Genomic DNA, 53,899 nt, shown 5'->3' on the forward strand with positions numbered 1-53,899 from the left:
ACGTCGCGTTGGTAAAGTAGGTCTTGTCCGTCAGGTTTCTGATATTGACCGCGAGATCCATTCTTTTTACCCGATAGGAAACCGCAGCATCAAAAACGACATAAGACGGCACCCTCAAAAGGTTCAGGCTATCGGCAAACGTATCGCCCTTGTACGTTACCCCGAAGCCGAATGTGAGACCGCGGGCCAAGCCGCTTTGGATCTGATAAGTACTCCATAAGTTGGCCGCGTGAGTAGCGACTCCAACAGGCCGCGTCCCGTAAACGCTTCCGGTGATGCCAAGAACGGCATTGGTAGCCACATTGAGCGCCAACGTCTCAGGATCCATCCATACGCCGCTACCGATAATATTCAAGCCCGCCAAAGGTCTGAAACCCAGCGAAAGTTCCACTCCCCTCGATCGATCCTTGCCATCCTGGGTAGCCTGCCCCCCCGAACCGGGCAAAATGACGAAGTAGTTGTTGCGGCTGGTTTGAAAAAGCGCCACGTTTAAATCGGCCTTGCCGTCCAGCAGAGAGGTTTTTGCGCCCACTTCTATCTGATCGGATGTTTCCGGGGCGCGGGAGACTGCCTGCGCTTCCGTGGCGAGATTAATAAACGCGCCGGTGCTGTAGCCGGCGTAAAACGCCAGATTTTCGGTGGGCTGGTATACACCCCCGGTTGAATAGGTTGTCAAGGATTTGGTCTGAACGATCTCGCGATAGCCGTAACTTCCCGATACCAGCTGAAATCCCTTGTCGCTGTACTGTACCAGATCGTTTCTTATTCCGAGACGGAGCTTGAATTGCTTCGTCAAGTCTATCTGATCCTGCGCATAGAACGACGTTTGATCGCTTGTAATCCTGCGATCAAAGATGGGCCTGCGCGTGAGTCCGTTCAAGGAGGTTTCTACATTTACAGGATTAAAAACATTGATGGACGATAAGGTGTAATCACCGCGCACCGTATTGATGTCCGTGTTCTTGTATTCAAATCCTCCCAAAAACGTGTGTTTAACCGGACCAGTGGTTGTTTTCCATATGAATTCGTTCTGCAATATGGTGTAACCCGCCCTATCGAATTGCTGACGCGCGTCACGCCCGGTCGACACACCGAGCGCATTCCCTTGATTGCCGCCGCCGTTTCGCACGATCTCAAGGGTACGCGCATCGTATACGAATGCGGTACGCATGCTCAAGTCATCTGATATTGCCCAGTTATGGGTAAGTCCCAGGCGATTGATCGTATGGTCCGTCTTGTTGAACGGGCTGTAGTACCGGTTATTGCGCGACACATTGGCGATATTGGCATTGAAATCGAAAAGTATGCCGTAGTTATCCGGCTTGATCTTCATTTCCCGGTGATCGTAGTCAATCAGGAGCGTTTTATTGTCGGCCAACCGCCAGAGCAGGCTAGGGGACGCTTCAAAAACATTGCGTTCAAGCCCGCGAAATCCGTCGGTATGCTCAAGGTTGCCAATGGCGCGGCCGGCGAAACGCTGACCCAGAGGGCCCGTCAAATCGACAAACCCATTCCGGGTTCCGAAACTGCCAAGCATGGTGCCTGCAGTCAACTCGAACTGGTTTTGCGGCTTTTTGGTAATGATGTTCATGCTGCCCCCCGGTCCGGCAACACCGAACAGCGCTGACCCAGGCCCTTTCAATACTTCGATGCGGTCAACGTCATACATCGTGCGGAAGTAACTGTTTTGGGCAGACCCGTCCGGGATATCGTCGCGTAAAAAACTGAGGGAAAGACCGCGCGAAGTAAAACTGTTCCCGAACCCATACCCGCCTCCCATCAGCGGCTGAACACTGGGTACGTTGCGCATGGCATCGTTCATGGTGATGGCCCCTTGCTCCTTTAACACGCTGGCCGGCACGACGTCGACGGTAGCGGGGATATCGCGTAGTGGAGTATCGGTCTTGCTCCCTGTACGCGCTACATCCTCCAGCGTGCCGGGACGAACCCGGCCCGTGGTGACTTTTATCTCCGGCAAGGGGTTATGTTTTTCCTTGTCGACCCGGGTCTCCTGAGCAACCGCGCTTAACGGCGTTGCCATTATCCCCAGATACAATAAGGTAATAGGGCCAATCCGTCGCGATCTGCGTTTGAAACTGCGAAAATGTTTCACTTGTAGTCTCTCTGTTGTTTTGTTGTGAGTTGGCTGGCTACAAGCGGAGGGCTTACTGGCTGGCTACGAACGCCTCTGCCCCGGTTGAGGGGGGCAGGGACGGAAAAATTTTAGATATTTGCTCTTCGACCTCAGGATTGATGTTCAACTGTCGAAAAAAACTGCTTTCATGACAGCGACAGGGTCGTAAGCATCAGAATGGCTGACGCGGTGAGCGTCGTACCGATCAGTCCCGCAGCCACAAGCCGGGGTCCATGCAAGCGGCTCCATAGCAGCGTGCCGGTTATTGCCAGCACCAGTAAACCGCCAGCCAGCGTGTCGGTAAGCAATATCCAGGCATTCGACATACCGCTCCCTTTGTGAAAGTTGGCCAGTGTTGCCCAGGCATTGGCTTCCTTTTGCTCGATATGAGCCTCAGTATCGCCCTGCCAGTATTCGGCATTCAGGCTGAGATTGGGCGTGGTCAGCGTAACGCGCCAGTTCTCGGGTTGCACTATTTGACCGCCCCCCCAGGGCACCGGCCCGCCCGGCTTCTTCTGGACGCGGGATTTGGCGTGCGGCAGTTTAAACTTCACGCGCAGCCATGCCTCCAACGCTTCGGCAGATTGCAGACTCGCGACGGGCGGAGCCACTACCTGGCGAGTTTCGTGCTGACTGGCAAGCGGGATTTTCATTTCATTGCGATGGTTCAACAGAATGCCCGAGGCGCCGAACACCAAGCCAAGCACTGCGCCCCAGAGTCCTACCCACGCGTGTGTCCGCCGCAGCCAGACGAGAAAGCGGCCCCGCTTCATGCTAAGCGGCAGAAACAGATACCCGCGTGGCTCGGCCGCCGGTGGCAGGCCACCGTTCTGCCCGCGAGCACGTTGCTCGGTTGCCTCAGTCGGCTCAGTTGGGCGGGCATGCGACTGAGACATGCTCATTTGTAAAGACTGAGCGTAACCTTGTGACTCTCTACCGCGTATGCCTTGCCCTCGAATTCACCTGGCTTATTCAGCTCATATTTGGCCTCGACGACGTATAAGCCGGATTCCGGTGGCGAAAAAGAAGCTTCACCTTTCTCATCCGTACGCAAATGCTTCTCCCATCCACTGGGGGCGATAACAACAATCTCAGCCTTGGGCACGGGCTCCCCCTTGAAAGTCAGGCGCAGCAGGTTGCCGCTGGCCTGTAAATCGAGAGGCAAGCTGCCTCCGTTACCCAAACGCGCATACAGAAAGCGTCTCTGGACGGGCGCCGGAGCAGCACCCTCCTGAGGCTCGCGTATGGGCTGGCGGCGTGCCTGAACCAGTACCGTCGCGCCAGCCGGTAGCGAAAAGTGCGTATTTTCACGGCTTGGGCTGATCGTTTTTGCCGTTCCTGCCTGGTCGATGATCGTGGCCTCCGGGTCAACGATACTGTCGAGCCTTCCCGGTGAGGTTTCCCGCAGGTTCTCCGCATATTCGCCAAAATAAAGCTTGCTGGCCGGCGTTCCGCTCTCCAACCATAATGCATGGGCTCCAGCGTGAAGGCTGAGCGCACAGCCGAGGACGGCCGCAGTGCCGGAGACAAATGAGGCAAGTTTCATGTTTTTCCTTTAGATTGATTTTTGGTTATTTATTTATAGACGCGTAGGATAGTCGAAATGCACGAGCATTTGAGTCCGACAACAAGATCAGCGGACGCGTTTATATCATGCTTAAGGTTCATCGGCTAGGGTCTTTGGCTAGCAAACTGCGTTTTACCGGGACGAACGAGGGTCAGTCGACTGGAACTGGTGTCCGGTCGCCGGCCCGGACTGCTACCAGCTCAGCGAGCGTGGCGACACCCTTGCGGAAGGTCGATATATCGGAACGGTCGAGCACGACGTAAGGCGTGCCGGAGTATTTGCAGTAGCGTTTTGTCGTGAAGTAAGCTTCGTGATTTACGCAATCGACCGGACATACCACCATGTCGGCCTGGGCAAGCAGCTTGGATAGCCTCCGGCTGCTGGTGGGCCGAGGATCGCTTCGATAAAAGAATAAAGTGGCCCCCGAAGCTTCAACCACGCGGCGGTACTGGGGATATAGGGCTGCTTTTCCCCCCACGCATAGGACCTTCCGCTCGGCAAGATCAAAACTGCCCTTCAGTACCGCCTTTTTCCTGTCGCACGCGGCGCGTTCCGATGCGGCCATTAACCCCCTTCCGGCCCTTTTCGTAGCGGCGCCCAACCTCGAGCAGGAGGTGTCGGGGTTCTTGACGAGCGGAACCCAATCTGTTTCATGCGGCACGGAAATGCTCGCATCGGCGAGCTTCCGCTCAAGCAGATCAATACGTTCCAGTAATGCTTGACGGTCATCAGCAATTACCCGACCCGCCGCACCCCTGGTCAGCAGACCCGCTCCGTTACCCGCACCTGCCTGCGTACGTGTTGTCGGAGCCGGTCCAGCGCGACCCGAGCGCCACCGTGTGCCCGCAACACGGAAAATTTGTTTGATTACTCTCCCAAGAGAAAACACGTTCGGAAGAATGCTCGGCTTTTTCGCGCTACCTGAGCGTTCCTGCGAGTGGGATACCAGAACGGCGGAGATGGCTTTTATGCCCCGCAGAGGGGCTAACAGAATTGAGCCAGCGCGAGGCGCTTTTAATACCAGAAAGGGGAGGGTGACGCTCGAAACCGCCGAGGTTGTTATCTGTTCCACAGCCCATACTCCGCGAAAAGTCAGAAAAAAGCTGGCTTGCCGTCGGTACAGGCTGGCTGGCTGAAAGCCGCTGGCTTAGAAGAAAGCCAGCGACAGCGGACAAAACTTACATCTGGCTTTGCAACCAGTTCTGGACACCGACTTTCTGCATGACTTCTAACTGGGTTTCCAGCCAGTCGATATGTTCTTCTGTGTCTTCCAGAATTTCCTTGAAAATCTCCCGCGAAACGTAGTCCTTCGCTGCTTCACACGCGGCAATCCCGCCGAGCAATGTCTCGCGCGCGGTCATCTCCGCCCTGAGGTCGCACTCGACACACTCTTCTGCCTTCTCGCCGATCAACAGCTTGCCAAGCTCTTGCAGATTGGGCAGACCTTCCAGAAACAGGATACGCTCAATCAATGCGTCGGCATGCTTCATCTCCTCGATCGATTCCTCGTATTCATGCTTTCCAAGGCTGTCGAAGCCCCAGTTCTTGTACATGCGGGCGTGGAGAAAATACTGATTGATGGCGGTCAGTTCATGTTGAAGCTGACGGTTTAGCCATTGAATAATGTCTGCGCTACTCTTCATGTTTGCCTCCTCAGGCGAGATCTCGCATTTAAGCGAGTGGGTTTATGTGGAATGGCGTTGCGCCAAGGTTTTCTGCATCAGTGCCTGTTCCAGCACCTGCTTGGCGTGGCACGCACATATTCCGCATTGCTCGCTCACGCCCAGGTTGGCTTTCAGATCGCGCATCCGGTCGGCGCCTCCATGATGCACGGCTTCGCGGATGGCAGTATCGGTTACACCTTTGCAGACACAAATATACATGATGAGCGCCTTAAGTCTACTATTTAGTCAAAATAAGCTTGCCGTTACGAGTGCGTCGCAGACGATACTGCTCGCCCTGGTGCTGAATAAATACCTCGTCACCGTGCGAGAAAAGCGCATCGCTGTAAATGCGCCTGTTCCGGTCCAGCATAACGACGTTTTGTTTCTCCAGGGTCGTTTCCGGTATCGTGTTTAACTTATCCATTTGGGCCGTTCCGCAATATTAATGAGAATGATTCGTAATTATATTAAACCTTGCACGAAATGCAAGCGTTATTGAATAATTTTAAAAAAGTAATTTGCGGAGACTTTGAACGAACCCGGGCCTGACCCCGGTCAACAATCAGCTGGAAACATCAGGTCAGTGGGTAGCGAAAGGTTGGCGGTAGCTTTTGGGCGAAAAGCGGTCTGGAGACAATCTTTAACGCTGGGCTGTTCTTTATTTTTCCCGTGTTCTATCCGTTAAGCCTGTTGGCAGAAAATCTAATCAGCAATATGGATCGGAGCTCGGGTAAACAAAGGTCTTGGAACCAGACTCGTCATGTCAAAAATCTGGAAAAAATGTTTTGAATATGCGCAGCGAGGGGAAAATTGTCCTGTGAATCACTTAAAGAACTGACCCTCTTAAATTGGAAGGCCTGTAGTGGTCGGCTACATTGCTGGGGGGATGAGTTGCATTTCAGGGGCCCAGAGCTGCCGCTTAATACGTTTAAAAGCTCTGACCCCTCTTCCACTGATACCTCTGTGAAATTACCAATACCCGAGCCCTGCACGGATATCACACCCAAGGTGGAGCTCTCGGATCGCAGATAATACAATAATCCTTGAAGTCCTCTTAAGCTACAAAATTCATATATTCCGTGCTTTTTTTTGGACAAGATTTCAGTTGAAGGCTTGACTTGATGTTTATTATTTTTGGATCACCGCGATCTGGGACCACATTATTAAAAGAAACACTCAATTTAAATCCAGAGATCTTCATCCCCCATGAGACAAGCTTTATAGTGCCTACAGCCTATGTTATTGATCGCGTCAGCTCCCCGACATTAGGGAAGGATATAATCCGCCGATTAGTCTTATCGTCAGCAGATTATCCTCACACCTTAGGCCCGTATTTGAGTGAAAATGACGTTAAGCTCATTCTCGATGGCGCTCCATACACGTTGGCGGGGGTACTTCGAGCGATTTATTTAGAGTTGGGTCATCGAGTAAAAAAGAAAATCTGCGGTGACAAATCTCCTAATGACCTATTGGCGGTGCAGCTTTTCCAAAATCTTGGACTATTTGATACCGAGATAAAATTTATTCACCTTGTACGCGACGTCCGCGGCGTCATGTCTTCCTTACTTCGCGTTGGCTGGGCCCCGCACGGTGTTGAGAAACAGTTCCCACGTCTTTGGAATTATTCCAACTTACATCTATATCATGAGATGCTGGGAAAGGATAACTACCTGTTATTGCGATACGAGGACCTCGTAGGCGATCCCAGTCGCGCAATTCGAAGGGTGTCTCATTTTCTCGGTGTAACATTCGGAGTAGAGATGCTAAATGAAACGGATCGCGGCACCTCACTACGACATCTTCCACATCACGCAAACTTATCTCGGCCCTATTTTGCGTCCCGAAGCAATGCGTGGATAAATGAGTTGCCTAGATCGGTCAGGAAAACTTGCGACATTTCAGCAGCAGAAGGATTAAGGACTTTTGGCTACGTCGAAAGCGGAGAGGTTCAGGTTGAATAATAGAGAAGAGCTACTTGCGCGGGTGGCGGCACTGGAGCCCTGGTTTTATACGTTTGATCTTGGTCACGGGAATGTGATCCAGTCAAAACTTCCTGAAAACGTTCAGGGCATTCACGAAACCCGGCTTCAAATGCTGATGCGCGCTATAGAGAAGCATTTTGGCAACCGGTTGCCTGATGCTAGGTGCTTGGATATCGGTTGCCATGAAGGATTTTTTTCCCTGGAGATGGCTAAAAAAGTAACGAGCGTCAGGGGTATTGATGTCAGAAGCGAGAGTCTGGAAAAAGCCGAGCTCGTCCGACAACTGAAAGCAGTTGAAAATCTGACGTTCTGCTACGGAGACTGCTACGACCTGGATAAATATATTTCTGACTCCTATGACTTGACACTCTTTTTGGGCGTTCTATACCACTTGAGTGATCCCATTGCCGCGTTACGAAGTATCAGTAAAGTGACGCAGGAATTATGCGTGATAGAAACTCAAGTGATAGAAGATGTGGCTGGTGAAACCGAGTGGGGTAGCAAGGATTGGAATCATGAATATAAGGGAATATTTGCCCTGATTGATGAGACGCCAGAATATGACAGCGGCTGTCCGGAAGCCGGCTCATCCGGATTGGTCCTCTGCCCCTCTGTGCACGCTTTGCTATTTACGCTGCGCGCTGTAGGGTTTAAGCATCTTGAGGTAATAACTGCCCCGATGGGTGGGTATGAGCAACATGTCCGTGGGAAGCGGGTCGTCATATCCGCAGCTAAATGAAAGGGAAGAAATGATGAACGGCTATTGCTATGTGTAACGCCTGGTGTCTTGACTTCGCACGATCGTTACTTCCTTTTATTGGCAGCGAGGAAAGGGTACTTGAAGTCGGTTCGCGGGACGTGAACGGAACCGCAAAGGAATTGCTGGCGGGATACGCCCGAGAGTATGTCGGCATCGATGTTATTGAAGGGCCGAGCGTCGACAAGGTTCTGGATGTAAATGATCTGGCCGATAGCTTTGCTCCAGGGTCTTTTGATGTTGTGGTCTCTACGGAGATGCTTGAGCACTGTCTCGACTGGCGCGGCGCACTTTTTCAAATGACCGCAGTGCTCCGGGTCGGGGGAATGCTCCTCATCACCACCCGCTCTCCAGGGTTTGAACTTCACGATTACCCTTCCGATCATTGGCGTTTTACCCTCTCTGATTTCAAAGAGATTTTCTCGCCTATAGGTGAAATCCTGGTATTAGAAAGTGACATGACCCTAGGGTGGGCCTGCGGGATTGGCGTAATTCTCCGTAAAACGGCTCAGTTACAGGCCCTAGGAATTTGGCGCAGCGATTTAGATAAAATGACGGTGTACTCAATGGCCGAGGAGACCGGAACAAGTGAATCGAAGGGAAATATGGCGAGGGAGATTATTTTCGATCAATACAGCCGTTATCGTGCTTGTTCGGAAATTATCGAGAGTGTCTCGAGCGGGGGAACCATCCTAGATGTCGGTTCCGGCCCGCAATGCCTTCTCGAGCGATTTCTTCCGGATCGGGCTATTTTTTTTGCGGACCCTTTAATACCAAACCTGAACGGGGACGACAACACACGGGTCGCGGGGGATGTTTTCGACAGCAAACTCGACGATAGGAAATTCGACTACGTCTGCAGCGTCGATACCATGGAACACATAGCGGCAAATGCACGTGATGACTTTGTTTTCCGAATGAGCAACCTTGCCGACAAGGGTCTCATCTTAGGCTTTCCCTGCTCGGACGACGTCACTGCCTTTCAGGTGGACAGTGCTGTTGACGAGACATACCGGAGAGCTTACGGCAAAGGATATTCATGGCTCGGCGAACATTTTCGTTACGCCCTTCCCAACAGAGGGGACACCGTTTCGCTTTTGCAACGCCTGGGTTGGAAGGTATCCGTGGTTGGGCATGGTCATGCGCCCTGGTTAAGCTCATTATTAGGTGAGGTCATATGCGGATGGGAGATTTTCGATGCGCGCCCGCATATTCTGCGGATCAGCAGGCGGTTTAACCTCGAACTCTTCCGGTATGACTTTAGTCCGCCGTTCTATCGTTGGTTTGTAATTGCTCTGAAAGAGCCTCTTCCGGTTGCCCAATTACAGTTTGGGGTACCAATCAATGAGTTTGCCACCAAGCGTTTCGCCGAGATTCTCGCCGACACCCGCGTCGGTCTGTTTTCGTCATTTTTGGATGCGACTACCGCTCGCGATGCGGCAATTACTGAGCGAAACGAGGCAGCGGCTGAACGAGATGCCGCAGCGATGGAGCGGGATAAAGCGCGCACCTATGCGGATGCCATGCGCAACAGTAACTCCTGGCGTGTGACCTACCCCTTAAGAGCGATTGCTAAAAAAATTAGGTCCGGGCAACACTAAACATGGCCGCCTTGAGATTGATTCAAACAACGCGTGCGATTTATCACAGGCTGCCACTTCCATCGCCCTTAAAAAAAACAGTCAGATGGGCATATAACCGGTTCATTGACCCTTATCGAGCCATCCGCAGGAGTCTAGTAGCAAGAGAACAATTTCACCCGCCGCCCGTAAGGCCGGCCGCGCAACAGGCCGCGATGCCCGACTACTTTATTTGGGGTGTCATTGACTGGCACTTCCGGCATCAGCGGCCACAGCAACTTGCACATGCACTTGCCGCTACCGGGCGGCGCGTCTTCTACCTATCCGCCTGTTTAGTAGATGACGAACGAGCCGGTTTTGATCTGGAGCCCCTTGATCTTGCCGGTTGCCTGTTCCAGATCAAGCTCTACGCCAGAAGCGCACCGGAGATTTATTCCACCGCCCCTGGAATGGATACGCTCTCCCAGCTGCGGGCCAGCGTGGGGGAACTGCTTGAATGGGCTGACTCCCGGGAGGTTATCTGTCTTGTACAACACCCTTTCTGGCATCACGTCGCTATCGTATTGCCCAACAGTCGTGTTATCTATGACTGCATGGACCATCACGGAGGCTTCGATAACACTGCCCAAGAGATACTATCCCTGGAGCATGCGTTGTTTCGTAACGCCGATCTGATTGTGACCACGTCCGAATGGCTGGACCGGAGTGTCGGACAGCATACCGAGCGCCGTGCATTGATAAGAAACGCGGGGGATTTCGAGCATTTTTCTCGTCAGCCTGCGACTATATATAGCGAGCAGCGGTCGCGGCAAATTATAGGTTACTACGGAGCGATCGCAGAATGGTTCGATCAAGGACTGATTGAAGCGGTTGCCAAACGCTTCCCCGAGTGTTGTATCTTGCTGGTCGGGGCGGATACCGTAAATGCTCAAGCGAGGCTTGGGCGGCTGCCCAACATCAAATTTATTGGAGAGGTGTCATATAAAGCGCTACCTCACTACCTGTACGGGTTTGATGTCTGCCTTCTCCCGTTTAAGGTGATCCCGCTCACGCTCGCAACAAATCCTGTCAAGGTTTATGAATATCTTAGCGCGGGGAAAGCGGTAGTATCAGTCGATTTGCCGGAAATGAAGCAGTTTGGTGAGTTGGTGCGCGTAGCTGCAGATACGGATGGATTCTTGTGCGCAATAGCCGACGTCCTGGCCGATCCGAAAAACCCTGCCATAATCAGCGACAGGCAGGCATTTGCCAGTGGCCAAACCTGGAAACATCGGATGGAGGCTCTCATCTCGCATGGAGAGAGTGCAAAAGACGAGCCGAAGGTAAGCGTTGTTGTGGTGACCTACAACAACCTGGACCTAACCCGCGCCTGTCTTGCCAGCCTCGACGAGCACAGTAATTACCCTGGGCTGGAAATCATTGTGGTCGACAATGCGTCCACCGACGGCACAAATAAATTTTTGTCGAGATGGGTCGGCGCTGGCCCCGACCGCAGAATCATCCTCAACGACGAAAACCGCGGCTTTGCTGCCGGCAACAATCAGGGACTCGCGGCTGCTACCGGAGAGTACCTGGTCATCCTTAATAACGACACTTACGTGACGCCCGGATGGGTGCGGACACTTGTGAGGCATTTGCAAAGGGATAAAAGCCTGGGCCTTATTGGCCCTGTCACGAACAACATTGGCAACGAGGCCAGGATCCACATCACGTACAAAGGAATGGACGAGATGATTCGCGCCTCTGCTCGCCATACCCGCCGTCACATTGGCCAGACTTTTCCGCTGCGTACCGCCGCGTTCTTTTGCGTAATGATGTCCCGGGATGTGTATCAACATACAGGTCCTCTGGATGAGGCATTCGGAAGAGGTTTTTTTGAAGATGACGATTATTGCCGCCGCGTTGATCGACTAGGCCTTCGCATCGTTTGCGCTGACGATGTATTTGTTCATCATCATCTGTCAGCCTCGTTTAACAAACTGAAGAGCCGTGATCGAGAAACTCTCTTCGAACGGAACAAAGCACTCTACGAGGCCAAGTGGGGGCCGTGGATTCCACATACCTATAAGACAAGGGACGATGTCTCGGTCCCGAAGATATTCAAGAATACTCTTTCAGTTTCGGGATGTTGTAACGTCTGTGGAAAGAATGCACGTTTTTTTTATACCAATGCCGACCTCTGGAGGGAGTCGCTCACGTGCGAACATTGCAGGACAACGAGCCGCTACCGATCGATTACACGGGGTCTTTTGGATGCGATCAAGGAATTGTCGAACGTGACGGCAGACTCGATCTCCACATTGCCACGCACGGATTTACCGAACAAGTTACGTGTGTATGACACCCAATGCCCATTCTATTACGAAGGCTGCGCCTATCCGCTACCGGACTTATTGAAAGAGATACCGTGGATCGATGTACAGTTATCCCAATACAAGCCCAAACGACGACTGGGCGAGCAACTGGGAACGGGAGTATCCAATCAGAACCTGGAATGCCTGACTTTTGATGACGAATCGTTCGATATCATAGTCACCAGCGATGTGATGGAACACGTGCGTCTCGACGACCGCGCCCATCGAGAAATCCACCGGGTCCTCCGCTTTGGGGGCATTTATATCTTTACCGTTCCGCACCACCGTAGCTGGGAACAAACGCTCATAAGGATCAGGATCACTGACCCAGATGATCCATCAAAAGATGTGCATCTGCTCCCGCCGGAATACCATGGCGATGCCAACGGCGAGAATGACTTAGGCGTGATCGCCTATAGAACCTACGGGCGGGATATTGAATCGCACCTGACCGAACTCGGGTTCACAGTCGACTACTACCGGGAAAACATTTCAACCCAGGGAATTTTTGATACCGAACTCTACTATTGCAGAAAAATTAAATAATGCGCCGCAAAATTCTTTGCGTGGTTGGAACACGACCGGAAGCCATAAAGATGGCCCCGGTGATTTTGGCGCTAAAGGAACATCCCGGTATTCAGTGTCGAGTGCTGGCGACCGCGCAGCATCGAGATCTGCTGGACCAGGTTCTGCGCGCCTTTGAGATCGAGCCGGATATCGATCTTGATATCATGCAACACAATCAAGCGCTCACTGCTCTGACGGCACGTCTCTTACTCGCTCTTGGTAACGTCCTTCAAGCTGAGAAACCTGATGCGGTGCTGGCACAGGGCGATACGACCACAGTCATGACCGTTGCGCTTGCCAGTTTCTATCACAAGATTCCGTTCGGGCATGTTGAAGCAGGGTTGCGCACTTGGAACATGGCGAATCCGTTCCCGGAAGAAATGAATCGCATAGTGACTGGAAGGTTGACGAAGTGGCACTTTGCCCCGACGGCGAGCGCGCGAAACAACTTGCTTAAAGAAGGTATTGCAAATGGAGATATCTTCGTAACGGGTAATACGGTTATCGATGCGTTGTTGAGCGTCGCAAATCGTAAAACTCCCCTGCCCTTTGAGCTGGATAGGGGCAAGCGTCTGATTCTGGTAACGGCACATCGCCGAGAAAACTTCGGCGAACCATTCCAGCAAATTTGCAAGGCGGTCCTCACATTGGCGGAGAGTGGTAAAGATCTTCAGATTGTATATCCGGTCCATCCTAACCCGAATGTATATGAAACCGCTCATAAAATCCTCGGAAATCATCCCCGAATCACTCTTTGCGAACCTCTGGACTATCTACCCTTTGTCGCCGCCATGAAACACGCATTCCTCATCCTAAGTGATTCCGGTGGCGTGCAGGAGGAAGCGCCTGCGCTGGGAACGCCGGTACTTGTTTTGCGAGATGAAACCGAGCGGCCCGAGGCTGTCGCGGAAGGGGTGGCCAAGCTCGTAGGCGCGGATCATGACCGAATTGTCAGGGAGACACAGCACCTATTGGACGACTCCGCAGCCTACAAACGAATGGCACGTGGTGTTTCGCCTTACGGGGATGGCAGGGCCGCGCATCGTATTACTTCCGTTTTGTGCGACTACTTCGCCGCATGCGCCTGATTTATCTCTCACCTGTTCCCTGGTGCAGTTTCTCCCAGCGGCCACACGAGCTTGCGAGATATTTTCATTCGCGCACCGGCGGCGAGGTCCTATGGGTCGATCCTTATCCAGGCCGATTTCCAACCTTATCTGATATATGGGCCCGCCGTCCGGGATCTGGGGGCGAGGAATGCGATATTCCGCCCTGGCTAACGGTTGTAAAGCCCAAGGCATTACCTATAGAACCATTGCCATTTTCCCACGCGGTGAATTGCCTGTTTTGGAGTCGTGTCGAGTCAGAAGTTTATCGCTTCGCCGATAACTCGACCGTTTTGGGTATCGGAAAACCGACCACTCTAGCGTTGCAACTGCTACACAAGCCGGGCTTCAGGTCATCGTTTTACGATGCGATGGACAATTATCCTGCCTTCTATCGGGGCTGGTCACGCCTCGCAATGATGAATCGGGAACGCAAGGTAATAAATAAAGTGTCAACCATATTGACTTCCTCCTCCGCCTTATATGATCGGTTGCGGTATATGGCAAGCGATGTACGGTTGGCTTTGAACGCGTGTGCAGTGGATAGACTCCCTCCGGTAGGGAAAGCATGTTCGTTTCCGGACGGGCAGCGCCCTGTTATTGGCTACGTCGGCACTATAGGAGACTGGTTTGACTGGAAGCTCGTCATTACCTTGGCAAAATCGAATTTAAAAATAAAACTCCGTCTTATCGGACCCGTGTACGTGCGTCCACCCGCGCTGCCTGATAATATAAGTGTGGAACCTCCTCTACCGCACATAGAGGCGCTAAGTGCCATGACTCAGTTTAATGTGGGCTTGATTCCATTCAAGGAGACGACTCTCACGTCTTCCGTGGATCCGATCAAGTACTACGAATACCGGGCTCTGGGGTTGTCGGTGGTCAGTTCAGCGTTTGGAGAAATGGCGCTCAGGAGGGGGTGTGAGGGTGTCTATGTCATGGATCGGAACGCCGACATCACACAACTTGTAACGCAAGCTTTAACCACTTGCGCCACTCCGTGCAGCACCGCTCGATTCCGCATAAACAACTCCTGGAAAAGTCGGTTTGATCAAGCCCGGATTTTTGGTTAAGAGCACTCCGGGACAAGCCCTGACTCTATTAAAGATGCTGTGAATACAAGCGTCCGTCACTATGATGGTTGAGGTCGAAAATGCCGCAACGAAACTTCCGGTGTCGGTCATCGTTGTAAATTACAATGCAGGGCCGTTCCTCACCGAGTGCGTTCACTCCGCGTATTCCTCAGCCAGCGAAATACTGGTGGTGGATAATGCTTCCACCGATTTAAGCCTTGAACTTTGCGCGCAGCGATTTCCGGATGAGGCAAAACTGAAGATCATCCGCAATGCGGCCAACCTCGGCTTCGCCGCAGCCTGTAATATAGGTACCCGTGGCGCGACCAAGCCCTACATCCTGTTCCTGAACCCTGACTGCGCTTTGAGCGCCGACTCTTTGAACCACATGGTGCGGGTATTGGAAGCAAATCCTGCGGCAGGTATGGCAGGCGGACTGCTGATGAACGCGGATGGCACAGAGCAGGAAGGGGGTCGCCGGGCAGTGCCGACTCCTTGGCGCTCCTTTGTCAGGGCTTTTGGGCTTTATCGTTTTGATCATTACTGGCCAAGCGTGTTTTATGATTTCCACTTGCACAAACAGGCCTTGCCGCCTCGCCCAGTTGAGGTGGAAGCTATCTCCGGCGCGCTCATGCTGGTGCGCCGCGAAGCATTGGAGGACGTGGGTCTCTGGGATGAGGGGTATTTTCTTCACTGCGAAGATCTGGATTGGTGCATGCGCTTTCAGCAAAAAGGATGGAAAATCCTGTTTGTGCCGGGAGCTCCTGTTTTGCATCATAAGGGAGCATGCAGCCGGTCTCGCCCTATCTTCGTGGAATGGCACAAGCACAAGGGGATGATGCGGTTCTATCGCAAGTTCTTCCGGCATCAATACCCCGGGATTGTGATGTGGCTAGTGGGGGGGGGAGTGTGGTTGCGGTTTGGGGCGGTGGCGTCACTTCATGCTATCCGCGACGCTGCACGGCGACTCGGCCTCCGTTGACAAATAAGCTTCACGTCCTTCCGCCAAAGAAACAGAGTGTCATCGCACAACCGGATTTCCTGGCCAGGTCGCGCTCCGCGCTTTCTTCGTCTCATCTACAATAGTTAAAGAATGAGCTGGTAAAATCGCGGCCAGGAGCAAGGAACACCCAAGCGCAGTCTGATAACAATAACAAGAGACGCATCCCCTCAGAACATGCATCGCATAACTCTCTAAATGGTCATCTACAGTAAAGTCAAAAGCTGGGCAAAAAATAATGATTTGGTTGAAGCGTTGAAAGCTTACGACCTATGGCTGTTTCTAGCATGGCTAGACATAAGATTGCGCTACAGACGGTCAAAAATCGGGCCGCTTTGGATCACGCTCAGCATGACAATCTTCTGCTTGACCCTGGGAACCGTGTATAGCAAGTTGCTTAACGTAGATGGTGACGAATATCTGCTATTCCTTTCCGTGAGTTTCGTTATTTGGGGCCTGATATCGAGCCTCTTGTTGGAGTTTCCTAACCTCTATATAGAAAATTCGGCGTATATAAAAGATATGCGCATTAACGCGCTCACGATTCTCTTGCGTGGCGTCGCCAGGAATATTGTAGTGTTCGCTCACAATATCCTGATCATTGTCGGAATTTACATTTACTTTGATCTCAGGCTTAGCGCGGTTGTTCTTCTGGCCATACCCGGCCTGATACTCGTAGTGATGAATCTGGTCGCCATAGGAGTGTCACTAAGCATCTTGGGCGCAAGGTTTCGTGACGTGAGCCAGATCAATCAAAGTCTGGTACAAGTTCTTTTTTTTCTTTCCCCCATCATGTGGTTTCCACGTCTCGTCCCCGACGATAGCTGGATCCTGAGGCTAAACCCCATTGCGTATTTCCTTGACCTGGTTCGGTCGCCCCTGCTTGGATCTGCCCCGTCCTTGTCGTCATGGGGTGCGGCAATCGCGACGTTGACCGTTTTTAGCGCTGTTGGCGTCTTCCTGTATCAGAAAAAGAACAGCCAGATTCCCCTCTGGGTTTAATTATGAGTCTGGTACAGGTACAAGGAGTCACCCTAAACTATCCTCTTATCGGTATGGGAAATCGATCCGTCAAAAATCAGCTTCTCAGCACGGCGACAGGCGGATTACTCACTGCAGGCGATCAGATTCCAGTGGTCAGGGCGTTACAAGATATCAGTTTCTCTTTGAAAGAAGGGGATCGACTTGGGTTGGTCGGACATAACGGCGCAGGCAAGTCAACCCTACTTAAAGTTCTTGCCGGCATATATAAGCCAACGTTCGGCACAGCATCGACGAGCGGCAGAGTCGTCTCGACGCTAAACCTGGCCTTGGGAATGGAACCGGAAGCGACAGGTATCGAAAACATACTCATTCGGGGTTTACTACTCGGGATGAAAAAAAAGGAAATCTACAAAAAAATGGAAGAGATTGCCAGATTCACTGAACTTGGCGACTACCTGAAGATGCCGCTTCGGATCTACTCTTCCGGAATGGCCACTCGACTGGCCTTTGCTACTGTCACCGCTATGGAAGCCGATATCCTGCTGATGGATGAGGTAATTGGTACGGGGGACGCACGTTTCATGGAGAAGGCGGAGCATCGGCTTAAGGAATTCATACACCGTAGCAAGATACTAGTACTTGCTTCCCATACTGAATCAATAATACGAAACTTTTGCAACAAGGCTCTGTTGCTGGAGCAGGGAAAGATTCAACAAATAGGTCCAGTTGACGAGATATTTCAACTTTATCAGCAGCGCACTGCTACCACATTCTCAGCTTAAGACATAGGACGTAACCTCGCCTGCAGAACTCGCTTCCAGGGAACCGTACCCAGACTTGTCTATGGACACACACGACCGGTAGCGCATAAAGCATATGCTGAGCAAAAGCCGTTTGTTACACATCGCGAGATACTTCTACGCCAATCTTCCCCTGACTTATCCCGCGAAGGCAAAAATTCGTGAAGCCCTGTCTCCTGTCCTTCGCGCACTTACGAGCGAGAAAAGAGGGTTGGCGATGTTTTCGGAACTAAGAAAGTCCTTTGGTTCCCGCTCTGATTCGCTCGCATGGCCAGCGCCTGATGAGCATGCTTTTGTGCAGTTGCTCCTGGAGCTTTCCGAGCACTGCAGTAGGTACGGACCGATCGGCAGCATGATTACAGTGCCGTTCATGAGTTCGGGTGGTGCAGAGCGGGTAGCGCTTAATTTCGCATGCGCATACCGTGAGCTTCAGCCCCGTTTTACCGTTCTCGTCCTCATAACGGATCGTCCTTTGAAAAACGATCTCATGGTTCTACCCGACGGTATCAAGGTCGTAGCATTGCATGACCACGTGCAATCCGATTTCGAGAACATTCGGCTGCAATTTCTGAAGTCATTGGTTCAGGCTGTTAAGCCAACTGTTCTCCATAACATTAACAGTGAACTGGCATGGAAGCTGATCATCGATCATGGCCTTTTGATGTCGCGACTCACGCAGATTTTTGCAAGTATATTTGCCTTTCAATATCTGCCCGGTACCCGTCGCAAGACCGGCTACGCATCCTATTTTCTCCAGCCGGCATTACCTCATCTCCATGGGTTGCTGAGCGATAATCATCGGTTCATTACCGACGCAATTGCTGAATACGAGCTTGACGCGACTACCTCGACGAAACTGCATGTTGTTTACAATCCTTGCAGAATTTTCCTGGAGAAGACCCTAAATGCGCCTCCCATATCATCTTCCTCTTGCGGCGCTGATGGGCCTGACCGGCGTTTGCGGGTGTTGTGGGCTGGCAGGCTGGACGCGGAGAAGCGTGTCGACTTGCTCTACGATATCGCCCGACGCTGTGTCTTTGCCGATTTCATGGTTTATGGCCACAGCGTCATTGATAAGGAAACCAGCCTCCCGTCACAGCCCAACCTGATCTTAAAGGGGGGGTTTTCCGATCCATATGAATTAGTGAGGGATGGACCATTTGATGCATTTCTATTTACCTCCCGTTGGGAAGGTCTACCCAACATTCTGCTCGAAGTTGGCGCGTTGGGAATTCCGGTAATTGCCCCCACAGTCGGGGGGGTAGGAGAACTGATTTCGACGCGGACTGGCTTCCCGCTTCCAGAGGAGCCGACAGTACGGGACTATGAGGAAGCCCTTCAGATTGTCAGAGCTGATCCCGGTGAAGCCGCCACGCGAGCTCAAGCGCTAAAAGAGCTGGTGAAAACCCGGCATAGCTGGGGCGCTTTCCGTGAAAGCGTGCAAACAATACCGGGCTACATCAACGCATCTGACGGATTCGGTAGGGGAAACCGGGTGGCTTCCGATTCGGGGCCGGAAAATCCAGTAATATCCATCGTAATTCCCTTCTTCAATCAAGGTCAATATCTATACGAATCCGTCTCGTCGGCCCTGCTGGCATACGAGGGAAAAACGGAAATTATCGTTGTCGATGACGGAAGCACCGATCCAAAAACGGAGCTCTATCTCAGCGAGGTAGCTACTCTGTCCGGGAAAGTGCGCATTGTGCGCCAAGCGAACCAAGGCCTCTCGGGAGCGCGAAATTCGGGAATTGAAGCTGCCAAGGGGCAATTCATTCAGCTCCTCGATGCCGACGATATTCTTATCCCCGGCAAGCTGGACGTCCAGGTGGCGCACATGACGGTCTGTCCAGCGCTTGACGTATCCATATGTGATTTCTTGTTGTCCGATGAGACTGTTACACATATTACGCGTTCTGATGCGGCCATCTCCAGATTTCCGCTCACCCTCGACGATTTTTTGTATCGCTGGGAGCGAGGATTCGCTATCCCGATTCATTGCGCCCTGTTCCGAAAGGACGTCTTCTCACAAACGAGATTCGATGTAGGCGCACGCGCCAAGGAAGACTGGCTCTTCTGGTGCACACTCAGTTCTCTGGGCTGTCGGCTGGCATATCTACGTGGTCATTACGCTGTTTACCGGCAACATGCACAAAGCATGCGCCGCTCCTATGTCGGCATGGGCAAAAGCTGGCTCCTTGCTGCGCAAAAAATCGACGCTTTACTTGGAGGGAAACATCCTCTCTTTCTCGAGTCGGCTGTTTCATGGTTCGAGCAGTACTACGAAAAGCATCCCGAGTATCGTCAAGAAGTTTCTCGTTTACAGACGAATTTGTCGTCAGCAGAAACATCAACCCCAACACGCTCAGATAACCAGGAAGCGAATGCTGCACAGTTGCTGAGGCAACTCTCCTTTTTATCCACTACGGCCAACTCCCCATTTATCTCGGTGGTTATTCCTGTCTACAACCACTACGAGTATATTGAAGAATGCTTGCGCTCACTGTCGGAGCAAGGAACAACGGAATTCGAGGTGATCTGCATCGACGATGCCTCTCCCGACCTTCGCATTCACGAACTGATGCGAGGACTGAAGGGCAAACTAACCGGCCTCCGCATCGTCACGCATGCTTCCAATCGAGGTATTTCCGCATCTCAGAACGAGGCCGTTGAGCTGGCGAGGGGAAAGTTCATTGCCTTTCTCGACTGCGACGACTTGCTCGTGCCAAACGCGCTTTCACGTGTAGATGAGGAGATTAAACAACGGCCCGATATCGACTATTTTTTTTCTGATCGGTGGGATATTGATGAAGCCGGAGCTTCCGTGCGCCTCGCAAGATATGGAGGTTATTACCATCTAAAACCAGGTAATCGCTCATTACGCGAGGATTTGCTGGATGGCATGGTTGCCTCTCATCTTAAAGTCATCCGCCGCTCTGTATTTATTCAGGTGAACGGATGCAGCGATGAATTCGAGGGTATTCAAGACTGGGAGCTGGCTCTAAAGATTTCGGAAATAGGAAGGCTGGCGTATATTCCAGAGCCCCTCTATAAACATCGTATCCATTCTCATTCGGTGACTGAGTCGGCAAAAGTAGATCAGATGAGAAAAACAAATATGTTGAGGCGCCGCTATATTGACCGCTGGATCAGAAGCGCAAAGTGTTCGGTAGCGGGGACACATCCTGGACCTTCACAGGTCTTCAATTGCAATAGCGCGTTGCCGTCCCTTGCTGAATTAAAAAAAAGCAGATCGTCGAGCCAGTGCTGCGTACTGGACCTGCGCGGTCCAGTCCTGACTTCCGCAATTACCTTTGCCCGCGAATTTAACTCATACTTCGATTTAATACTGTGGGACAGACCGGAGGTGCCTGCCGCCCTGATGGGCTATCTTTGGGGCGATGTATTGAGCCCTCATAACGCAACCAGGAGGTCGGAAGTGGTGAGCCATTCGGTTAAGGGGGACCATTAGATAATCCTGGCGCGTTGCAGCGGCATTTTACGCTGGAACCTCTTCGACCGACATCCTGCCTGTTCCCCCGTTTGTGCGGTACCGCACCGAAACATCCGGCTTCGTTTATCTATTATGTCGGCCGACCGCTAATTTACTAAAATTCAGTGGCCATCCTTAAGAAAAAAACATTTTTCCGGCCCCTGAACGAGTAATCAAATTGGCATTACATCCCGTCTAGCACCCCGGAGGCCTTACCTTGCGATTAGAAAATAGTTGCGGAGAATCGCACAATTTAATCTGAGGCAGAGGTCCAATTTTCCCCCCATTATCTCGGTACGATAGAAGATGTATTCAACAAAACCTATTATAAGCCAAGTCGTTACTTTTCATACTGAGGGGGTGCTGGCGCATTTCACCTTATCCAGCCTAATACGAGTTCGTGAATATGCGTCGATGCAGAAAATTCCGATTGAGTTCGTTCTAACATTGGACAACGCTGACGAACTTACTACTCGCATTGTTAAGAACCACCCCCTAATCAGTAAACGAGATCAAATAGTTAGCGTAACCCATGGAGATTTGGCCTCTTCTCGAAATAGTGGTGTTAGTGCAGCCCGGGGCGAATACGTTGGCACCATGGACGGTGATGATCATTATTCGGCGAACTGGCCTGTTGCCGCGCTGGAGGTTGCCAGAACGAATGAGACCCCCGTAATAATTCATCCTGAATTGTGCGTTTCGTTTGGCGCATTCCATTCCGTCGCACGTCTCATCGACATGACGAAGGATTCATTTCCGCTTGCTGCCTGTATTTCCCACCACCCTTGGGTATCGTGCTCATTTGGGATCAGGAAGTTATATGTCGAGCACCCGTATCAGCGTACGGATGTGAAGGAAACGGGTTTTGGCTACGAAGACTGGCACTGGAATGCCGAGTTGCTAGCCCATGGTGTTACGCACGTGTGTGCACCTAAAACCGCATTGTTCTATAGACGAAAGGCCGAGTCCATGGTGATGTCTATGGTGTCGACAGGTGCGATTATTCGCCCTTGCTCCTTTTTTGACAGAGTGGAACTTTGGTCTGGATCAGATAGGGTGTCCATCACATGAGCGTCAAATCCATGCTTAAACCTGAGCCCCTTCTTTCATTCATCTTTCGTGTTTTTGTTAAACCTGTCCTTGATTTCCTGCCTGAACTACGGCGTAACCAAATAATGACGATTGCGCATCATGTCAAAACCACGCTTTTTTATGGTCATGTCATGAATTTCAGTGACAACTGGAAGCCGATTCGCATTATGGAGGACAAAAAAGCTAACACTCGTGCTGCTGCAGCCTCGAATGCCACAGTTCCCGCTTGGGTAGTGGAGGAGTTGCGTCATCTTGCCGAGATCGAGCCTGATTTATTTCCTACTCCACAATATCTATCACAATTTAACATCTATCGGCCCACTATCGATGCGGCTCCGGGCATGGTTTACGCTGATTGCCGTCGGCTCGTCGGCGATACGAATCCGGATATCATTATCATTGTGCCCTGGCTGAAACGCGGCGGCGCTGACCTCGGTACGTTGCATCATATCAATGTCTGCCGACGGCTGGGATTGAGTGCTGTACTTATCACAACCTTGGACACGGTATCGCCGTGGCTGGAGCGTGTTCCGAAAGATGTGCCGGTAGTGGAGCTTGGACGAGTGGGGCGAAAGATAACCCAGGCACAAAGGATGACCGTATTGGTGAGACTGGTGCTTCAATCGCGCGCTTCTACGATCCATATTATTCAATCACAGCTTGGGTGGGACATGTTAAAGGCCCACGGCAAGTCTTTGCAAGCTGAAGGAAAATCTGTCTTCGCTAGTCTTTATTGCGAGGATCATGATTCCACGGGGCAAAAGCATGGTTATGCACGCTATTACCTGGCCTCAACGTTACCATACCTTACCGGAGTAATTTGTGATAGCGCTTATTACCCGGCAGAGCTGAGCCGGCATTATGGCGTAGATAGCCGCAGAACGCATACCGTCTACTTTCCAGGCACATCCGTAAGAGAATCCGAATACATCTCCACCAATCAGGGCAAAGTACTGTGGGCAAGCCGGATTACCCAACAGAAACGACCCGACCTTCTGCTTAAAATTGCTACGGCCATGCCGGACATTCAATTCCATGTGCGGGGCCATGCCGAAAAGCATGACGAAAAGCAGATGGAAAGCAATATAAGGCGGCTTCCCAATATAATATTTACCGGTTCTTATGAGGTTGGGGGTCTGGTAGAGGAGAATGATCAGTTCAGTTTGTTTCTCTATACATCCCTTACCGATGGTATGCCGAATGTCTTGCTTGAAGCAACATTGGCTGGCCTGCCTATCGTGGCATCGGCCGTAGGGGGCGTACCCGAGCTGATCAATGACGAAACAGGATACCCTGTGGCAGATACTGAATCGGTCAATGCATACGTTAGCGCAATCAGAAAAGCGTTAAGTAACCCGGAAGAGAGGCACAACCGCTGGGGGTGCGCGCTTGAGTTGGTCCGGAAGAGGCATACGCAGGAGAGCTTTTTCCAGCAAATGGTCGAAATAAAAGATTACTTTCCCGGAACCGCTAAAGAAACACCAAGATTAAGGGCCCTTGCATGAGACAGTTGAGCCCTGAAATTGCTGCTATGCCGTTAATCATGGATATAGGCATGAACAACGGCCGCGACAGTCTGTTCTATCTGCGCAAGGGCTTCCGGGTAGTCTCTGTGGAAGCAAGCCCACCCGCGGTTGAGAACGCACGTATAAACCTGGCTCCCTATATTGATTCGGGTCAGCTGGTCATCGAGCCAGTCGGTTTAGCCGCGCAGGAGGGTGAGTTTATTTTCTATGCCAATCTCGACAATGACCGGTGGAGCAGCTTCAATAAAAGCTGGGGAACCCGAAACGGGACACAATATCTTGAAATCCCAGTGCAGTGCATCCGGCCACAATCCCTTTTCAAAAAGCATGGTATACCCTATTACCTTAAGATCGATATCGAGGGTAATGACATCAATGTAGTATGTGCATTGCGTGATTTCCCCCTCCGTCCACGGTATGTGTCCATAGAAGAGAGTCAAACCTCTTATTTTGCGGAACTATGGTCTGTCGGGTGCCGGCAATTCAAGCTCGTTGACCAATGGAGTTTATGGCAAGTGAAGTGCCCAAATCCCCCTTTGGAAGGAAAGTATGTCGATATCGACTTCGACAACACGACATCCGGACCATTTGGAGATGAAGCACCGGGTGAATGGCTCGACTTTTCCCATGTCCTGGAAGCATATTTGACAAAAGTGAGATCGCCGACGCGTGGTTGGCTCGCGGCTGAAACCTCCTCGTTTGATATTCATGGGCGCATCGACTCATACCGATAGTTCAGCTGGAGGCACCGCCAGGCAGCTAATAATCAGTCTTTATGCTGGTGCAGCTAAGGTCAAGCATAGATTGGCGTTTGGCGAGCATAATGTCGGGTATTAATCTAAGCTTGAGTAACTTTTCTTGGCGCCCGACAGTTTGATATAGGATATGACGGTCTACGACGTCAGCACATCAAAACAGCACACATTGGGGCGTTCTTACACGAAGACCGCTGGTATTCGGTTACATATCATTTATCCCGCAATTGACTTGCTTGTAGTTGTATTTGAGAAAGGGCACACATCGCGCGGGTTTCATATCGCTGCGCCTATTTCTATGTCCGAGCACACAAATAGAATAATCCAGTAAAAGCCAGCCGCACTTCAGTGCTTCCAGGAGCAGGACGCGACAACTCGAATAAAGGAGTGAGATGTTTAGAACGATTTGTGCCCTACTCGCAGCAGGGTTCTGCAGGGAGCGAATTACGGATGGCGCAAGTTCGAAGGCACCCAGTTACATTTTCCTGAAGATCCGGAACAACCACACCGGACCCATCTTTGAGTAGGACCACAATGGTGGCGGAGCGTCGATTATTGGCGGCTACGCGTATTGCGGGGCGGAAATTAACGGGTTGGAGGGAACCTATTTCTTTGCAGACTTTATCACCGACAAAGTCATGACGTTCCGCTTCTCTGAAGATACTAGAATCACGGAACTTGCCGACCGGACCGCCGAATTGATCTCTCCCACCGGCATGACCGGACGTATTACCTCGTTCGGCTCGGATGGTTCAGGTAATCTCTACCTAGTGAGCCGCCGCGGACAGAGATCGGTGTGATAACGTCGGTCCCGGAACCAGAGGCGTGGGCAATGATGTTGGCCGGTTTTACGTTAGTCGGAGCATGCGGCAGATATAGGGAGAAAAAGCGGGGACACATCAACGCTTGATCAAGCGCCGGGGCGCCAAACCCTGCCATAAAAGCCTTCACGTTGGGTAGGATGAGTCGATAACGCGATCCCGAAGCAGGAGAGGGTAGTCAAGCGGAACTTCTTAACCCAGCGTTCTGGATAAGTGGCCCAAACATATACAACCCCAAGCTCTGGGAAAGGTTGGCAAGTCAATGTCGGAGCTTTCTTCACCTCCTCGAATTATCGTTACCGGCGCGAGCAGCATCATCGGGCAGTTTCTGCTGCCTAAGCTCGCAAATTCCGGTTGCGAGGTTCATGCCATCAGCCGTAATAACCGCAGCGGTCTGATTGCCACCGAAAAAAATTTATTCTGGCACTCGAGCGACATCAGCGATCCTGAGCAGTTGCCCCGCCTCTCCGCCAATGCGCTTGTGCATCTTGCGCCGCTCTGGCTGCTTCCCCCGCTGTTGCCCGTTTTGGACTCGCTTCAGCTTAAACGGGTGATCGGCTTCGGTTCGACCAGCGTATTCAGCAAGGCCGGTTCGGTCAACCCGGAGGAACGGCGTCTATCGGTGCGTTTAACCGAGGCGGAGGAGGAGGTTAGCAAGCTCTGCGCGGCCTTCGGAATGAACTGGACTGTGTTCCGCCCAACGTTGGTATACGATTGTGTGCGGGATAAGAATATTACTAGAATCGCGAGTTTTATTCGGCGCTTCGGTTTTTTTCCATTACTGGGAGAAGGCCGGGGGTTGCGCCAGCCAGTCCATGCCGATGATCTCGCAAATGCCTGCATTCTTGCCCTCTGGCGGCCACAGACGTTCAACCGGGCATACAATTTGAGCGGGGGTGAGGCATTAAGCTATCTGCAGATGGTCGCGAAAATCTTCGACGCGCTCGGCAAGCCGGCACGTTTTTTCACGGTGCCCGAGTGGCTATTTCACGCCGCAATAAAGCTCGTCAGGCTGCTGCCCGGCGGCCGGGGGCTGAACGCAGAGATGGCGACACGAATGAACGTTGATTTGTGTTTTAATCATTCTGAAGCAACCAGGGATTTCGATTTTTCGCCGCGGTTGTTTCTTCCCCATTGGGACCATGCGGATACAATGCAAAAATGAGCCAGGCATGAAGCGATTGGTAAAAATTTAAGTCGTACTCTGCCCGCACAGCATAATGGTGGAAAATCCCAATACGATATCCGTTGCCGAAAGCGAGATCGAGATTAAAGCGATTCGAGCGCAGGGATCGGGTGGACAAAATGTAAACAAGGTATCCAGCGCAATTCACCTACGCTATGATATTGACGCTTCCTCGCTGCCTGAAGTTTACAAGGAGCGCTTATTGAAGCTCAACGATTCGCGGATCACAAGAGAAGGTATTGTGGTTATCAAGTCGCAGCAGTATCGCACTCAGGAGAAGAACCGTGAAGAAGCGGTGAGACGTTTGCAAGAACTCGTTGATAGCATCGCCGTGCTACCACCCAAGCGAAAACCCACTAAACCAACGCGTATTTCGCAAAAAAAACGGCTTGAAAGCAAAACCCATCGAGGACAGCTTAAAATCATGAGGAAAAAATCGGGCGAGTACCCATTGTAATAAAACCCGCCGATCTTCCATAGCTAAGCCGGTTGGCACCCGCCCTTGGATGGTGCCGTTGTTTCACCCTGAGAGTCTGGCAGATATTTACCCGAATTTGTTCTCTGCATGCTCGTTTCTGTATCCGATGCGTTTCCCACATACTGGAAGAGAACGGAAAAAGCCGTCCCGACGTCGTGTTCGCTGGCAACCTGGATGTGAAGCTTGTTATTTTCCGCCACTGTTTTCACGATCGACAGTCCAATTCCACTCGACGTCCGATTATGCAGAGCCGCTCTGGGCGCGTAAAAATATTCGTCGAATATATGCGGCAACTCCATATCACTTATGCCAATACCGTGGTCACTCACGGTTATCACCGCGGATAAGCTTTGCCGGTTGATTTTGGACACAATTTCCACCGAACCACCATCGTAGGAATAGGTAATAGCGTTTGAGATGATATTCTCGAAAAGTATTTCAAGCTGACTGGGAATACATTGCACGAAAAAATCATCGGTCGAGGCGTTTATCCTGATCTGTCGCGAATTGGCTATTGGCCCGAGTTTATCGATGCACTTGCGAATGACCGGACCAATATTGACGCACTCATGATTATTCGGGTCCCGAGCGGCGGCTTTCAATCTTTCAAGTTTAAGCACATCGAGGATCAAGCCTGCCATACCCGCGGCGCGGTCATCGATCTTTCCGAGAATATCCTTTATTTCAGGTGACACCTCTCCACAATAATTCCCTTTTACCAAACCGATTTTGCTGCGAATAGCGTCCAGGGGTGCCTTGAGCTGATGGGTCATGAGAACCGCATACCGGTCCTTTTCGACTTGCGCCTGGCTGATCTGCTTATAGGCATCCATGAGATGCCGCTCATTAGTGCGCACGACGATTGCCAGTCGCGAGACGACATACCAGACTATGATGAAAAGCACATCAAGCGTAACCATCCATAAGAGGATATTGACCTTGAGCGGGGTGACCTCGGCTGCGCCTGAATCTATCAGCACAGATTGAGGGGCCAGGAAAAGCAGGGGGTTCTCAATCAGCAAAACCGCCCCGTACATGCAACAGACAAGCGCGGTAACGATCAGGCTCTCGATGGTCGAGAAAAAAATGCAGGACAGGACGATGTGCAGCACATAGAAGAACGGAGCGGGCGTGCCAATGCTGCCCGCAAAATGCACGACGACCGACAGGCAAACAAGATCGATTATTATTTGCGCCCAGATGTTAATGGCCGGGGAGTTGTGTTTTGTTCGCGGACGGAAATCCAGGGCATAGATATAGAAAATATTAGCAATGGCCAATATGGCCGTCACGGCGACTGGCCACCCCTGCTGATGAGTGATGCCGATGGTGGTGAGCGTGTCGGAGGCGATAAGCGCAAATATCTGAAAAAGAATAAGTAGTGCGATTACGGCCCACCGAAAGATGATAAACCACCGCGCATTGCCGATTAATACCTCGTCGCTCAGCTTGGCGCGACCCAAGCCCACTCCCGGGAAAGCGAAGCGATTTTTGGAACCATCCCAGGAAAATTCGGCAATCGCCATGGTTAAATTTCCAGGAAGAACCTGGGTTAACGTTATGCGTCTTCCAGACGGCTACGTATGATCGACAGGAAACTCACCGGCTCCACCGGTTTTTCCACAATCAATATCCATTCGTCCGAAACCCCCGTGAAATAGGGGCGGATTTCTTCACCGAGAGAGGTCATGAATATCATGGGAAGCTTAGGAAAACGGTCGCGTATGGTGACGTAGGCTTCCAGGCCCTTATCCATCGTTTCGACCATTACGTCCAGGATTGCCAGGTCCGGCAGATCCGATGTATTCCCCAATGATTCTATGAAGTCATCCATTGTCTGGTAACTATCAACAGCATATCCATTCGCCGTGAGTATTTTCTTCACAGTGTCGCGAATGTCCGGATCGTCATCAATATGGGCAATTTTCCGGGTCGCGCCTTGTTTAGCTGTTATGGAAACCGGCAACTGTTCAGTATTTTGATTTTGGGCAACCGCGTGCATTTGGGTTCCTCCGCTTTGTCTAGTTATAAATATCTAGTTATGAATTACCCTGTTGATAAAAAGGAATATAGCACATAATTCCATATTGTCATCAGGGTAATACAGCAGATGTGAGGTAACTGTCATGTACACATAAAAAAATAGTGAAGATTTTCAGCCTGCTGGCTGGGAAGAGGTAGGGCTGCGGGAGGAAGTCGCGACGCTATCCGAACAGCGAATAGCGTTAGACACGATGATTAACAGCAGTAGCGGCTGATGCGATTGACTGAGCGCTATTCCAATACACGGTTCAGCCAGCGGCTGATGTCGTCGATTTCTTCCCTGCAAACGGTATGCGCCATCGGATATTCATGCCAATCCACCGCATAGCCCGACTCCAGCAACTGCTGCTTCGAAGTCGCCGCCAGTACTAAGGGTACGACACTGTCCAGGCGGCCATGGGCCATAAAAACCGGAGTGGCAAAATTGGCGCGATGCGCTTCTGCCGCAAGTGTCCGCGGCGCGGGGAGATAACCCGATAACGCCAAAATGCCGGCGAGTCTTTCGGAATGGCGCAAGCCGGTGTGTAAAGCCAAGGCCCCGCCTTGTGAGAACCCTGCCAGAACAACATTCTCGGGTTTAATCCCGCGCTCCGTTTCCCGATCTATCAAAGCTTCAATCGCTCGTTGCGAACTGCGTAAGCTCTCAAGGTTTTCCTGAACCCCAACATTTGGATCGATCATGTCGTAATCATGCCAGGCGCGCATCACCATTCCGCGGTTGATACTTACCGGTCGCATGGGGGCGTGAGGGAACACGAAGCGAATACTTAGGGTGGAAGGCAACGCGAGTTCGTCCACTATGGGAACGAAATCGTGCCCATCCGCACCAAGACCGTGCAGCCACAGGACCGCACGTGTGGGGCTGGGTCCGGTTTCGAGCTCGACGGCAGGAAGTAAACTGGTTGGAATCGTCATCGCTAGAGCACAATGAGCTGCACAAAGCTTGAAGGTGCTGCTGGGCAACTGGTCAAAAGGGGGCCAAGAAAACGAGGAAGGCGGTAGCCTAGCCTACGACGGCCGGAAGTGCAAACAAAAGCGAATGGCGGATTTCGAGGGAGGCTGGGGGAGTTGCAGCGCCTTGGAACCGCTTATAAATTATCTCGGGATCCTCCGGTTGACTTAACCTAGAGGGAGGATTAGATTCGCACCTGTCGATTTTCTTGGATCGAATCATACAGCAGGAGAAATCATGAAACGCAGGGATTTTATCAAGCTGGCCGGGGCAAGCGCGGCATTGCTTCCTGTTGCACCTTCGGTGTTTGGTAAGGATCAGGAGGTCATACGACCAAGAACAAATACCTATCGCCTGACTTATAAGGTCGACCTCCCCAGCGACGGGAACAAGGCGCGCCTATGGCTACCCTTGCCTGATATCAACGATAGCGCCCATCAATTTTCGCAAGGCAGCGTGTGGAGCGGGAATGCGAGCGTTGCCAAGTTTGATACCGTTCCCGGTACGGCCTCGCCCATGTTTTACGGGGAGTGGCGCGGAAGCGGTCCCCGCAACGTGACAGTAAGCAGCGTCGTCAAGACAACCAATCGTACGGTCGACCTGCAGCATTACTCCGAGCGACGCGGGGCCGCGCTTCCCGCGGATGTAAAACGTTATCTGCAGGCCACTAAGCACGTCCCCCTGGATGGCATCGTTCGCAAGACTGCGCTTTCCATAGTAAAGGATACCAATGCCCATTCCTCTCTGGAGAAAGCAAAGGCAATATACGATTGGGTCGTGGATAATTCCTATCGCGATCCGGAAACGCGGGGCTGCGGCCGGGGAGATATCAAATCCATGCTGGAATCCGGCAACCTGGGCGGCAAATGCGCCGACCTCAACACCTTGTTTGTCGGTCTGACAAGGGCCGCCGGTGTTCCTGCCCGGGATAACTATGGGATCCGGATAGATGAGTCCGCAGCGCATAAAACGCTTGGCCGATCGGGAGACATTACGACGGCTCAACATTGCCGTCCCGAATTTTATCTGGTCGGCCTGGGCTGGGTACCTGTCGATCCTTCCGATGTGCGTCAATTGGTATTGGACGAAGAATTGCCGCTTGGCCATCCAAGAGTGGCCTTACTAAGGGAAAAATTGTTTGGTTCGTGGGAAATGAACTGGGTGGCATTTAATCAGGCCCGAGACGTTACGCTGGCACGAGACAGCGTGTTGGGCGAACTGCCGTTCTTCATGTATCCGCAGGCTGAAGTCGGGGGCCATGCACGGGATAGCCTGGAACCGCAAGAATTTGCCTACAACATCGTCTCAGCGCAATTGGTCGGTACGGGCATCAAGTTTTAGTCACCGCTTGAAACGAAGGGATGGCGGCAGCCGAGCTGTGTATCCGCAGCCATTGCCGGCCACGGCTGCGTCAAGTGGCGACAAAAAGGGGGGAGTTCCCAGGCTCCAACACGCATTTACTCATCACGAATGAATCGGCCCTCCCCCCCGGTTTGAGGGATGAGGTTCTGCAATTCCTGAAATAAGGCACGGAAACTCTTAGGGGGCTTGTTCGCCAGCCTTTCTTTTTGCGCATTACGTATAAGCGCGCGCAGTTGCTGGAAGTCGGCGGCGGGAAATTTCTGTCCGAGTTCCTCCAGCGCCTGTTCATCTGACAATAGCCGTTCGCGCCAGCGCTCGAGTTGATGCAGCCATGCCGTCTGCTGCAGGGCTAGTCCGTTCCAAGCGTCCAGTTTTTGCCTGATAGGCAAAGCATCCAGGTCACGCATCAGCTTGCCGATAAATTGCATCTGGCGACGGATGGCGCCGTGTTTGCGCATCCGCTTGGCTTCAAGAACGGCGTCCATCAGTGTTTCAGGCAAATCAAGCTCCCTTAAACGCTTGAGATCGAGTTGAACCAACTGCTCGCCAATGTCCTGGAGTTCGTGCATCTCCCGCTTGCGTCGCGTTTTGCTCGGCGGAAGTTCGGATTCGGAATTATCAATCATGTTCTTTTGCACACCCATTCCCACGTTAAGAAACTGTTATCATAGCGCCATTCGCCGGTAACAAATCCATTGCAACTCCGGAAATCGCCCTCCCATGACCGCCATAGCAAAATCCTCGCCTCGTTTCTCCTATCCTTTCACTACACTCCAGACAATTGCGGCAGATGTGTTGAGCCAAGCGAAGAAGCTTGGCGCCACCGGCTGCGAAACCGACCTCTCCGATGGTTTCGGCCAGAACGTTACAGTACGGCGCGGGGAAGTAGAAACAATAGAATACAACCGCGACAAGGGTCTGTCGGTATCGGTATACATTGGGCAGAAGCGCGGCCACGCCAGTACCTCGGATTTTTCTCCACGGGCGGTAAGCGACACAGTGGCAGCGGCTATCTCGATAGCCGGCCATACCGCAGCCGACGATTGTGCGGGGCTGGCGGACGCCGATTTACTGGCGCGAGCGTTTCCCGATCTCGATCTCTATTTTCCCTGGGATTTGCCGGTAGAGCAGGCGATAGAACTTGCAAAGACGTGCGAAGCGACCGCGTTGGACGTTGACAAGCGTATCACCAATTCCGAAGGGGCCAGCGTTTATCTGAATGAATCGCAGTTTGTTTATGCGAACAGTCTTGGATTCATAGGTGGTTATCCCGCGTCGCGTCACAGCATCAGCTGTGCTGTGATAGCGAGCCAGAACGACACCATGCAGCGCGACTACTGGTACAGCGTGGCGCGCAATGCGCGCGACCTCGAGGAAGCCGGCAGCATCGGCAGAAAAGCGGGGACTCGCACTGTTGCCCGGCTGGGCGCCAAAAAAATTCCCACGTGTGAGGTCCCTGTGCTGTTTGAGGCGCCTATCGCTTCAAGTCTGATGGGACATTTCGTCAGGGCCGTCAGCGGGGGCAGTCTCTACCGGAAGTCGTCGTTCTTGCTGGACAGTATCGGCAAGCAGGTTTTTGCGCCGCACATCCAGATCCGGGAATTGCCTCATCTGAAAAGGGGTTTGGCTAGCCAGGCCTTCGACGATGAAGGCGTGGTCACGCATGAGCGCAACGTCGTCGAGAATGGCGTGTTGCAAGGTTACTTTCTCAGCAGTTATTCCGCGCGTAAGCTTGGCCTGCGTACCACCGGAAATGCCGGGGGCAATCACAATCTGATTCTTGAGAATGGAACTGGACTGGACTTCCCCGCCCTACTTAAAAAAATGGGTAAAGGCGTGCTGGTTACCGAATTGCTGGGCCAAGGGGTCAATCCTGTGACCGGGGATTATTCACGGGGAGCAGCCGGCTTTTGGGTCGAGGACGGAGAGATTCAGCATGCAGTGGAAGAGATTACCATTGCCGGTAATCTGAAAAATATGCTGCTCGGTATTTCCGCAGCGGGAAGTGATGTGGTCGTACGTGGTTCAAAACAGTGCGGCTCGCTGCTGATAGACAGGATGATGGTTGCGGGCGGTTAGGAACCGGATCAGAACGGGTTAATAATCCCGGTCCGTGGAGGATTAGTCGTGCTCCTGCGAGACAGGCTTTAGCTTCGCCCTCGACCTGTCTTTGTCAGAACACTGTCTCCAGCTCCCTGCCCGACAGCTTGACCCCGGATATGGACCATTCTTCGCTTACAGCCGAAAGTCCCATTCAATGAATCTGCATTTGCTCGTTCCCTCGCTATTCTGGCCTGACGCGTCGCTCCCCGAAATTTATCGTGATTTGCCGCTGCCTGCGCTGGAAAACCTCCTCACAAAATGCTCGCGCACAGATGATGAACCGGAGGGCATGGAGCCCTGGCTTTGCCGCGCCTTTGGCGTCCAGAAGCAGCTTGACTGGCCGGTGGCCCCTATCACGCTGCAGGGCGACGGCGGGGAGAGAATAAAAGCGGGACAGGATTATTGGATTCGTGCCGATCCGGTCCATTTGCGTATTGAGCGCGACCAAGCCGTCCTTGCTGACAGCCGCGTTTTTCCGATCGCGCCGGAAGAAGCCCATCAGCTGACAAGTCTGCTCACCCGGCATTTTTCTGCAAATGGCCTTGACATGAAATTCCTGCCTTTGCAGCCTGATCGCTGGTATGTGCGGCTGGTCGAGACGCCGCCGGCGCACACGCATTTACTCAGCGACGTTATCGATCATGGCATCAATGACCATTTGCCCTACGGCTCGAACAATACGATCTGGCGCGGCTTTTTTAATGAAGTTCAAATGCTGCTGCACGAGCACCCGCTAAACCAGGCGCGCGAGGGGCGCGGGGAACCTTCCATTAACGCTACCTGGTTCTGGGGCGGTGGAACCATGCCTGAGTCTTTAGTATCCGATTATTCGCAGGTGTGGAGCAATGATGTTCTTGCCGGCTGCCTCGCGCTTGTCTCCGGTACAGGCCAGGCCCCGCTCCCACCCAGCGCGGCAATATGGCGCCAGTCCACCCCATCCGGCAATCACCTTGTCGTGCTCGATTCCTTACACGGAAAGGCCCAGTACCATGATCCGTACGGATGGCGTGAAAGTCTGAAACAACTCGACCATAACTGGTTTGCACCTCTTTGGGCAATGTTGAAGCAGGGGGAAATCGATCAGGTGACCCTCACCTCGTTGGAGAATAAAAAAGTGAGGAATTTCACCGTCCGGCGCAGCGATTTGAGAAAATTCTGGCGTAGACCGAAAGCGATCGCCATGTATGCAGCCGGGTAATTTTGATAGTCGAAAAAGGCATGTTTTAGGTGCCTTTTCTGAAACTGGAAACATCCGATCATGCAGCAATATATATCCGGCGGCTGCTAAAACTTCTCATTGGCGCCTTCGAGGGAGCGGCAGGACTGCCACGATAGATGTCACTGAGGGCGCTCAGGTTTTCCATCCCGGAACGTTGGATCAGGTATGATTACAGCCAAAAAATAACCACTGCAAATAGCTCGCTAACTAACAATTCATAATAATAAGGCGATCATTTACACGCGGTAACGGCTCCGCAATAAAGTGGATGTATTGTAAGAGGGAGAATCATGACTGATATTAATCTGTTTGAATCGTTGCTAACGTGCAGCTCGGTGGAAGAATTGCACGACAGCGCCAAAGCTATTGCGCAGACAATGGGCTTCGAGCATTTTCTGTATGGAGTTCAGGTAAATACCTCGCTAACGCGTCCTTACCGGTTCATCCTCAGCTGCTATCCGGAGATATGGCGCAAACATTACGATGCGGAAGGCTACGCGAATATAGACCCCACCGTTTCCCACTGCGCCAAAACATCAATCCCTATCATATGGAAAAACGAAATTTTCAAGGGACGCAAGGAGGCCCGCGTAAGAAGCGAAGCAAAGGATTGCGGCCTGGTCAGCGGGGCCAGCTTTTCCGTGCATGGCGGGCGGGGTGAAGCCGCCATGCTAAGCCTGGCTACATCGCGAGAGTCTCGTGAAGCGCAGAATGACATTGTCGCCATGATGGGCCAAGCCCAGCTACTGACGTGTTATCTGCATGAGGCAGTCCAGCGTATCGTGCTAAGCAAAGGACCTCTGCCCTTGAAAAAAATCAACTTGACGGACCGGGAGAAAGAGTGTTTACTCTGGGCAGCCGAGGGTAAAACAGGCTGGGAAATAGCGAACATCGTGAGTATCTCGGAACGCACCGTGACGTTTCACCTTCAGAATGCGTCCCAGAAATTGGGCGTGGTCAACCGGCGGCAGGCGATCTCCCGGGCCCTTTCGATGGGACTTATCGAGCCCGGAAATATCGGGTAAGAAGCGGTGGTACCGTGGACGATCCGCGGCTGCCAACCCTGTCGTTGTATCTCCAAGCTCAAGAATAACGTCAGTGGCTTGCCAGTTCGACCATTACCGGAGCATGATCAGAAGGACGCTCCAGCTTGCGAGTCGCCTTGTCTATGACGCAAGCCGTACATACTTCAGCCAGTTCGCGACTCAAGAGAATATGGTCGATCCTCAAGCCCATGTTGCGGCGAAAAGCCATCATGCGGTAATCCCACCACGTATAGCATTTCTCCGGTTGCTCAAACAAACGGAAGCTATCTATCAGCCCCAAGTCAAGCACTTCCCGAAACGCCTCACGTTCTGGCAGGCTGAACAGAACCTGTCCATCCCATAATTTCGGGTCATGTACATCCCGCTCTTCCGGCGCGATGTTGAAGTCCCCCAGCAGTACGAGCTTGGGGTGCCTGCTCAACATATCCCGAATCCAACCCCGGAGGGCGCCCAGCCATTTCAGCTTGTATTGATACTTTTCAGATGTGACATGCTCGCCGTTTGGCACGTAAACACACGCGACCATGATGTCGCCATAAACTGCCGCCAGCACGCGCTTCTGCTGATCGTCCAGATCAGGGATGCCTGAAATAATATTGACGCCCGGCTGTTTGCTGAGCAGCGCGACGCCGTTGTATGTTTTCTGTCCCGAAAAAAGGGTCTGGTATCCAGCTGCTGCAATATCATTAATGGGGAAATTTTCGTCTTGCAGCTTGGTCTCTTGCAGGCACAGCACATCAGGCTGATTGGAAGCCAGCCAATCAAGAACCTGAGGGAGGCGGACTTTAAGGGAATTTACATTCCAGGTTGCTATTTTCATGTGGTGCTATTACTCGGCTCATATCACGGGCTGGAGTATATCCCGTTAAGCACATACTGAATAGTTGGCCATTTATGTTGTGTGCTATTATGATGCACGCACCAAATGGCCTGTTGGGTTTGTGACAGCAGCGGCCCATGATGTGCTTATTCAGGGGTTCCTCCAGAACTCGTTCGATATTTGACGCATCGTTATTGCTTCCCTCGAACACAGGTATAGCAACCATGGATAATCCAAAGGATTCAGAATTCGGCATAGCCGACTGGCAGCGACTGATCCGCTCAATCGGAGAAGACCCCTCGCGTCAAGGCCTGCATGAGACCCCCGGCCGGGTGTCGCGCGCCTGGGCCCACTGGACCCGCGGTTACAAGCAGGATCCCGCAGCTATCCTCAAGACATTCGCCGATGGGGGCGAAAGCTACGATGAATTGATTGTGGTCAGGCAAATACCCGTTTATTCGCATTGCGAACACCATCTCGCTCCCTTCTTTGGCCATGCAACCGTCGGGTATCTTCCGAGCGGACACATTGTCGGGTTGTCGAAGTTGACGCGACTCGTCAACTGTTTTGCCGCGCGCTTGCAGGTCCAGGAACGGCTGACACAACAGATCGCGCAATCTTTGCTTGAGCATTTGCAACCCAAGGCGGTGGGCGTGATCATCCGTTGCCGTCATATGTGTATGGAGTCGCGTGGAATCGCGGTGGCCGGCGAGGAGACGGTAACTTCCGCCATGCTCGGCGACCTGAAGACGAACGCTGCTCAGCGAGCGGAGTTCCTCGCACTTGCCGAATAAGCCCTTCGGCTTATTGAACAGCCTCCACAAGGCAGGTAGGCTATATTTGCTTGCGCGACCTGATTTGCTGAGCTGAGATCTCTGAGATTTTAATGAGCCTCTAATTCCTGAGCCTTGCGCCATGTTTGTTTCTTCATCCCTCATTCTGATTCCCCTCCTGTTGAAGGGGAGGCGGCACTGTTGCGTTAAATAACTGGAACCCAAACTCATGGCGTCATCGAAATATCTCTCCATTTTTTCTCCGGCAACAGACCAGCAAAGAAGAGAAAATTTTGAGAATTACTGGGATTTTACTCAGCAGCACGGCGGGCAACTTTTTGAGGATGACAAGGACCTGGAAAAAAAACGTGCCCGACTTCAGCATTTTCAGAGCAATCCAGTCAAATTGCGCCAGCCGCTTCCCAATCCCGAATCCTTTTATCGAAATTATGTTGAGATGCAGGATGATCCGACCTCCCTGGATCGCACGACGCTAATGTTGACCTGCATCTACAAGTTTGCCAGGCATGAATGGGTAGGGATAAAAGGTGCGTGGGATGCGATCCCCGATATGGCACATTCATACCGGGTCGAGCAGAAAATCAGCCGTGTCCATCTCGCCGAAGAATTTTGTCATGTACGCCTGTTCAATGAAATGTTATGCACATGCGGGCTGGATCGAGTGGAGTGGGTGCCCTTAGGTCCCATCAAGGAAAAGATTTACGAGCAGTTTCCTAAGGTCCCAGGCGTTTTCATGGACCCCCCGGCTTTTGTCACGGAACTGATGGGCGTGACTTTTTATTGCCACCTGTACAAACTGTTCGATGAGATATTCGCTGAAGAGCCGGAAGTACGTCACCGGTTAAAGGAGCTGCTGGACGAAATTACTATCGATGAAGTGGCACACGTAGGGCAACGCAGGAATTTTATCGGACCCATTGGAATGGGAATCTCCAAGGCACTAGTCAGACCTTTTTATACCTTATTTTTCAAAGATATCCCAGAAATCAAGCAACTGCTCGACGTTGACAAAATGATCGAGCATGGCGTTGCGTTTGATTTTAATGACCTGCCTGCGCATATGATTGAACGCACCTGGATTCCTTCATACTGCAAAGCCTGACGCGCGCATTCCTTCCGTTGAGCTAGGTCCTACCCGTCAAGATGGAGGAAAACGGTAAAATCGGCGCTGATCGCAGGTTCAGGCATTACCTTTTCCTGCAGCTACCAGCATTTCCGCAGCGTGTTTACGGGTGGTGTCAGTGAGTTTTTCCCCACCGAGCATGCGCGCAATTTCCTCAGTCCGTTCCTGCTTATCAAGCACCTTGATACGGCTCGATACCCTTCCACCTGCAGCCGGATCAGCTGATTTTGCGACTTGCCATTGTTGGTCTCCCGCCGCGGCGACCTGCGGCAGATGAGTGATGCACATGACCTGACGCTGCTCGCCCAGCTGCTTCAGCAACCTTCCGACAATTTCTGCCACGCGCCCGCCGATGCCTGCATCCACTTCATCGAATATGAGTGTGGGAGTTGCGCTCAGCTTGCTGACAATGACGTGAGTCGCTAACCCGATACGCGACAGTTCGCCCCCCGACGCAACTTTTGCCAACGGCCGCAGCGGCAGACCCTTATGCGCGGAAACCTGGAATTCAACTTGTTCAAGGCCATGCGCATTACCTGGTTCCAGCGGCGTTAAGGCCACCGAAAACTCCCCCCCGACCATCGCCAGCGTCTGCATGGCCGCGGTAACCTGCTCGGAGAGCGTTCCGGCTGCTCTGGCTCTCACATCACTTAAACTTTTTGCGACCTCGAGATATTGTCCTCTGGCTATTTCTTCCTCTTCAGCCAAAGCTGCGCCGTCACCGTGATGGCCGAGCTCGTCCAGCCGGTCAGTGGCTGCCCTCAGCAGATCCGGCAACTCATCAGGCGTTACCCTGTACTTTCTTGCAGCCGCATGGACAGCTGATAACCGTTCCTCGATTTCCCGCAAACGCTGGGGATCGAGGTCGAGGCGTTGCTGATAACGGCCAAGCTCGTAGACCCCCTCCTGTAGCTGAATCTGCGCCGGCTCAAGCAAATCCAGCACGACCCTGAGGTTGCTGTCACAACTCACCAGGTCGCTGAGCCGGGAAATCACCGCGTTGAGCTGGGCAAGACAGGCCAACTCCCCTTCGGACAAGGCTTCGAGACCCGCATGCGCCGCTTCAAGCAGACTAGCAGCATTGCCGAGACGACCGTGTTCCGCTTGCAGCTCCTGCCACTCGTCTGATGAGAAATGTAATGCGGCCAGCTCGCTTGCTTGCCATTCCAGCTGTTCTCGCTGTTGTGTGAACGTTGCAGCGTTCTGTTCCCATGCAAGACGTCGCTGGCGCAGCCCCTGCCAGTGACGGTATGCCTCTGTGACTCGCACAGGCAATTCGCGATTGCCCGCATAGGCATCGAGCAGATCACGTTGCGCTTCTGCGCGCATCAGCAACTGATGCGCATGCTGACCCTGAATCTCGACCAACTGCTCTCCCGCCGCGCGCAGTTGTTGCAATGTGGCGGGGCGACCATTGATAAAACTGCGCGACCGCCCGGTGCCGTCTATCAGGCGGCGCAGCAGACACTCGCCATCACCGCTGCCACCATCTTCGAATCCATTTTCGCGCAGCCATTCTCTCAGCATCGGCAGCTCGCCTACGTCGAACTCCGCGCTGATTTCCGCCCGCTCGCAGCCCGTGCGCACATGAGTGGCATCGCTGCGTTCGCCCAGGACGAGCGAAAGAGCATCGATCAGAATCGATTTTCCGGCGCCCGTCTCACCGGTAAGAACGGTAAAACCTGGGATGAATTCCAGATCCATGCGGTCGACAATAACGAAATCCCGGATGCTGAGAAACTTTAGCATGAATAAAGAATTACGTAGCGTTTCTGGGAAGGCCGCTCCAGCCAAGCTTCTCGCGCAGCATGCGGTAATAGCTATATTGGGATGGATGAAGCAGCGTTACTGTATGAGGAGCGCGTGATACGATGACCTTGTCATTTTCCTGCAAATCGAAGTGCGAATGGCTATCCGAATGAACTCGTGCAACTGCGGTACGATGCATCAGGATCTCCACGGTGGCGTTAGGCCCAACTACAATTGGGCGGTTACTCAGCGTATGAGGGCTCACTGGCACCAGAGCGATCAAATCAAGGCTCGGATGAAGGATGGGACCCCCGGATGACAATGCGTATGCGGTAGAGCCGGTTGGAGTTGCCACGATCAGGCCATCGGAGCGCAACGAGTATACGTATTCGCCATTGATACGCACCTCGAATTCGATCATGTTGCCGCCCACCCCACGGTTTACCGCCACGTCATTTAATGCCAGCGCGCTAAACAGCACTCTATTGTCGCGAGCGACTTCGACGTACAGAAGCATGCGGCGCTCTGGCATATAGAGACCATCAAGCATGGAACCAAGGGTCTCCACCATCGAATTGATGGAAAGATCGGTAAGGAACCCGAGCCTGCCCTGATTAATGCCGACCAGTGGCACGTCGAACGGCGCGAGCTTGCGCGCAATATTCAACATGGTCCCGTCGCCTCCCAGAACGATGGCCAAATCCGCGCGGGCGCCGATTTCCTCCATTGACAATGCGGGGTACTTTTCCTCCGCTGTAGTGGCAGCGGTAAGGGAATCGAGCAGTACTTCGAGGCCGCGGCTCTCCAGATATCTTCCCAAACTCAATAACGGCGTTACGATGTCCGGGTTTTTGTGCTTGCCAATCAGCGCTACGGTTTTAAATGGGGAATTCATGGTTGGGTTTGATCAGGAACGCCTGCGGCAATATATAACACGGCTTTTTTCTTTTGCCCCAGATTAAACCATATCGGCAGGAAGGTGACAAAGGATTCCCGCCCGCGCATTGGCATATTGGCGTACGTACGGGACACCAACGAGCCGATCTGAACGGAATTATTCCACTCTTTAATTGACAAAGGATTGTCCTTTTCGTGTGGCGGAAGCCTCAACATTGAATCCTGGTGTAGAATGTGCAAATGCTCAATCAGCGCGCCAAAATACTGCTAAAGACTCTGATCGAACGCTATATTCGCGAAGGCCAGCCGGTAGGTTCCCGCTCGCTTTCCAAATTTTCCGGCCTTAATTTAAGCCCGGCCACGATACGGAACATAATGGCGGATCTCGAGGAAATGGGGTTTGTCGCCAGCCCCCACACTTCGGCCGGTCGAATACCAACCCATCAGGGCTACCGCTTTTTTGTCGATACCCTGCTCGTTGTAAAGCCTCTGGATGTCATCGAGATGCATCAGCTCGAAGACCAGCTGCATCCGGACAATCCGTCTCGTCTGATCAACTCCGCTTCCCAGTTATTATCCGAATTGACCCGCTTTGCCGGGGTGGTGGTGGCTCCCAAGCGCAGCACCGCGATATTCCGCTACATCGAATTCATGACCCTGTCAGACAAACGCATTCTGCTCATTATTGTTACTCCGGAAGGGGACGTTCAGAACCGCGTGCTTTTTACCGACAGAACTTACAGTCAGTCCGAGTTGACAGAGGCGGCAAACTTCATCAACAGCCATTATGCCGGTTGCGCCATCGATGAAATCCGCTCCCGTCTCCAGGGCGAGTTGAAACAGTTGCGTCACGATATGACCACGCTCATGACCGCGGCCATCGAGGCGGGTGACGCAGCGATAAGGGAAAATAGTGAAAATGTGGTCGTTGCGGGTGAGCGCAAGCTGCTCGACGTGGAGGATCTTTCGGGCAACATGAGCAGCCTCAAGAGATTATTCGATCTGTTCGAACGCAAAACCGCACTGCTACAATTGCTCGAGCTAAGCCGCAAGGCGGAAGGCTTGCAAATCTTTATTGGCGGGGAATCCGGTGTCATCACACCGGATGAGTTCAGCGTGGTAACGGCGCCCTATGAAGTGGATGGGAAAATAGTGGGGACCGTTGCAGTAGTCGGCCCTACGCGGATGGCCTATGAACGAATTATCCCGGTGGTCGACACGACCGCCAGGCTGCTCTCCAGTGCACTATCGCAACATTGACCTCTGCGATTTTTTCACAGTCGCGAACTTGCAGGCTTGAACTTCCTATATCCCAATCCGTATATCCTGCTCCAACTTCGTGCTCACCACGTTCGAGGGAGGGAAAGGCGTAAGCGCGCACGTCAATTTACCGCCGCGACCGCTTAAGGTCAGCCAGCATAGGTTTTTAACGGAATCATACCAACTTGATCACTCCCGAGCCCGCTTACCGACACGGCACGCCTGACCAGACAGGCATCTTGCTGATTAATCTCGGAACCCCTGATGCACCCACCCCTGAAGCGCTACGGCGCTATCTCAAACAGTTTCTGAGCAATCCGAGAGTGGTCGAAATTCCACAATGGATATGGTGGCCCATTCTGAACGGGGTCATACTCAACACCCGCCCCAAAAAATCCGCGGAAAAGTACGCACAGATCTGGATGCCGGAAGGCTCGCCACTAAAGGTCCATACCGCCCGCCAGACATCGTTGCTACGGGATGAGCTGGCGGAACGTATCCAGTCGGTCCCGTTGATCGAGTACGCCATGAGCATTGGCAGTCCATCAATAGGCACGGTGTTGAGGATGATGAAGGAGCAAGGCTGCGAGCGTATTCTGGTGTTGCCGCTTTATCCGCAATACGCCTCCAGCAGCACGGCATCCGCATTCGACGAGGTGTTCACGCAACTGGGCGGCATGCGTAACGTCCCCGCACTTCGCACCGTCAGACACTATCATGATCATCCCGGCTATATTGCGGCACTTGCGCAAAATGTGCGTGATCACTGGATGAAGATTGGCAGCCCCGGCAAACTGGTGATGAGCTTCCACGGAATCCCCCGTTCCTCGCTGGACAATGGTGATCCTTACCACTGCGAGTGTCAAAAAACCGGGCGGCTGTTGGCGGAATCGCTGGAGCTGGACTCAAGCCAATACCAGATCTGCTTTCAATCCCGGTTTGGCCGGGCAGAGTGGTTGCGCCCTTATACAGCGGCCACGCTGGAGCAGCTTGGCAAAGAGAATGTGGGCCGCGTAGACGTTATCTGCCCCGGTTTTGTTTCCGACTGCCTGGAAACGCTTGAAGAAATTGCCATGGAAGGCAAAACCATATTCATGCAGGCTGGCGGCCGGGAATTTCACTATATTCCGTGCCTCAATGAGCGCAGCGACTGGATAAACGTCCTGGCCGACATCGCGCTCGAGAATCTGCAAGGTTGGCCGGGGCTGAAGCCCAACGAGGCTCAGCTTGCTCAATCCCGGCAGCTCGCACTGTCGATTGGGGCAGGCGACTAGGGTCCGTTGGAAGAGTTCGTTACGCGACTATCGCCTTCGGGTTTGGGGGCGCGGCTTCCAAGCCGATTCCGCAAAAACTGGATGATCCCGGGTAAAACGGAAATAATGATGATGCCAAAAATGAAAAAGGTCAGGTTGTTTTTGACTACCGGGACGTTTCCAAAGAAAAATCCACCGAACACGAAGAAACTGATCCAGAAAACGCTGCCGAATGCGCTGTAGGCCATGAAATGTGGGTATACCATGCGTCCGATACCTGCGACGAAAGGCGCAAAGGTGCGCACGATGGGTAGAAAACGCGCGAAGATGACGGTCTTGCCCCCATGCTTTTCATAAAATTGGCGCGTCTTTTCCAGATGAGCCCGATTTAACAAGCGTGAGTTAGGGTGGGCGAATATCCGGGGGCCAAAGTAACGACCGATCCAATAATTGGTGTTATCCCCGCAAAAGGCCGCCAGCATGAGAAGCGCCGCTAGCAACTGAACCTCCATTGCGCCGGTCGCGGCGATGGCGCCGGCCACAAACAGCAGCGAGTCCCCTGGTAAGAATGGTGTCACCACCAGCCCGGTCTCACAGAAAATAATCAGGAACAGAATGAGATAAATCCAGCTGCCGTAGTTCTCGACCAGCCAGATAAGATGTTTATCCAGATGAAGGATGATGTCGATGAATGTCGCGAGAAGTTCCAAGAAAATTCCATAAAAAGCTGCGATGAGACAAGGCCACAGAACATAGTTGCCCGAAATCAGGGCACCGCTTCCACCTCTTCTTTCTTTTCAGGCTTGACAATATCCTGGCGTGAGACACCTAACAGCATCAGAAGGGGGCTGGCGACCAAGACCGAGGAGTAGATTCCAAACAGGATGCCGATGGTAAGCGCCAGCGCAAAATAGTGCAGCGCCTCACCGCCGAAAATCAGCATCGAGATCACCACCATCTGCGTGCTGCCATGGGTGATGATTGTCCGTGACATGGTACGCGTAATCGCATTGTCGATGACTTGCGCCACGGATGCCTTGCGCATCTTGCGGAAATTTTCCCGTATCCGGTCGAATATCACCACTGACTCATTCACCGAATAACCCAGAATTGCGAGTATTGCTGCAAGCACGGTCAGCGAGAATTCCCACTGGAAAAATGCAAAGAACCCGAGAATGATGACGACATCGTGCAGGTTCGCAATGATTCCCGACACCCCGAACTTCCACTCGAAGCGCAGGGCCAGATAGGCGATGATACCCAGGGAAACGATCAATAAGGCCAGCGCTCCATTTTCAACCAGTTCTTTGCCCACCTGCGGGCCGACAAATTCCACCCGGCGGATCTCCGCCGAGGGGCCGTCCTGGCGCAGCGCCGCTATTACCTTTTCAGACAACTGGGCGCTGGACATCTCAGGTTTAAGCGGGAGACGTATCAGCACATCGCGCGATGTTCCAAAATTCTGCACGCTCGCATCAACCATTCCGAGTTTGGCCAGCGTGGATCTTATTCTATTGATGTCAGCAGGCTGGGTATATCCAACTTCCATTACCGTCCCACCCGTGAAATCCACCCCCAGATTCAACCCCTTGGATACGAGAAAGAATACCGACACGAGAAAGGTCACCAGCGATATGGTCGTGGTGTATTTCCCCCAGCTCATGAAGGGGATGTCCCGCTTGATCCTGAAAAATTCCATACTGGCCCTTGGTTACTAAAGAGAGGTACGTTCCTGCTCTATTTGATCCGAAAAAATCCGTGATCAGGTATCCCGCTACGTCCGCACATGACTTCCACGGTCCTTAGCGCTTGCTACTCGCAGTGGTCGCGCCACGCGCGGCACTCTCGGGATTTGTCGGCTTCCATACCTGACCAATGGCTACGTGCTCCAGCTTGCGCCGGCTGCCATATACCAGGTTGACCAGGCTGCGCGACACCATCACCGCGCTGAACATCGAGGTAAGAATCCCCAAACAGAGCACCACGGCGAAGCCTTTTATAGGTCCTGAACCAAACGCAAATAAAGCGATACCGGCAATCAATGTCGTAACGTTGGAATCGAGAATGGTACCCCACGCCCGCTCGTAACCGGCGTTGATCGCAGCTTGGGGCGGAAGACCTTGTCTCAGCTCATCGCGGATGCGCTCATTGATCAGCACGTTCGCGTCGATTGCCATTCCTATCGTGAGGGCGATGGCCGCCATGCCGGGAAGCGTCAGGGTCGCCTGCAGAATCGAGAGAAGACCGACCAGCAGCAATAGATTGACCCCGAGCGCCACCACTGAAATAACGCCAAACACCAGGTAATAGACGCTCATGAAAACCGCGATCATGAGAAACCCGTACAGAGTCGAATTGAAGCCCCGGGCAATGTTTTCGGCACCCAGGCTGGGGCCCACAGTGCGTTCCTCGACGATGTCCATAGGCGCGGCCAGCGCGCCCGCACGCAGCAGCAGCGCTACATCCCGGGCCTCTTCGGTCGTCATGCGCCCGCTGATTTGAACCCGCCCTCCACCGATCTCCTCCCGGATTACCGGTGCGGTAATCACCTCCGCCTGATTTTTCTCGATCAGCAGGATGGCCATGCGCTTGCCGACATTGTCGTGGGTTAGCTGACGGAAGATCCGAGCGCCATTATTGTCCAGATTGAGGTGCACTGCCGGCTGATTATTGTTGTCGAAGCCGGCTTGGGCATCATTGATGCGGTCGCCCGTTAGCACTACCTGTTTTTTCACCAGGATCGGGCCTCCGCCGCGCTCAGTGTAAAGCTCTGAGCCGAAGGGAATCTGGCCGCGCAATGCAGCGTCCACTTCACGCTCCTCATCCACCATGCGCACCTCCAGCGTTGCGGTGCGACCCAGAATGTCTTTGGCCTTGGCGGTATCCTGCACGCCGGGCAACTGAACAACCACACGATCCACGCCGGCCTGCTGAATGATGGGTTCAGCCACCCCAAGCTCATTGACGCGGTTGCGGAGCGTGGTGATGTTTTGCTGAACGGCCGAATCCTGTATGCGCTTCTGCGCTTCCGGCGTGAGCGTGGCAGTCAAGTGAAACTCGGCTTCCACGTTCTGGTCGCGCAAGCTCAAATCGGTGTAAGTCTTCTTGATTTCAGCTTCCGCCTGGGCACGAGATTCAGCGCTGCGAAATTTGACTATTATCAGCGAGCCCTGCTTTTCGAGGCCCGCATAAGGAATTTTCTTCTCCCGCAAGCTGCCGCGGATATCCGCGCTATAGCGGTCGAGCGCCTTCGATAACGCGCCCTTCATATCCACCTGCAGCATGAAATGAACACCGCCGCGCAGGTCAAGGCCAAGATACATCGGCAACGCGCCGATGCTGGTCAACCATTGGGGGGAATTGGGGAGCAGATTCAGCGCAACCATGTAACCGTTGCCCAGCACCGACTGAAGCATGTCCCGGGCTTTGATCTGGGTATCGGTATCGGCAAAACGCACTTTGACCCCACCTGGCTCAAGAAGCATGCCGTTTATGGGGAGATTGGCCTTCTTCAGGGCCTCCTCTACCCGTTGCAGAAGGGCCGTATCAGCCTTGGCCGTGGTGCGCAACGGAGAAATTTGCACTGCCGGGGATTCGCCATAAAAATTCGGCAGCGTGTAGAGCAACCCGAGGACTATCGAAACCGCAATGATCAGGTACTTCCAGAAAGGGTAGCGGTTCATGTTATAGGAATGGATACGGTGAGAAGAAGGGGGTGAGAAGAATGGCTTGGCACCCTTCGCGTCGTGCCTTTACCAGAAATCGGTTATTCCTTTTCGATGCTGCTCAGCGTTCCCTTGGGCAGAAGGGTCTGAACGGCCGACTTCAGCGTGGTAACCTGCACATTTTCGGCTATCTGAAGTATGACATAAGTACCGCTAACCTTGACGACGCGCCCCAACTGGCCACCCGTGGTTACCACTTCGTCGCCTTTTTGCAGCGCCTCGATCATCAATTTCGTTTCCTTGGCGCGCTTGGCCTGGGGACGGATCAGCAAAAGGTAAAACACGGCGAATATAGCGATCAGCGGTAGCAAGCTCATCAAATCCGCGCCGGCCGATTGCGCAGGTGCCGCCGCCTGGGCATAGGCTTCACTAATCAACATGGCATTCTCCGGGGATAAAAAAGAAGGGATTTTAGCATGACGGGGGGTTTGCTTGAAATGCTTGCGCATATTCTTCGAACTTCCCGTTTTCGATGGCGGAGCGGATTTCTCCCATCAATTGCTGATAGTAATAAAGATTGTGAAGCGTGTTGAGACGTGCACCGAGTATTTCGCCTATCCGCTGCAAATGATGAAGGTAAGCGAGCGTGAAGTTACGACAGGTGTAGCAGCCGCACTGCTCGTCCGGCGGCGCCATATCCAGACGATACCGGCTGTTGCGCAACTTGATCACGCCCTTGCGGGTGAAGAGCCAGCCATTGCGCGCATTGCGCGTGGGCAACACGCAGTCGAACATATCCACACCCCGTGCTACCGCATTGACAATGTCCGCCGGAGTGCCCACCCCCATGAGGTAGCGTGGCTTCTCAGCAGGTAGCTGCGGCGCGACGTGCCTGAGAATGCGCTGCATGTCATCCTTGGGCTCGCCCACCGACAGCCCGCCGATCGCATAACCGTCGAAGCCGATATCAAGCAATCGGGCAAGCGAGTGATCGCGCAGCGTCTCGTACATCCCTCCCTGGACGATGCCGAATAATGCATTCGAGTTTTGTCCATCATCGTGCGCGCGTCGCGAGCGCTCTGCCCAACGCACACTCAACTCCATGGATTTATGCGCTGCTGGCTCATCCGCGGGGTAGGGCGTGCACTCGTCGAATATCATCACTATGTCGGAATTGAGTATGCGCTGAATCCGCATCGACTCCTCAGGCGTGAGAAAACACGCATCCCCATTCACCGGGGATTGGAACTTGACCCCCTCCTCCGTGATCTTCCGTAAAACGCCCAGGCTAAACACCTGAAAACCGCCCGAATCCGTCAGGATCGGTCCCTCCCAGCCCATGAAGCGATGCAGACCCCCGTGCGCCTCGATCACCTCCAGGCCGGGACGCAGCCAGAGGTGAAATGTGTTGCCAAGCACGATATGTGCGTTTATCTCGCGCAACTCCCAGGGTGACATCGTCTTCACGGCGCCATAGGTCCCTACGGGCATAAAAGCGGGTGTTTCCACCTTGCCGTGCGTCAATGACAAGGTGCCACGACGGGCGACGCCGTCAGTGCAATGAAGCTGAAATTTCATGTTGAGTTGTGTGCGCTGGGTTGAAGGCGTTGGCTATATGCTTGCGGGTAACAAATACCCGAACTGCGCTAGTGTGATTTGCGGCATGGAAATCAGGCCGCTCTCGCCCAGTCCACTATTTCGGCAGCTACGCGTTTCGATAGCCATGCCATATTTATAAATTGGCCGTTCTATGAGTCCCTCTCGATCAGCATGGCGTCACCATAACTGAAAAAGCGGTAGCGGCTTCTTACAGCATACTCGTAAGCACGGCGGATATTTTCCATCCCGCCAAAGGCCGATACGAGCATCAACAAGGTCGAACGCGGCAAGTGGAAATTAGTCAACAAACGCTCCACTACGCGAAAATGGTACCCCGGCGTAATGAAAATATCGGTCTCGCCATGGCCGCCGACCAATTTGCCCCGGCCCGCCTTCCCACCCTCTGCCGCCGCTGCCTCGAGCGCTCGCAACGACGTGGTGCCGATTGCAATTACAGCCCTTCCTTCCGCCTTGGCGCGTCCGATCGCTTCCACCGTTTCCGCAGGCACATGAAAAATCTCCCGGTGCATCTTGTGATCAGCAATGTTTTCGGCCCGGACAGGCTGGAACGTACCCGAACCGACATGCAGTGTGACATACGCTATAGCCACGCCCATATTCTGCAAAGCGCTCAACATATTTTCATCGAAATGCAGGCCTGCCGTTGGGGCGGCCACCGCGCCCGCCTGTCGCGCGTAAATGGTTTGATAGCGAGTCTCGTCCGCGCTATCCGGAGAACGCGAAATATAAGGGGGCAGCGGCAGATGGCCGTATCGTTCCAGCAACTCGGCGACGGTATCCTCGTGCTCGAAGCGCAAGGCATAAAACTCATGGTCATGCCTCAACACCGTGACCTCGACTGCCTCAGCAAGAAACAGTTTTGATCCCGGCTTGGCGGGATGGCTCGCGCGCATTACCGCCAGAGCGCAATGCGCGTCCAGCACTCGCTCCACCATCACCTCAACCTTGCCGCCCGTGTCCTTAACACCGTATAGGCGGGCCTTAATAACACGCGTATCGTTGAACACCATCACATCCCCGGCGCGGACATATCGGGGTAGATCTGCAAACCGTGCATCTCGCATGGCGCCAGTCGAACCTTCGAGGTGCAGCATACGGCTGCTGGCACGCTGCTCCGCCGGGAACTGGGCGACCAGCTCGGGCGCCAGATCGAAATCAAAATCCTGAATTTTCATTTCGCGTATTATACCGATAAGCCTCGCTCAGCCTCGCTCGGTTGCCGGTTGCCGGTTGCCGGTTGCCGCGATTTGAGTTTTCAGTGATAATCGCCCTCCTGCAAGGAAGCGCGAAAAGCTTTGCCGGGATGGCGGAATTGGTAGACGCACGGGACTCAAAATCCCGCGACTGCGAGGTCATGGGGGTTCGATTCCCCCTCCCGGCACCAAAATAGAGTTTCAGAGAACAGCAGGGCATACCTAAAACCCAGTAAACGTAATTCTAGCAAGCATGCCATGAGTTGGGCGCCGTCTTACAATGGCGCAGCCGGTACGGCGGCATGGACGTGTCAATGATGACGCGTTTGAAGGAGATGTACGCCGAGGAGCGGTTCAAGGTTGAAATCGTGGCCGGGGCGATGCTAAAAAAATGGTAGCACCATCTCGACGCCAGGAGATGGCGCTACATGTAGTCAAGGAAAAGGCTGTCAGCATCCGGCTTGCCTGTCAGGCGTTTGTTATCAGTCAAACCTGCTACCGATATCAAACCCCAACTGTCTTCGTAGAACAGCGAAATCGCGGACTGTCTGATTCGTCTGACCGCGAATCAGCGGAACTGGGGTATCCGCGTCGAATTCATCCAACCGGGCAAGCCGCAGCAGAACGCCTATATCGAACGCCACAACCACCGTCCGCCACGACAGGCTGGCGCGCATTACCTGTTCAACAGCATTGAGGAGGTTCAGGACTACGCGACCCGCTGGCTCTGGACCTATAATCACGAGCGCCCCAAGATGGCCCTCGGTGGCATTACCCGAAACAGAAATTGGCCCTGGTCGCATGACCTCTACTTTCAGGCCGCTTCAAAAATGGGGGGTTTACCCCCGATGACCGCATTCTAATTTCCGTTGAAGGATATCAGTCATGGGTAGAGACGGGTCTGGTACCAAGCAAGCATCGGCGACTCGTATGAAATCTCCGTCACCTCTAAATGCATTACTTGCTGGGAAAAATGATCGGCCTAGGTCATTCCGCGTTAATCGAAAATTTGATATTTGATTTTGAGTTCGAGTTTCTAAATGACCCGATCTGGCAAGTAAATGGATGAGCGTATTGTTTCAGTGTAGGCAAGGTGTTCAAGGTCCTTCAGGGCGCGCAAGGTAAAGGAATTAGCTACTCAACTACGCCAAATTCCTCACACAACTCACTAGTCTCTCCATGCCGGAAAAGCCGGTAAACCATGGAAGAAAGCCATGTCGTGATTGGGCCAGAGTTCAGCGCCTTCCGCGCGCGCCAACTCCTTGAGCTTGCGGATACTCGTCACCGCCAGCGCTTCGTTACCCTGCCAGCAGCATTCCGGCGCAATTTCCAGTGATAAATTTTCTTCCAGATCGACCGCATCTCCACAAATGATGATAGACCCGCGCTTTGGCAGCTCGATAAATAGCGACATATGGCCAGCCGTATGGCCCGGGCTCGTAATAGCATGCACTCCCGGCGCTACAAGGTATTCGCCTATCTTGGTGCGCCACCGATCCGCATTAACCAATTCATCGGCCAACACAATAGTGTCCATCCCCGTACGCGCAGCGGCCAACTCATCGGCCTGCACATGCACTTCGCAGGCCGGCAGATCGCATAGACCGCCTACGTGGTCGAAATGCAAATGCCCGATAAACACAAGGTCTATATCGGACGGCGTTAACCCAAGTTGAGCCAGGTAGCGCGGTATACGCTGCTCTTCCTGCATGCGAGGCGGTTCCACCTGCGGACGCATTGGGTCGAAATATCGGGCGAGGAGTGCCGGGTCGGTCAGCTTGCGGTAGTCGCATCCCGCGTCATACAAAATGTGCCCGTTGGGTGTTTCGATCAGATAAGCTAGGATCGGCGCATCGATGAATTCGCCGTACCCACGATGAGGGGTCGAAAGGATCTTCTCATAGCGAATCGTGCCGGTAAGCAGGGGCCAGACCTTCAGAGCATGAGCCATAATTAACTCCCGGCAGCAAGGACACGAGTCCGTGTCGAACTAAACCTAAAAACCTTGATCGACAATTAATTGCCAGCGGCGCGGCCGCTTATTACTACAGGGTCATTAAATCTCTTCACTTTTGCTCTCTGGCTCTTTAGTATTTAAATAACGCAAGCGTTTCAGTAAATGCCCCTACCTAACATTAGTATGATTTTGCGAAACTGCAACTTGAACTTATATGGTGTACGCAGGTGGGTGAGTGTGGCGCATTAAAGCTCTTACTCACTTGAACCAAGCAGCTCTATATTGCAGGTAGCCGCCAACTATACTAAGGACGTAAGGGCAGCGGGATAAATTCCGAAATAGAATCACTTGAAGCGTTCGCGTCTATCGTTATCGCAAATGAACGTTCTGGCGGCGGATTGGAAGGCCGCGGTTACCAACTTCTGGCCAGTGCACGAGCCAACAAATTTTGAGTTACTTTTCGTGGCTGGAGGGTACTCAAGAGAAACTCATAAAGAAGCTAGGCTCTGGGCCGCACGCATGCATAAAGACCCACAAAATGGAATCCCGTCGGCCAGGTATTTTACCCGCCGGAGACGTGCGCTGTGCTCTATCAAGCGGGTTGCCTCGGCAGTGGGGGACGGTCGATGGCGGTGCACTCCGTTCATGAATACCTGGCTTCGGGTTGAACGGATTTTTGGCAGCCATATCGTGCGTAACGTGGATATGAAAACATGCCAAAAACGTGACCATCTGAATCAGGTCCGGCGAGTGACGCCGAGTGCAGCAGGGTTGCAAGGACTGTGTGAAAACAGGCGATAGCTGGTTCATCCAGCGGTGCTTGGGTGCAATGTTCGGGGCGAACCGCCCAGGGAGCGAGAGTTGAACCCAACATAAATTTTTCCATTTCTACTTGGCATCATGATAAAAATCATCGGAATTACAGGAAGTCTGCGTACTAATTCATTCAATACCGCGCTTTTACGTGCGGCTACAAGCCTGGTGCCAAACGAAACTGCGCTCGAGATCGCGACACTTAAAGGCATCCCCCTCTATGATGGTGACGTCGAGGCAAATGAGGGTATTCCTCAGGCAGTGATCGCACTGCAAGGGCAAATCGCCGCTGCCGATGGATTGTTGTTAGCTACCCCGGAGTACAACAATTCCATACCCGGCGTATTCAAGAATGCGATCGACTGGCTGTCGCGGCCGCCCAGCGATATTCCACGAATTTTTGGGGGTCGGCCGGTCGCGGTAATGGGCGCTTCGCCCGGGGGATTTGGTACAGTCCTGGCTCAAAATGCTTGGCTACCGGTCTTGCGCACATTGGGCACGCGCCCGTGGTTCGAGGGTCGGCTCCTGGTATCACGGGCGAACAATGTCTTTGACGAATCTGGTGATATGGTAGACGAAAAGGCACGTAAGCAGCTTCAGGTTTTTCTTGCCGGATTTACCGAGTTTGTTCAAGGCAGTAGCAAGTTACTAGTGAAATAATCGCATTACCGTGGGGAGTACCAGATACACGTACCCCCAGACCTCAACAAGACCAAGCTATAAAACCAAAACGTTAAATGACCTAAGAATAAGAGCTGGTGCGGGTTCGAGCCGATGCTTTGAGACCGTATGCGAGCCTCTTGCCTTCCTGCCTTCCTGCCTTCCTGCCTTCCTGCCTTCCTGCCTTCCTGCCTTCCTGCCTTCCCCCTTCGCCTCTCTTGCTCCCCCTCCTAATTCCCTATCTTTTCCCTTTCGGCCACGTCCTGCCGATTTGTGTGGGCCAGAATTTGAAGGAGCGAAATCTGGCCAGAGCGAGAGTTGTTAAAACACCTGAGCCTCTCGCTAGAGCCTTAGCTCCTGCGGCGCGTCCAGCCGACCATACCCAGTCCCATCAAAATTAGTGCGTAGGTCGCCGGCTCAGGGACAGAGGTCGGGGCTACTGCACTCGCTG

General features: G+C 52.9%; 49 protein-coding genes and 1 tRNA gene (1 of these 50 running past the window's edge). 28 read left to right on the plus strand and 22 right to left on the minus strand.

What is annotated here, in order from left to right; genetic code table 11:
• The 7 genes from C8R31_RS14125 to hemP form a co-directional block, all read right to left on the minus strand.
• A protein-coding gene (locus tag C8R31_RS14125; RefSeq protein ID WP_107694721.1) for a TonB-dependent siderophore receptor crosses the window boundary here: on the minus strand, positions 1–2,041 show its 5' portion. The gene continues 65 nt to the left of window position 1, outside the view; 2,041 of the gene's 2,106 nt are visible here — the first part of the coding sequence; its start codon is at positions 2,039–2,041; its stop codon lies off the left edge, out of view.
• Positions 2,042–2,280: 239 nt separating this feature from the next.
• On the minus strand, positions 2,281–3,036 hold the full coding sequence (locus C8R31_RS14130; RefSeq protein WP_107694722.1) for a PepSY-associated TM helix domain-containing protein: 756 nt from the start codon (positions 3,034–3,036) through the stop codon (positions 2,281–2,283).
• Positions 3,033–3,680, minus strand: coding sequence for a DUF4198 domain-containing protein (locus tag C8R31_RS14135; protein WP_107694723.1), 648 nt, complete (start codon positions 3,678–3,680; stop codon positions 3,033–3,035). Before C8R31_RS14135 ends, C8R31_RS14130 begins: the two co-directional genes overlap by 4 nt.
• A 172-nt stretch (positions 3,681–3,852) precedes the next feature.
• Positions 3,853–4,773, minus strand: a complete 921-nt coding sequence (locus C8R31_RS14140) for a DUF2325 domain-containing protein (RefSeq protein WP_107694724.1) — start codon at positions 4,771–4,773, stop codon at positions 3,853–3,855.
• Positions 4,774–4,879: 106 nt separating this feature from the next.
• Positions 4,880–5,344: a bacterioferritin gene (gene bfr / locus C8R31_RS14145; RefSeq protein ID WP_107694725.1), complete on the minus strand. Its 465-nt coding sequence runs from the start codon at positions 5,342–5,344 to the stop codon at positions 4,880–4,882.
• Between the two features lie 42 nt (positions 5,345–5,386).
• Entirely contained in the window at positions 5,387–5,584 is a 198-nt protein-coding gene (locus C8R31_RS14150) for a (2Fe-2S)-binding protein (protein WP_107694726.1), read from the minus strand.
• 19 nt (positions 5,585–5,603) lie between these two features.
• Entirely contained in the window at positions 5,604–5,789 is a 186-nt protein-coding gene (gene hemP / locus C8R31_RS14155) for a hemin uptake protein HemP (protein WP_219907532.1), read from the minus strand.
• Positions 5,790–6,486: 697 nt separating this feature from the next.
• Here hemP and C8R31_RS14160 point away from each other — a divergent pair.
• The 17 genes from C8R31_RS14160 (at position 6,487) to arfB (ending at position 26,898) form a co-directional block, all read left to right on the plus strand.
• The gene (locus tag C8R31_RS14160) at positions 6,487–7,326 is read left to right on the plus strand and encodes a sulfotransferase (RefSeq protein ID WP_107694727.1); all 840 of its coding nucleotides are present in this window, start codon (positions 6,487–6,489) and stop codon (positions 7,324–7,326) included.
• A gap of 22 nt (positions 7,327–7,348) precedes the next feature.
• Positions 7,349–8,086, plus strand: a complete 738-nt coding sequence (locus C8R31_RS14165) for a bifunctional 2-polyprenyl-6-hydroxyphenol methylase/3-demethylubiquinol 3-O-methyltransferase UbiG (RefSeq protein ID WP_146164606.1) — start codon at positions 7,349–7,351, stop codon at positions 8,084–8,086.
• Between the two features lie 29 nt (positions 8,087–8,115).
• Positions 8,116–9,705, plus strand: a complete 1,590-nt coding sequence (locus C8R31_RS14170; protein WP_107694729.1) for a methyltransferase domain-containing protein — start codon at positions 8,116–8,118, stop codon at positions 9,703–9,705.
• A gap of 194 nt (positions 9,706–9,899) precedes the next feature.
• Entirely contained in the window at positions 9,900–12,584 is a 2,685-nt protein-coding gene (locus tag C8R31_RS14175) for a glycosyltransferase (protein WP_219907534.1), read from the plus strand.
• On the plus strand, positions 12,584–13,693 hold the full coding sequence (gene wecB, locus C8R31_RS14180) for a non-hydrolyzing UDP-N-acetylglucosamine 2-epimerase (protein ID WP_107694730.1): 1,110 nt from the start codon (positions 12,584–12,586) through the stop codon (positions 13,691–13,693). The genes C8R31_RS14175 and wecB overlap by 1 nt, the downstream gene beginning before the upstream one ends.
• Positions 13,684–14,784 carry a hypothetical protein gene (locus C8R31_RS14185; protein WP_107694731.1) on the plus strand — a complete coding sequence of 367 codons (1,101 nt, stop codon included), beginning with the start codon at positions 13,684–13,686 and terminating at the stop codon, positions 14,782–14,784. Before wecB ends, C8R31_RS14185 begins: the two co-directional genes overlap by 10 nt.
• Before the next feature lie 61 nt (positions 14,785–14,845).
• Positions 14,846–15,766, plus strand: a complete 921-nt coding sequence (locus C8R31_RS14190) for a glycosyltransferase family 2 protein (protein WP_258192722.1) — start codon at positions 14,846–14,848, stop codon at positions 15,764–15,766.
• Positions 15,767–15,982: 216 nt separating this feature from the next.
• Positions 15,983–16,786 carry an ABC transporter permease gene (locus C8R31_RS14195; RefSeq protein ID WP_107694732.1) on the plus strand — a complete coding sequence of 268 codons (804 nt, stop codon included), beginning with the start codon at positions 15,983–15,985 and terminating at the stop codon, positions 16,784–16,786.
• Positions 16,787–16,788: 2 nt separating this feature from the next.
• A complete protein-coding gene (locus C8R31_RS14200) occupies positions 16,789–17,550 on the plus strand; it encodes an ABC transporter ATP-binding protein (protein WP_107694733.1) in 762 nt (253 codons plus the stop codon).
• Positions 17,551–17,644: 94 nt separating this feature from the next.
• On the plus strand, positions 17,645–21,040 hold the full coding sequence (locus C8R31_RS14205) for a glycosyltransferase (RefSeq protein WP_107694734.1): 3,396 nt from the start codon (positions 17,645–17,647) through the stop codon (positions 21,038–21,040).
• Positions 21,041–21,367: 327 nt separating this feature from the next.
• Positions 21,368–22,132 carry a glycosyltransferase gene (locus C8R31_RS14210; RefSeq protein WP_107694735.1) on the plus strand — a complete coding sequence of 255 codons (765 nt, stop codon included), beginning with the start codon at positions 21,368–21,370 and terminating at the stop codon, positions 22,130–22,132.
• Positions 22,129–23,658: a glycosyltransferase family 4 protein gene (locus C8R31_RS14215; protein ID WP_107694736.1), complete on the plus strand. Its 1,530-nt coding sequence runs from the start codon at positions 22,129–22,131 to the stop codon at positions 23,656–23,658. Before C8R31_RS14210 ends, C8R31_RS14215 begins: the two co-directional genes overlap by 4 nt.
• A 38-nt stretch (positions 23,659–23,696) precedes the next feature.
• The gene (locus C8R31_RS14220) at positions 23,697–24,413 is read left to right on the plus strand and encodes an FkbM family methyltransferase (RefSeq protein ID WP_258192725.1); all 717 of its coding nucleotides are present in this window, start codon (positions 23,697–23,699) and stop codon (positions 24,411–24,413) included.
• 614 nt (positions 24,414–25,027) lie between these two features.
• Positions 25,028–25,234 carry a hypothetical protein gene (locus C8R31_RS14225; protein WP_107694738.1) on the plus strand — a complete coding sequence of 69 codons (207 nt, stop codon included), beginning with the start codon at positions 25,028–25,030 and terminating at the stop codon, positions 25,232–25,234.
• Entirely contained in the window at positions 25,231–25,344 is a 114-nt protein-coding gene (locus tag C8R31_RS16830) for a PEPxxWA-CTERM sorting domain-containing protein (RefSeq protein ID WP_219907535.1), read from the plus strand. Before C8R31_RS14225 ends, C8R31_RS16830 begins: the two co-directional genes overlap by 4 nt.
• 173 nt (positions 25,345–25,517) lie before the next feature.
• The gene (locus C8R31_RS14235; protein ID WP_107694740.1) at positions 25,518–26,420 is read left to right on the plus strand and encodes an NAD(P)-dependent oxidoreductase; all 903 of its coding nucleotides are present in this window, start codon (positions 25,518–25,520) and stop codon (positions 26,418–26,420) included.
• A 55-nt stretch (positions 26,421–26,475) separates the two neighbouring features.
• Positions 26,476–26,898, plus strand: a complete 423-nt coding sequence (arfB, locus tag C8R31_RS14240; RefSeq protein WP_107694741.1) for an alternative ribosome rescue aminoacyl-tRNA hydrolase ArfB — start codon at positions 26,476–26,478, stop codon at positions 26,896–26,898.
• Between the two features lie 23 nt (positions 26,899–26,921).
• Here arfB and C8R31_RS14245 read toward each other — a convergent pair whose 3' ends face one another.
• The 3 genes from C8R31_RS14245 to C8R31_RS14255 all read right to left on the minus strand — a co-directional run bounded on the left by C8R31_RS14245 (position 26,922) and on the right by C8R31_RS14255 (position 29,877).
• Entirely contained in the window at positions 26,922–28,445 is a 1,524-nt protein-coding gene (locus tag C8R31_RS14245) for a HAMP domain-containing sensor histidine kinase (protein ID WP_107694742.1), read from the minus strand.
• Positions 28,446–28,477: 32 nt separating this feature from the next.
• A complete protein-coding gene (locus C8R31_RS14250) occupies positions 28,478–28,921 on the minus strand; it encodes a response regulator transcription factor (RefSeq protein ID WP_107694743.1) in 444 nt (147 codons plus the stop codon).
• A gap of 272 nt (positions 28,922–29,193) precedes the next feature.
• A complete protein-coding gene (locus C8R31_RS14255; RefSeq protein ID WP_107694744.1) occupies positions 29,194–29,877 on the minus strand; it encodes an alpha/beta hydrolase in 684 nt (227 codons plus the stop codon).
• Positions 29,878–30,151: 274 nt separating this feature from the next.
• Between C8R31_RS14255 and C8R31_RS14265 the strand changes: the two genes are divergently transcribed.
• Positions 30,152–31,255 carry a transglutaminase-like domain-containing protein gene (locus tag C8R31_RS14265; protein WP_107694746.1) on the plus strand — a complete coding sequence of 368 codons (1,104 nt, stop codon included), beginning with the start codon at positions 30,152–30,154 and terminating at the stop codon, positions 31,253–31,255.
• Positions 31,256–31,371: 116 nt separating this feature from the next.
• Here the strand turns inward: C8R31_RS14265 and yjgA are convergent, their stop codons facing one another.
• Positions 31,372–31,902: a ribosome biogenesis factor YjgA gene (gene yjgA / locus C8R31_RS14270; RefSeq protein WP_258192723.1), complete on the minus strand. Its 531-nt coding sequence runs from the start codon at positions 31,900–31,902 to the stop codon at positions 31,372–31,374.
• A 94-nt stretch (positions 31,903–31,996) separates the two neighbouring features.
• Between yjgA and pmbA the strand changes: the two genes are divergently transcribed.
• The 3 genes from pmbA to C8R31_RS14285 all read left to right on the plus strand — a co-directional run bounded on the left by pmbA (position 31,997) and on the right by C8R31_RS14285 (position 35,623).
• On the plus strand, positions 31,997–33,355 hold the full coding sequence (gene pmbA, locus C8R31_RS14275; RefSeq protein ID WP_107694748.1) for a metalloprotease PmbA: 1,359 nt from the start codon (positions 31,997–31,999) through the stop codon (positions 33,353–33,355).
• Positions 33,356–33,533: 178 nt separating this feature from the next.
• Positions 33,534–34,577 (plus strand): phosphoglycerate mutase, encoded by a 1,044-nt coding sequence (locus tag C8R31_RS14280; protein WP_107694749.1) that lies wholly within the window; start codon positions 33,534–33,536, stop codon positions 34,575–34,577.
• Between the two features lie 311 nt (positions 34,578–34,888).
• On the plus strand, positions 34,889–35,623 hold the full coding sequence (locus C8R31_RS14285; protein WP_107694750.1) for a LuxR family transcriptional regulator: 735 nt from the start codon (positions 34,889–34,891) through the stop codon (positions 35,621–35,623).
• A 70-nt stretch (positions 35,624–35,693) separates the two neighbouring features.
• On the opposite strand, the gene xth is transcribed toward C8R31_RS14285, so the two are convergent.
• Complete coding sequence (gene xth, locus C8R31_RS14290) at positions 35,694–36,464, minus strand: exodeoxyribonuclease III (RefSeq protein ID WP_107694751.1); 771 nt, start codon at positions 36,462–36,464, stop codon at positions 35,694–35,696.
• 224 nt (positions 36,465–36,688) lie between these two features.
• Here xth and folE point away from each other — a divergent pair, with 224 nt between their 5' ends.
• On the plus strand, positions 36,689–37,258 hold the full coding sequence (gene folE, locus C8R31_RS14295; RefSeq protein WP_107694752.1) for a GTP cyclohydrolase I FolE: 570 nt from the start codon (positions 36,689–36,691) through the stop codon (positions 37,256–37,258).
• A gap of 208 nt (positions 37,259–37,466) precedes the next feature.
• Positions 37,467–38,360, plus strand: a complete 894-nt coding sequence (locus C8R31_RS14300) for a hypothetical protein (RefSeq protein ID WP_107694753.1) — start codon at positions 37,467–37,469, stop codon at positions 38,358–38,360.
• A gap of 78 nt (positions 38,361–38,438) precedes the next feature.
• Here the strand turns inward: C8R31_RS14300 and recN are convergent, their stop codons facing one another.
• Complete coding sequence (recN, locus tag C8R31_RS14305) at positions 38,439–40,130, minus strand: DNA repair protein RecN (RefSeq protein ID WP_107694754.1); 1,692 nt, start codon at positions 40,128–40,130, stop codon at positions 38,439–38,441.
• A 10-nt stretch (positions 40,131–40,140) separates the two neighbouring features.
• Positions 40,141–41,025: an NAD kinase gene (locus C8R31_RS14310; protein ID WP_107694755.1), complete on the minus strand. Its 885-nt coding sequence runs from the start codon at positions 41,023–41,025 to the stop codon at positions 40,141–40,143.
• A 242-nt stretch (positions 41,026–41,267) separates the two neighbouring features.
• Between C8R31_RS14310 and hrcA the strand changes: the two genes are divergently transcribed.
• Together hrcA and hemH are read left to right on the plus strand one after the other, a co-directional pair.
• Positions 41,268–42,287 (plus strand): heat-inducible transcriptional repressor HrcA, encoded by a 1,020-nt coding sequence (gene hrcA, locus C8R31_RS14320; RefSeq protein ID WP_107694757.1) that lies wholly within the window; start codon positions 41,268–41,270, stop codon positions 42,285–42,287.
• Positions 42,288–42,475: 188 nt separating this feature from the next.
• Positions 42,476–43,561 (plus strand): ferrochelatase, encoded by a 1,086-nt coding sequence (hemH, locus tag C8R31_RS14325; RefSeq protein ID WP_107694772.1) that lies wholly within the window; start codon positions 42,476–42,478, stop codon positions 43,559–43,561.
• On the opposite strand, the gene C8R31_RS14330 is transcribed toward hemH, so the two are convergent.
• The 6 genes from C8R31_RS14330 to queA all read right to left on the minus strand — a co-directional run bounded on the left by C8R31_RS14330 (position 43,558) and on the right by queA (position 50,000).
• Complete coding sequence (locus C8R31_RS14330; RefSeq protein WP_107694758.1) at positions 43,558–44,250, minus strand: DedA family protein; 693 nt, start codon at positions 44,248–44,250, stop codon at positions 43,558–43,560. The genes hemH and C8R31_RS14330 overlap by 4 nt on opposite strands.
• A 56-nt stretch (positions 44,251–44,306) precedes the next feature.
• Positions 44,307–45,239, minus strand: coding sequence for a protein translocase subunit SecF (gene secF, locus C8R31_RS14335; protein WP_107694759.1), 933 nt, complete (start codon positions 45,237–45,239; stop codon positions 44,307–44,309).
• Positions 45,240–45,342: 103 nt separating this feature from the next.
• Positions 45,343–47,223 carry a protein translocase subunit SecD gene (secD, locus tag C8R31_RS14340; protein WP_107694760.1) on the minus strand — a complete coding sequence of 627 codons (1,881 nt, stop codon included), beginning with the start codon at positions 47,221–47,223 and terminating at the stop codon, positions 45,343–45,345.
• An 83-nt stretch (positions 47,224–47,306) separates the two neighbouring features.
• Positions 47,307–47,645 carry a preprotein translocase subunit YajC gene (yajC, locus tag C8R31_RS14345; RefSeq protein ID WP_107694761.1) on the minus strand — a complete coding sequence of 113 codons (339 nt, stop codon included), beginning with the start codon at positions 47,643–47,645 and terminating at the stop codon, positions 47,307–47,309.
• Positions 47,646–47,676: 31 nt separating this feature from the next.
• Entirely contained in the window at positions 47,677–48,783 is a 1,107-nt protein-coding gene (tgt, locus tag C8R31_RS14350; protein WP_107694762.1) for a tRNA guanosine(34) transglycosylase Tgt, read from the minus strand.
• 170 nt (positions 48,784–48,953) lie between these two features.
• Positions 48,954–50,000 carry a tRNA preQ1(34) S-adenosylmethionine ribosyltransferase-isomerase QueA gene (queA, locus tag C8R31_RS14355; RefSeq protein ID WP_107694763.1) on the minus strand — a complete coding sequence of 349 codons (1,047 nt, stop codon included), beginning with the start codon at positions 49,998–50,000 and terminating at the stop codon, positions 48,954–48,956.
• 122 nt (positions 50,001–50,122) lie between these two features.
• On the opposite strand from queA, the gene C8R31_RS14360 reads away from it, so the two are divergent.
• Positions 50,123–50,209, plus strand: a tRNA-Leu gene (locus C8R31_RS14360).
• A 441-nt stretch (positions 50,210–50,650) separates the two neighbouring features.
• Positions 50,651–50,881: an integrase core domain-containing protein gene (locus tag C8R31_RS16835; RefSeq protein ID WP_375136135.1), complete on the plus strand. Its 231-nt coding sequence runs from the start codon at positions 50,651–50,653 to the stop codon at positions 50,879–50,881.
• Between the two features lie 305 nt (positions 50,882–51,186).
• Here C8R31_RS16835 and C8R31_RS14370 read toward each other — a convergent pair whose 3' ends face one another.
• Positions 51,187–51,969, minus strand: coding sequence for an N-acyl homoserine lactonase family protein (locus tag C8R31_RS14370; protein ID WP_107694765.1), 783 nt, complete (start codon positions 51,967–51,969; stop codon positions 51,187–51,189).
• A 906-nt stretch (positions 51,970–52,875) separates the two neighbouring features.
• Here C8R31_RS14370 and C8R31_RS14375 point away from each other — a divergent pair.
• The gene (locus tag C8R31_RS14375) at positions 52,876–53,448 is read left to right on the plus strand and encodes an NADPH-dependent FMN reductase (RefSeq protein WP_107694766.1); all 573 of its coding nucleotides are present in this window, start codon (positions 52,876–52,878) and stop codon (positions 53,446–53,448) included.
• Between the two features lie 350 nt (positions 53,449–53,798).
• On the opposite strand, the gene C8R31_RS14380 is transcribed toward C8R31_RS14375, so the two are convergent.
• The coding region (locus tag C8R31_RS14380; RefSeq protein ID WP_146164608.1) for a PEP-CTERM sorting domain-containing protein at positions 53,799–53,899 on the minus strand (101 nt) is incomplete at its 5' end.

This window comes from Nitrosospira sp. Nsp2, from assembly GCF_003050965.1.
GTDB lineage: Bacteria > Pseudomonadota > Gammaproteobacteria > Burkholderiales > Nitrosomonadaceae > Nitrosospira.

What these genes read in the sequence shown, in the direction of transcription:
- C8R31_RS14195 (WP_107694732.1), top strand. Translation starts at nt 15,983, where the DNA reads ATGGTCATCTACAGTAAAGTCAAAAGCTGGGCAAAAAATAATGATTTG.
- C8R31_RS14250 (WP_107694743.1), bottom strand. Translation starts at nt 28,921, where the DNA reads ATGCACGCGGTTGCCCAAAATCAAAATACTGAACAGTTGCCGGTTTCC.
- C8R31_RS14235 (WP_107694740.1), top strand. Translation starts at nt 25,518, where the DNA reads ATGTCGGAGCTTTCTTCACCTCCTCGAATTATCGTTACCGGCGCGAGC.
- C8R31_RS14185 (WP_107694731.1), top strand. Translation starts at nt 13,684, where the DNA reads ATGCGCCTGATTTATCTCTCACCTGTTCCCTGGTGCAGTTTCTCCCAG.
- C8R31_RS14210 (WP_107694735.1), top strand. Translation starts at nt 21,368, where the DNA reads ATGTATTCAACAAAACCTATTATAAGCCAAGTCGTTACTTTTCATACT.
- xth (WP_107694751.1), bottom strand. Translation starts at nt 36,464, where the DNA reads ATGAAAATAGCAACCTGGAATGTAAATTCCCTTAAAGTCCGCCTCCCT.
- recN (WP_107694754.1), bottom strand. Translation starts at nt 40,130, where the DNA reads ATGCTAAAGTTTCTCAGCATCCGGGATTTCGTTATTGTCGACCGCATG.
- C8R31_RS14300 (WP_107694753.1), top strand. Translation starts at nt 37,467, where the DNA reads ATGGCGTCATCGAAATATCTCTCCATTTTTTCTCCGGCAACAGACCAG.
- C8R31_RS14130 (WP_107694722.1), bottom strand. Translation starts at nt 3,036, where the DNA reads ATGAGCATGTCTCAGTCGCATGCCCGCCCAACTGAGCCGACTGAGGCA.
- bfr (WP_107694725.1), bottom strand. Translation starts at nt 5,344, where the DNA reads ATGAAGAGTAGCGCAGACATTATTCAATGGCTAAACCGTCAGCTTCAA.
- C8R31_RS14160 (WP_107694727.1), top strand. Translation starts at nt 6,487, where the DNA reads ATGTTTATTATTTTTGGATCACCGCGATCTGGGACCACATTATTAAAA.
- secF (WP_107694759.1), bottom strand. Translation starts at nt 45,239, where the DNA reads ATGGAATTTTTCAGGATCAAGCGGGACATCCCCTTCATGAGCTGGGGG.
- C8R31_RS14220 (WP_258192725.1), top strand. Translation starts at nt 23,697, where the DNA reads ATGGATATAGGCATGAACAACGGCCGCGACAGTCTGTTCTATCTGCGC.
- C8R31_RS14170 (WP_107694729.1), top strand. Translation starts at nt 8,116, where the DNA reads ATGTGTAACGCCTGGTGTCTTGACTTCGCACGATCGTTACTTCCTTTT.
- arfB (WP_107694741.1), top strand. Translation starts at nt 26,476, where the DNA reads ATGGTGGAAAATCCCAATACGATATCCGTTGCCGAAAGCGAGATCGAG.
- C8R31_RS14255 (WP_107694744.1), bottom strand. Translation starts at nt 29,877, where the DNA reads ATGACGATTCCAACCAGTTTACTTCCTGCCGTCGAGCTCGAAACCGGA.
- C8R31_RS14215 (WP_107694736.1), top strand. Translation starts at nt 22,129, where the DNA reads ATGAGCGTCAAATCCATGCTTAAACCTGAGCCCCTTCTTTCATTCATC.
- folE (WP_107694752.1), top strand. Translation starts at nt 36,689, where the DNA reads ATGGATAATCCAAAGGATTCAGAATTCGGCATAGCCGACTGGCAGCGA.
- C8R31_RS14370 (WP_107694765.1), bottom strand. Translation starts at nt 51,969, where the DNA reads ATGGCTCATGCTCTGAAGGTCTGGCCCCTGCTTACCGGCACGATTCGC.
- C8R31_RS14375 (WP_107694766.1), top strand. Translation starts at nt 52,876, where the DNA reads ATGATAAAAATCATCGGAATTACAGGAAGTCTGCGTACTAATTCATTC.
- C8R31_RS14205 (WP_107694734.1), top strand. Translation starts at nt 17,645, where the DNA reads ATGCTGAGCAAAAGCCGTTTGTTACACATCGCGAGATACTTCTACGCC.
- C8R31_RS14285 (WP_107694750.1), top strand. Translation starts at nt 34,889, where the DNA reads ATGACTGATATTAATCTGTTTGAATCGTTGCTAACGTGCAGCTCGGTG.
- yjgA (WP_258192723.1), bottom strand. Translation starts at nt 31,902, where the DNA reads ATGATTGATAATTCCGAATCCGAACTTCCGCCGAGCAAAACGCGACGC.
- wecB (WP_107694730.1), top strand. Translation starts at nt 12,584, where the DNA reads ATGCGCCGCAAAATTCTTTGCGTGGTTGGAACACGACCGGAAGCCATA.
- secD (WP_107694760.1), bottom strand. Translation starts at nt 47,223, where the DNA reads ATGAACCGCTACCCTTTCTGGAAGTACCTGATCATTGCGGTTTCGATA.
- C8R31_RS14245 (WP_107694742.1), bottom strand. Translation starts at nt 28,445, where the DNA reads ATGGCGATTGCCGAATTTTCCTGGGATGGTTCCAAAAATCGCTTCGCT.
- hrcA (WP_107694757.1), top strand. Translation starts at nt 41,268, where the DNA reads ATGCTCAATCAGCGCGCCAAAATACTGCTAAAGACTCTGATCGAACGC.
- C8R31_RS14200 (WP_107694733.1), top strand. Translation starts at nt 16,789, where the DNA reads ATGAGTCTGGTACAGGTACAAGGAGTCACCCTAAACTATCCTCTTATC.
- C8R31_RS14175 (WP_219907534.1), top strand. Translation starts at nt 9,900, where the DNA reads ATGCCCGACTACTTTATTTGGGGTGTCATTGACTGGCACTTCCGGCAT.
- C8R31_RS14280 (WP_107694749.1), top strand. Translation starts at nt 33,534, where the DNA reads ATGAATCTGCATTTGCTCGTTCCCTCGCTATTCTGGCCTGACGCGTCG.
- tgt (WP_107694762.1), bottom strand. Translation starts at nt 48,783, where the DNA reads ATGAAATTTCAGCTTCATTGCACTGACGGCGTCGCCCGTCGTGGCACC.
- hemP (WP_219907532.1), bottom strand. Translation starts at nt 5,789, where the DNA reads ATGGATAAGTTAAACACGATACCGGAAACGACCCTGGAGAAACAAAAC.
- C8R31_RS14190 (WP_258192722.1), top strand. Translation starts at nt 14,846, where the DNA reads ATGATGGTTGAGGTCGAAAATGCCGCAACGAAACTTCCGGTGTCGGTC.
- C8R31_RS14135 (WP_107694723.1), bottom strand. Translation starts at nt 3,680, where the DNA reads ATGAAACTTGCCTCATTTGTCTCCGGCACTGCGGCCGTCCTCGGCTGT.
- yajC (WP_107694761.1), bottom strand. Translation starts at nt 47,645, where the DNA reads ATGTTGATTAGTGAAGCCTATGCCCAGGCGGCGGCACCTGCGCAATCG.
- C8R31_RS14310 (WP_107694755.1), bottom strand. Translation starts at nt 41,025, where the DNA reads ATGAATTCCCCATTTAAAACCGTAGCGCTGATTGGCAAGCACAAAAAC.
- queA (WP_107694763.1), bottom strand. Translation starts at nt 50,000, where the DNA reads ATGAAAATTCAGGATTTTGATTTCGATCTGGCGCCCGAGCTGGTCGCC.
- C8R31_RS14150 (WP_107694726.1), bottom strand. Translation starts at nt 5,584, where the DNA reads ATGTATATTTGTGTCTGCAAAGGTGTAACCGATACTGCCATCCGCGAA.
- C8R31_RS14265 (WP_107694746.1), top strand. Translation starts at nt 30,152, where the DNA reads ATGAAACGCAGGGATTTTATCAAGCTGGCCGGGGCAAGCGCGGCATTG.
- pmbA (WP_107694748.1), top strand. Translation starts at nt 31,997, where the DNA reads ATGACCGCCATAGCAAAATCCTCGCCTCGTTTCTCCTATCCTTTCACT.